The organism is Vineibacter terrae (assembly GCF_008039615.1).
GTDB classification, from domain to species: domain Bacteria; phylum Pseudomonadota; class Alphaproteobacteria; order Reyranellales; family Reyranellaceae; genus Vineibacter; species Vineibacter terrae.
Window position 1 is genome coordinate 1 of the sequence record NZ_VDUZ01000070.1, and the last position, 43,884, is coordinate 43,884.

39 protein-coding genes are annotated in these 43,884 nt (G+C 66.8%); 12 read left to right on the forward strand and 27 right to left on the reverse strand.

Annotation, left to right across the window (positions count from 1 at the left end; all coding sequences use genetic code 11):
* Positions 1–121: 121 nt before the first annotated feature.
* From FHP25_RS37130 to FHP25_RS37140, 3 genes are all read right to left on the reverse strand, one after another.
* Entirely contained in the window at positions 122–352 is a 231-nt protein-coding gene (locus tag FHP25_RS37130; RefSeq protein ID WP_147852087.1) for a hypothetical protein, read from the reverse strand.
* Positions 353–672: 320 nt separating this feature from the next.
* On the reverse strand, positions 673–915 hold the full coding sequence (locus FHP25_RS37135; protein WP_147852053.1) for a hypothetical protein: 243 nt from the start codon (positions 913–915) through the stop codon (positions 673–675).
* A 229-nt stretch (positions 916–1,144) separates the two neighbouring features.
* Entirely contained in the window at positions 1,145–2,491 is a 1,347-nt protein-coding gene (locus tag FHP25_RS37140) for an aminotransferase-like domain-containing protein (RefSeq protein ID WP_218578890.1), read from the reverse strand.
* A gap of 49 nt (positions 2,492–2,540) precedes the next feature.
* Between FHP25_RS37140 and FHP25_RS37145 the strand changes: the two genes are divergently transcribed.
* Both FHP25_RS37145 and putA read left to right on the forward strand, forming a co-directional pair.
* Positions 2,541–3,389 (forward strand): alpha/beta fold hydrolase, encoded by an 849-nt coding sequence (locus FHP25_RS37145; RefSeq protein ID WP_218578891.1) that lies wholly within the window; start codon positions 2,541–2,543, stop codon positions 3,387–3,389.
* 157 nt (positions 3,390–3,546) lie between these two features.
* Positions 3,547–6,675: a bifunctional proline dehydrogenase/L-glutamate gamma-semialdehyde dehydrogenase PutA gene (gene putA, locus FHP25_RS37150; protein ID WP_147852056.1), complete on the forward strand. Its 3,129-nt coding sequence runs from the start codon at positions 3,547–3,549 to the stop codon at positions 6,673–6,675.
* 27 nt (positions 6,676–6,702) lie between these two features.
* Here the strand turns inward: putA and FHP25_RS37155 are convergent, their stop codons facing one another.
* From FHP25_RS37155 to FHP25_RS37170, 4 genes are all read right to left on the reverse strand, one after another.
* The gene (locus FHP25_RS37155; RefSeq protein WP_147852057.1) at positions 6,703–7,443 is read right to left on the reverse strand and encodes a glutathione S-transferase N-terminal domain-containing protein; all 741 of its coding nucleotides are present in this window, start codon (positions 7,441–7,443) and stop codon (positions 6,703–6,705) included.
* Positions 7,440–8,471 carry a glutathione S-transferase C-terminal domain-containing protein gene (locus tag FHP25_RS37160; RefSeq protein ID WP_147852058.1) on the reverse strand — a complete coding sequence of 344 codons (1,032 nt, stop codon included), beginning with the start codon at positions 8,469–8,471 and terminating at the stop codon, positions 7,440–7,442. The genes FHP25_RS37155 and FHP25_RS37160 overlap by 4 nt, the downstream gene beginning before the upstream one ends.
* A gap of 137 nt (positions 8,472–8,608) precedes the next feature.
* Complete coding sequence (locus tag FHP25_RS37165; RefSeq protein WP_147852059.1) at positions 8,609–9,415, reverse strand: AraC family transcriptional regulator; 807 nt, start codon at positions 9,413–9,415, stop codon at positions 8,609–8,611.
* A gap of 116 nt (positions 9,416–9,531) precedes the next feature.
* Positions 9,532–10,743 carry an ABC transporter substrate-binding protein gene (locus FHP25_RS37170; protein ID WP_147852060.1) on the reverse strand — a complete coding sequence of 404 codons (1,212 nt, stop codon included), beginning with the start codon at positions 10,741–10,743 and terminating at the stop codon, positions 9,532–9,534.
* Here FHP25_RS37170 and FHP25_RS37175 point away from each other — a divergent pair.
* A complete protein-coding gene (locus FHP25_RS37175) occupies positions 10,742–12,571 on the forward strand; it encodes an AMP-binding protein (RefSeq protein ID WP_218578893.1) in 1,830 nt (609 codons plus the stop codon). The two genes, FHP25_RS37170 and FHP25_RS37175, sit on opposite strands and share 2 nt — an antisense overlap.
* A gap of 89 nt (positions 12,572–12,660) precedes the next feature.
* On the opposite strand, the gene wrbA is transcribed toward FHP25_RS37175, so the two are convergent.
* Positions 12,661–13,260: an NAD(P)H:quinone oxidoreductase gene (gene wrbA / locus FHP25_RS37180; RefSeq protein WP_147852061.1), complete on the reverse strand. Its 600-nt coding sequence runs from the start codon at positions 13,258–13,260 to the stop codon at positions 12,661–12,663.
* Positions 13,261–13,364: 104 nt separating this feature from the next.
* On the opposite strand from wrbA, the gene FHP25_RS37185 reads away from it, so the two are divergent.
* On the forward strand, positions 13,365–14,255 hold the full coding sequence (locus FHP25_RS37185; protein WP_147852062.1) for a LysR family transcriptional regulator: 891 nt from the start codon (positions 13,365–13,367) through the stop codon (positions 14,253–14,255).
* On the opposite strand, the gene FHP25_RS37190 is transcribed toward FHP25_RS37185, so the two are convergent.
* From FHP25_RS37190 to FHP25_RS42365, 3 genes are read right to left on the reverse strand one after another with little or no spacing between them, the layout of a single operon-like run.
* Positions 14,233–14,610, reverse strand: a complete 378-nt coding sequence (locus FHP25_RS37190; RefSeq protein WP_147852063.1) for an ArsC family reductase — start codon at positions 14,608–14,610, stop codon at positions 14,233–14,235. The genes FHP25_RS37185 and FHP25_RS37190 overlap by 23 nt on opposite strands.
* Before the next feature lie 12 nt (positions 14,611–14,622).
* Complete coding sequence (locus tag FHP25_RS42360) at positions 14,623–15,096, reverse strand: LysR substrate-binding domain-containing protein (RefSeq protein WP_218578895.1); 474 nt, start codon at positions 15,094–15,096, stop codon at positions 14,623–14,625.
* 10 nt (positions 15,097–15,106) lie between these two features.
* Positions 15,107–15,523, reverse strand: a complete 417-nt coding sequence (locus tag FHP25_RS42365; RefSeq protein ID WP_218578897.1) for a LysR family transcriptional regulator — start codon at positions 15,521–15,523, stop codon at positions 15,107–15,109.
* Positions 15,524–15,630: 107 nt separating this feature from the next.
* On the opposite strand from FHP25_RS42365, the gene FHP25_RS37200 reads away from it, so the two are divergent.
* Positions 15,631–16,884 (forward strand): MFS transporter, encoded by a 1,254-nt coding sequence (locus tag FHP25_RS37200; RefSeq protein WP_147852064.1) that lies wholly within the window; start codon positions 15,631–15,633, stop codon positions 16,882–16,884.
* Positions 16,881–18,440 carry an amidase gene (locus FHP25_RS37205; protein ID WP_147852065.1) on the forward strand — a complete coding sequence of 520 codons (1,560 nt, stop codon included), beginning with the start codon at positions 16,881–16,883 and terminating at the stop codon, positions 18,438–18,440. The genes FHP25_RS37200 and FHP25_RS37205 overlap by 4 nt, the downstream gene beginning before the upstream one ends.
* A 12-nt stretch (positions 18,441–18,452) precedes the next feature.
* Here the strand turns inward: FHP25_RS37205 and FHP25_RS37210 are convergent, their stop codons facing one another.
* The 10 genes from FHP25_RS37210 to FHP25_RS37255 form a co-directional block, all read right to left on the reverse strand.
* Entirely contained in the window at positions 18,453–19,436 is a 984-nt protein-coding gene (locus tag FHP25_RS37210; RefSeq protein ID WP_218578898.1) for a branched-chain amino acid ABC transporter permease, read from the reverse strand.
* Positions 19,436–20,347 carry a branched-chain amino acid ABC transporter permease gene (locus FHP25_RS37215; RefSeq protein WP_231712617.1) on the reverse strand — a complete coding sequence of 304 codons (912 nt, stop codon included), beginning with the start codon at positions 20,345–20,347 and terminating at the stop codon, positions 19,436–19,438. Before FHP25_RS37215 ends, FHP25_RS37210 begins: the two co-directional genes overlap by 1 nt.
* 205 nt (positions 20,348–20,552) lie before the next feature.
* Positions 20,553–21,695 carry an ABC transporter substrate-binding protein gene (locus FHP25_RS37220; protein WP_178134076.1) on the reverse strand — a complete coding sequence of 381 codons (1,143 nt, stop codon included), beginning with the start codon at positions 21,693–21,695 and terminating at the stop codon, positions 20,553–20,555.
* A 10-nt stretch (positions 21,696–21,705) separates the two neighbouring features.
* Entirely contained in the window at positions 21,706–22,455 is a 750-nt protein-coding gene (locus FHP25_RS37225; RefSeq protein ID WP_147852068.1) for an ABC transporter ATP-binding protein, read from the reverse strand.
* Complete coding sequence (locus FHP25_RS37230; protein ID WP_147852069.1) at positions 22,442–23,221, reverse strand: ABC transporter ATP-binding protein; 780 nt, start codon at positions 23,219–23,221, stop codon at positions 22,442–22,444. Before FHP25_RS37230 ends, FHP25_RS37225 begins: the two co-directional genes overlap by 14 nt.
* A 25-nt stretch (positions 23,222–23,246) precedes the next feature.
* Positions 23,247–24,824 carry a class I adenylate-forming enzyme family protein gene (locus FHP25_RS37235; RefSeq protein WP_178134077.1) on the reverse strand — a complete coding sequence of 526 codons (1,578 nt, stop codon included), beginning with the start codon at positions 24,822–24,824 and terminating at the stop codon, positions 23,247–23,249.
* 284 nt (positions 24,825–25,108) lie between these two features.
* Positions 25,109–26,242 carry a thiolase family protein gene (locus FHP25_RS37240; protein ID WP_147852071.1) on the reverse strand — a complete coding sequence of 378 codons (1,134 nt, stop codon included), beginning with the start codon at positions 26,240–26,242 and terminating at the stop codon, positions 25,109–25,111.
* Positions 26,239–26,691 (reverse strand): Zn-ribbon domain-containing OB-fold protein, encoded by a 453-nt coding sequence (locus tag FHP25_RS37245; protein WP_147852072.1) that lies wholly within the window; start codon positions 26,689–26,691, stop codon positions 26,239–26,241. The genes FHP25_RS37240 and FHP25_RS37245 overlap by 4 nt, the downstream gene beginning before the upstream one ends.
* Positions 26,688–27,461, reverse strand: a complete 774-nt coding sequence (locus FHP25_RS37250; protein WP_147852073.1) for an enoyl-CoA hydratase/isomerase family protein — start codon at positions 27,459–27,461, stop codon at positions 26,688–26,690. Before FHP25_RS37250 ends, FHP25_RS37245 begins: the two co-directional genes overlap by 4 nt.
* Positions 27,458–28,495, reverse strand: a complete 1,038-nt coding sequence (locus tag FHP25_RS37255; RefSeq protein WP_147852074.1) for a hotdog fold thioesterase — start codon at positions 28,493–28,495, stop codon at positions 27,458–27,460. The genes FHP25_RS37250 and FHP25_RS37255 overlap by 4 nt, the downstream gene beginning before the upstream one ends.
* Before the next feature lie 645 nt (positions 28,496–29,140).
* Between FHP25_RS37255 and FHP25_RS37260 the strand changes: the two genes are divergently transcribed.
* From FHP25_RS37260 to FHP25_RS37275, 4 genes are all read left to right on the forward strand, one after another.
* A complete protein-coding gene (locus FHP25_RS37260) occupies positions 29,141–29,980 on the forward strand; it encodes an alpha/beta fold hydrolase (RefSeq protein ID WP_147852075.1) in 840 nt (279 codons plus the stop codon).
* A gap of 75 nt (positions 29,981–30,055) precedes the next feature.
* Entirely contained in the window at positions 30,056–30,931 is an 876-nt protein-coding gene (locus FHP25_RS37265; RefSeq protein ID WP_147852076.1) for a TauD/TfdA dioxygenase family protein, read from the forward strand.
* A gap of 156 nt (positions 30,932–31,087) precedes the next feature.
* Entirely contained in the window at positions 31,088–31,720 is a 633-nt protein-coding gene (locus FHP25_RS37270; protein ID WP_147852077.1) for a metallophosphoesterase family protein, read from the forward strand.
* Positions 31,721–31,947: 227 nt separating this feature from the next.
* The gene (locus tag FHP25_RS37275; RefSeq protein ID WP_147852078.1) at positions 31,948–32,412 is read left to right on the forward strand and encodes a helix-turn-helix domain-containing protein; all 465 of its coding nucleotides are present in this window, start codon (positions 31,948–31,950) and stop codon (positions 32,410–32,412) included.
* 423 nt (positions 32,413–32,835) lie between these two features.
* On the opposite strand, the gene FHP25_RS37285 is transcribed toward FHP25_RS37275, so the two are convergent.
* From FHP25_RS37285 to FHP25_RS37295, 3 genes are all read right to left on the reverse strand, one after another.
* Positions 32,836–34,680, reverse strand: a complete 1,845-nt coding sequence (locus tag FHP25_RS37285; RefSeq protein WP_147852079.1) for a UvrD-helicase domain-containing protein — start codon at positions 34,678–34,680, stop codon at positions 32,836–32,838.
* A complete protein-coding gene (locus FHP25_RS37290) occupies positions 34,667–36,544 on the reverse strand; it encodes an ATP-dependent nuclease (protein ID WP_147852080.1) in 1,878 nt (625 codons plus the stop codon). Before FHP25_RS37290 ends, FHP25_RS37285 begins: the two co-directional genes overlap by 14 nt.
* A gap of 215 nt (positions 36,545–36,759) precedes the next feature.
* Positions 36,760–38,055 carry a hypothetical protein gene (locus tag FHP25_RS37295; RefSeq protein ID WP_178134078.1) on the reverse strand — a complete coding sequence of 432 codons (1,296 nt, stop codon included), beginning with the start codon at positions 38,053–38,055 and terminating at the stop codon, positions 36,760–36,762.
* A 208-nt stretch (positions 38,056–38,263) separates the two neighbouring features.
* On the opposite strand from FHP25_RS37295, the gene FHP25_RS37300 reads away from it, so the two are divergent.
* Positions 38,264–38,998 (forward strand): recombinase family protein, encoded by a 735-nt coding sequence (locus tag FHP25_RS37300; protein WP_269434425.1) that lies wholly within the window; start codon positions 38,264–38,266, stop codon positions 38,996–38,998.
* Positions 38,986–39,747: a zinc ribbon domain-containing protein gene (locus FHP25_RS37305; RefSeq protein WP_147852083.1), complete on the forward strand. Its 762-nt coding sequence runs from the start codon at positions 38,986–38,988 to the stop codon at positions 39,745–39,747. The genes FHP25_RS37300 and FHP25_RS37305 overlap by 13 nt, the downstream gene beginning before the upstream one ends.
* 37 nt (positions 39,748–39,784) lie before the next feature.
* On the opposite strand, the gene FHP25_RS37310 is transcribed toward FHP25_RS37305, so the two are convergent.
* Genes FHP25_RS37310 through FHP25_RS37320 form a run of 3 tightly spaced genes read right to left on the reverse strand, consistent with a single transcriptional unit; the run spans position 39,785 to position 43,684 of the window.
* The gene (locus tag FHP25_RS37310) at positions 39,785–41,833 is read right to left on the reverse strand and encodes an ABC transporter ATP-binding protein (protein ID WP_147852084.1); all 2,049 of its coding nucleotides are present in this window, start codon (positions 41,831–41,833) and stop codon (positions 39,785–39,787) included.
* Positions 41,817–42,674 carry an ABC transporter permease gene (locus FHP25_RS37315; RefSeq protein WP_147852085.1) on the reverse strand — a complete coding sequence of 286 codons (858 nt, stop codon included), beginning with the start codon at positions 42,672–42,674 and terminating at the stop codon, positions 41,817–41,819. The genes FHP25_RS37310 and FHP25_RS37315 overlap by 17 nt, the downstream gene beginning before the upstream one ends.
* The gene (locus FHP25_RS37320; RefSeq protein ID WP_147852086.1) at positions 42,671–43,684 is read right to left on the reverse strand and encodes an ABC transporter permease; all 1,014 of its coding nucleotides are present in this window, start codon (positions 43,682–43,684) and stop codon (positions 42,671–42,673) included. The genes FHP25_RS37315 and FHP25_RS37320 overlap by 4 nt, the downstream gene beginning before the upstream one ends.
* Positions 43,685–43,884 lie beyond the last annotated feature (200 nt).

The following is a 43,884-nucleotide window of genomic DNA, read 5'->3' on the forward strand; positions in this document are numbered from 1 at the left end:
AAAAAATCGGTCTGACGATCAACTTGGCGGAAATTACTCATCACAACCACGCTGGCTCGAGCCAATATCAACCCTCGATAATGAATCTCATTCCAGCTCTCGGCTCAAGTCCGACAGGCTGCTAGTAGCGCGTGCCCGGCGTCGTGGCCGCGCCGACGCCGGCGCCGATCGCGCCGCCGATCAAGGCACCGCCCACCACCGAGAGGCCGCCGGTGGCCGCACCGATGGCCGCGCCCGTGCCGGCGCCAATCGCGCCGCCCGTCACTGCCCGCTGGCCCCATGTGTCGCCGCACGCCGAGATCAGCAGCGCTATCGGCACCAGCAGCGCCCCAATCTTCGCGGGCATCATCATGTTCGACACGGGATCCTCCTTCTCATGACGGCGGGACTGCGTCCCACCGGCTCCCATCGGCAACGCTCGCCGAGCACAATGGCATCAATGTGGCGCGACATTCCACACGATTTCAATCGCTTGATACCCCTGCGGCAGGACGAACAACATCACGCGGTGCCAACGACAACGCCGCCGCCGGACATGGGTTCCCATGCAGCTCTCGCGCATGTGCAGATTCGGCGTTCGGACGGCGGGCCGCCCTCGCCGCCCGAAACGCCGGCGGCCGCGCATGGAAGCGCGGCCGCGATCTACCCCACTCTACGCTACTACGCTTGTCATCACTTCCTGTCGGAGGACGTCACGCTGGCATCCGGAGTCGTGATGGCGCCGATCGCGGCACCGGCAGCAACACCGATCAGCGCGCCGCCCCAGATCGGCAAACCGCCGATCAGGGCGCCAGCCGCGGCACCGCTCGCCAGTCCGATCGCGCCACCCGAGGCAGCGCGCTCGCCCCAGGTGTCACCGCAACCGGCAAGCGCCAGCGCAGCCGGCACCACCAGGGCCAGCACCCTCTTCGCCATCGCTTCGGTCTCCAAAAAAATAAAGAGGCGGCAAGATACGCGCCGCCGAATAACTGAGGGGGACGCGGGCCTGAAACTGGGGAAGGGCCCACCATATGCTTCGTTCTAAACGTCTCCGGGGGGTTGAGGGGGTAACCGGAGCCGTTCGTTTATGACTCGAAGATAGACCGGGAAAATCTTGGACTCAATACCTTTTTTTGATTCTTTTATTGCTCGCTCAATTCCCGCCCTATTCCGTGCCCCAGGTTTGCGGATCGCCGCGCGCCAAGCTGCCGATCACGGCAAGCGCCTCGCCCAGCACTATCGGCGCCGGCGACGCCAGCGCGAGGCGACAGGCATTTGGCGCATGACCGGCGCGCACGGCAAAGGCCGACGCCGGCGTGATGGCTATACCACGGCGTGCTGCGGCACTCACGAACATGTCGGCGCGCCACGTCTCCGGAAGAACCAGCCAGCAATGATACGAACGCGGATCACAGCGCACGGCGAGGCCGGCGAGCTTGTCGCGTGCGATCGCCTGACGTGCAGCAGCATCGTGACGCTTGGCATCGATGATGGTCTGCACCGTGCCGTCGGTCATCCAACGCACGCTGGCTTCGAGCGCAAAGCCTGACACCAGCCACGCGCCCGTGCGCAGCGATGCCGCCACGCGCTCGGACAACGCCGCCGGCACAACAACAAAGCCTGCGGTGAGACCGGGCGACAATCGCTTCGACAGGCTGTCGATCAGCACCGAACGCTCGGGAGCAAAAGCGGCAAGCGGTGGCGGCCCATCGATGAGGAAGGCGTAGACTGCGTCTTCGACGACAATGAGATCGTGACGGCGACAGACCGTTGCCAACGCCTTGCGGCGATGAACCGGCATCGTCGTGCCAAGCGGATTGTGCAGCGTGGGCTGAAGGTACACTGCCGCCATAGGCGCGGTGCGCTGCGCCGCCATGACCGCGTCGGGCAGCACTCCGTCGTCGTCCATGCCGAGCGCCACGAGCTCGATGCCGAGTCGAGCCGCAACAGACTTCACGAGAGGATATGTCAACGCTTCGATGCCCAGCCTCTCCCCTGGCATCACCAGCGCAGCGAGGACCGCAGCGATCGCCTGCTTGCCGTTGCCGGCGAACAGGATGTCGGCTGCGCTCGGCGACCAGCCGCCGCGAGCGAGAAAGGCAGCGGCAGCCTGCCGCGCAGCAGACGTCCCGCTTGCACCGACGGGCTGCAGACTTGCGCCGAGGTCGCCAGCGCGACGGATAAGGCCGTTCAAGCTGCGCGCGAGCAACGCCGGCTGCCCGGCCACAGTCGGGAAGTTGAGTTCCAGATCGACGGCTATCCCCGCTGGCTCGACGAGCGCCATCCGCGGCGGCGTCTGAACCGCACGCACGAAGGTTCCGCGCCCCACCTCGCCCGCGACCAGACCACGTCGGCGCAGTTCCGTGTAGACCCGCGCCGCGGTCGAGCTGGCGATGCCCCGCTGATAGGCAAATGCCCGCTGCGGCGGCAGCCGCTCACCGGGCCGCAGGCGGCCGCTGGCGATGTCGGCGGCCATGCCGTCGGCAATGGCTTGGTATGTATCGCCCATCATATTGCTCCGAGTGCAATGTATTTATTGCACCGATCCCACATGGGAAGCAATGTCCCGACATCCGGAAACGGACGAAGGCAAGGCGATGAGCGCGGTCAAGCTGAACGACATCACCATCAGCTACGATGACATCGGCCATGGCGAGGACGTGCTGGTTCTGCTTCACGGCCATCCCTTCGACCGCTCCATGTGGCGGCCGCAGTGTGATGCGTTGGGCGGGAAGCGCTGGCGCCTGATCGTCCCGGATCTGCGTGGCTACGGCGAATCGACCGTCACCCCGAGCACGACGACGCTGGACATGCTTGCCCACGACGTGGCGGCACTGCTCGACCATCTCGGCATCGACGCGGCGGTGATCGGCGGCCTGTCGATGGGCGGTCAGATCGTGATGGCTTTCTGCCATCTCTACCCGCAGCGGGTCCGCGGCGTGGTGCTGGCCGCAACCTTTCCCCAGGCGGAGACGGATGATGGCAAGCAGGTCCGCAATACGATGGCGGACCGCCTGCTGCGCGACGGCATGGAAGGCTATGCCGCCGAAGTATTGCCCAGGATGGTGGCGCCGCGCACGCTTGCGGCCCGCCCCGATATCGCTGCCCACGTCTTGGGCATGATGCGCGGCGCGCACCCGATCGGCGCCGCAGCAGCATTGCGGGGCCGTGCGGAACGCCCTTGCTATGACGCCGTGCTAAGCGCCCTGCCTGTTCCTGCGCTGATCGTGGTGGGCGATGAGGACGCCTTCACGACCCGTGCCGACGCCGAGCGAATGCACACCCTCATCACGGGATCGACTCTCGTATGGATGCCGGGTGTCGGGCACATGCCGAATCTCGAGCACGCTGACGCCTTCAACGCCGCGCTCGAGTCGTTCCTGTTGACATTCGGTAGCGCCCCGACCTGATACCGGGCGCCAACGTCCCTTCCAGGACAGCTGCCGCGCCGCCTCGACCGGCGACGGAACGGTCATGGCCTGCTCATGATTCCATGGCACGCTGACAAAGATGTCATCGAATCGCGGGCAGAATGGACGCATTGTCAGGCGTTCGAAGAGGATCGCCATGACCGCCACCGCCTCCTCGCCCCGCCCCGCATTGCCGGCCTTCGCCGCGCCCTATGCCGAAGACGACGCGGCGATCGCCCGCCGGCTCTTCGCGGACGAGCGTCTGTCGCCGGATCGCGAGCAGCGGATCGATGCCCGGGCCCGCGAGCTGATTGCGGCCATCCGGTCGCACAGCGCCGGCCTTGGCGGCGTCGAGGAGATGCTGCGGGAGTATTCGCTCTCGACACGCGAGGGCCTGGCGCTGATGGTGCTGGCCGAATCGCTGCTTCGAGTCCCTGACGCCGCGACGGCCGACCGGCTGATCGAGGACAAGCTGGAGCAAGGCGACTTCACCCACCACGCCGCGAAGTCCGAGGCCTTCCTGGTCCATGCCTCCGCCTGGGCGCTGGGTGTCTCGGCGCGCATCATCCAGGCCGGCGAGACGCCCGAGGGCATCCTCGCGCAGCTGGCGCGTCGCATCGGCATGCCGACCGTGCGCACGGCGATCCGCCAGGCCATGCGGGTCATGGGCAACCATTTCGTCCTCGGCCAGACCATCGAGGAGGCGCTGCGGCGCGCGACCTCCGGCGCCGGCCGCGTCTTTCGCTATTCATTCGACATGCTGGGCGAAGGCGCGCGCACGCAGGCCGACGCCAACCGGTATTTCGCCGCCTACGCCGCCGCCATCGCGGCGATCGGCGCCGCCGCCGGCAACCAGAAGCTGCCGAACCGGCCCGGCATCTCGGTGAAGCTGTCGGCCCTGCACCCGCGCTACGAGGCCATCAGCCGTGCGCGCGTGATGCGCGAGCTGGTGCCCCGCGTGATCGAGCTCGCGCGCCAGGCCAAGGCGCACGACCTCAACTTCACCGTCGATGCCGAAGAAGCCGACCGGCTGGAGCTGTCGCTCGACGTGATCGCGGCCACGGCCGCCGACCCGGCCCTGTCGGGCTGGGATGGATTCGGCCTCGCCATCCAGGCCTATCAGAAGCGGGCGCAGCAGGTGGTCGACTGGGTGGCCGATCTCGCCGCGGCACTTGATCGCCGCCTGATGGTGCGCCTGGTCAAGGGCGCGTACTGGGATACCGAGATCAAGCGCGCGCAGGAACGCGGCCTGGCCGACTATCCGGTCTTCACCCGCAAGGCGATGACCGACCTGAACTACATCGCCTGCGCCGAACGGCTGCTGCAGGCGCGGCCGCGGCTCTATCCGCAGTTCGCCACGCACAACGCGCTGACCGTGGCGGCGATCATCGAGCGCGCCGGCGGCAGCGACGGATACGAGTTCCAGCGCCTGCACGGCATGGGCGAGGCGCTGTACGAGCATCTGATCGAGACGCTGCCGGGCATTGCCTGCCGTACCTACGCGCCGGTCGGCGGCCACCGCGACCTGCTGGCCTACCTGGTCCGCCGGCTGCTGGAAAACGGTGCCAACTCGTCCTTCGTCTCGGTTGCCGCCGATGCATCCGTGCCGGTCGAACGGCTGCTGGTGCGGCCGGCCACGCTGGTCGGCACGCCCGATGCGGCTCGCCATCCCAGGCTCGTCCTGCCGCGCGATCTCTACGGTGCCGACCGCGCCAATGCGCGCGGCGTCGAGTTCGGCGATCGCGCCGCCCTGGACGCGCTGCTGGCCGAGGTGCGCCAGGGCGGGTCCGCGCGGTTCACCGCGGCGCCCGTGATCGACGGCCGGCCGCAGGCCGGCGCGGAACGCAGCGTGGTCAGCCCCATCGACAGCGCGACTACTGTTGGCGAGGTTATCGAGGCAACTCCCGAGCTGGCCGCTTCAGCCATGCGCGCAGCACTTGCCGGCTTCGCGGCATGGCGCAGCACGCCGGCGGCCTCTCGCGCGGCCGCCCTGCGCCGTGCCGCCGACCTGTTGGAGGAACGCCGCGGGCGGTTCCTGCATCTGCTCCAGGCAGAGGGCGGCAAGACGCTCGACGATGCCATGGCGGAGGTCCGCGAGGCGGTCGATTTCTGCCGCTACTACGCCGCCGAGGGCAGCCGCCTGTTCGGGACCGGCGCCACCATGCCCGGCCCGACCGGCGAGACCAATATGCTGCGCCTGCGCGGGCGCGGCGTCTTCGTCGCGATCTCGCCGTGGAACTTCCCGCTGGCGATCTTCCTGGGCCAGGTCAGCGCCGCGTTGATGGCAGGCAACGTGGTTGTCGCGAAGCCGGCCGAGCAGACGCCGCTGATCGCCGCCCAGGCCGTCGGCCTGCTCCACGAGGCCGGCGTGCCGGTCTCGGCGCTGCATATCCTGCCCGGCGACGGCCGCATCGGCGCGGCGCTGGTGGCGCATCCCGCGGTCGGCGGCGTGGTCTTCACCGGCTCGACCGAGGTCGCTCGCCAGATCAACCGCGCGCTGGCCGCCAAGGACGGCCCGATCGTGCCCCTGATCGCCGAGACCGGCGGCATCAACGCCATGATCGTCGACGCCACCGCCCTGCCCGAGCAGGTGATCGACGACGTCATCACGTCGGCGTTCCGCTCGGCCGGCCAGCGCTGCTCGGCCCTGCGACTGCTCTGCGTGCAGGAAGACGTCGCCGACCGCATGATCGAGATGATCGCCGGCGCCGCCCGCGACCTCAGCCTGGGCGATCCGCGCACGATTTCCACGCATATCGGACCGGTCATCGACTGGGAGGCCAAGAGCCGCCTGGACCGGCATATCGCCCGCATGAAACGCGAGGCGGTGACGCGCTACGCCGGCGAGATCCCGCCCTCGCTGCTTGAGCGGGAAGCCTCCCTCTACGTCGCGCCGCACATCTTCGAGCTGCCCGGCTCCGAGTCCCTCGCCGAGGAGGTGTTCGGCCCGATCCTCCATGTGGCGCGCTTCCGCGCCGACGGTCTCGATCAGGTGCTGTCGGCGATCGAGGGCACGGGCTATGGCCTGACGCTGGGCGTCCATTCACGCATCGACGCCACGGTCGAGCGCATCGAAAGCCGCCTCCCCGTGGGCAACGTCTACGTCAACCGCAACATGATCGGCGCGGTGGTGGGTGTGCAGCCCTTCGGCGGCAGCGGCCTTTCCGGCACCGGCCCCAAGGCCGGTGGTCCCCACTACCTGCAGCGCTTCGCCACCGAGCAGACCGTCACGATCAACACCGCCGCGGCTGGCGGCAACGCCAGCCTGATCGCGATGGAGGATTGACCGCCGACGGACCGTGGCGAACGGCATTCAGACATCCCGTGCTCGCTGTCCGAGCAGGATCGTCCTGGCCGCCGCTGTCATGGTGGAGCTTCCCTGGCGCAGCTCGTTGCCCATACGGAAGCCTTTGTTCACGGCCGGGCGTGCGGCGATGGCCTCGAACCACCGCTGCAGATGCGGGAATGACGCGAGCTGCTGGTCGTGGTGCCGCCAGAGCCTGACCCAGGCCCAGCAGGCGATGTCCGCGATCGAATAGTCACACGCCAGGAACTCATGATCCCTGAGCCGGGCATTCATGACGCCGTAGAGCCGGTTGATCTCGTTGGTGAACCGCTCGATCGCATAGGGGACGATCTCGGACGCATATTCGCGGAAATGATGGACCTGTCCTGCGGTCGGCCCGAGTGAGGCGATCTGCCATGCCAGCCATTGGTTGACCGTATGCCGCTCACGTGCCCGTCGCGGCAGGAACTGCCCGTTCCTCTCGGCGAGGTAGGCCAGGATGGCAGCCGATTCGAAGAGCGCATACGGTACCCCACCATCGACCGGCGCGTGATCGACAATGGCCGGAATCTTGTTGCTGGGGCTGATGGCCAGGAAGTCCGGCTGGAACTGATCGCCCCTGCGGATATCGACAGGCACGAGATTGTAGGCCTCCGTCAACTCCTCGAGCAGGATCGTGACCTTCCAGCCGTTGGGTGTGGGCCAGTAATAGAGGTCAATGGCTGCCGGTCCGTGCCGCTGCGGTGGCGCCGCCTGCGATCGGGTCATAGCCCGAACGCCTCGCCGCAGCCGGTCTCCCTGAGAATGCAGGCTGTCTGCTCGCGGGCTGTTCCCGATAGCGCATCAAACTCCTGCCGCAGCCATCGCAGGCACTTGGCCTGGTAGCGGAACGGCGCCTGCTCATAGGGAAGGCCCAGCGCCGTCATCGAGACTGTTTCCTTGTTGCCTTCGACAGCGGCTTCGTTGGCGAGCAGGAACGGCAGGTATGTCTCGCCCGCCAGTCGAAGCAGGTCAGCCGTGGCCGGACACAGGTCGGCCGGCGAGTCTATCCACTCGCCCTCGATGCCCGAAGCTTCGTCGAGCGTCTGGATCCAGTCCAATGTGGCCGGCGACCGATCTCGCATGATGGCGCCCGGCGTCGGATCGTTGCGGCAGGTGAACAGCGCACCGAACATGCCGAAATCGCCGAGCGATGGACGCGATCCGAGCAGGAACGAGGACGTGGCGCGCAGGCGGGTCATGGCATCCAGCACCCGGCGATAGACCTCCGCGATCAAGGGCGCGTTCAGGGGCGTGCATCCGACCAGCGGCATGCGCGAGATCTGGCGATCCCTGAACACCTTTGCCGCTGCCTCGATCTGCTGTTGCGGAACACCGCCCCCGAGCAGCTCGCTCATCACCAGACGGTTCGTGAAGTTGCGATCGACATCATTTGACCAGCGATAGTGGAACGCGACCTTCAGAAGCCACTCATCGCCCATGTCCTCCAGCAGGTGGGACAGAAACGCCAGGCCCGGATTGTCCGGGACGATCGAACGCGGCCGATGGAGGCGCTCCAGCGCATAGGCGATGACCGTGGAGTCGACGCGATACGACTCATCCTCCGGAAACCACACCACGGGGATGATCCGAGGCACAACGTGGGCCAGCTCCGGGCGCACCAGATTGAGACCTGGCACCCAGTCGAAGCTCGCAGGAAGCCAGTCGAACGCAAGACGCCGGTAGCGAAAAATTGCCCGCAGCTTCGCGGCATAGGGTGAACCCAGCACGCCGTACACGCGATATCGGCCGTTCATGAAACGCCTCTCCTCCCGGTGCCCACGTACCGGCGGCACCTCATCCAATTGTACGGATTGACGATGAGGCCGCTTGCGCCCGCCGGCCAATCGATGCCGCGATCTGGACGACCGCCCTGCAGGCGGTCATGCGCCGGCTATTCCGGCAATTCGCCCTCGGCGAAGTATTGGCCAGGCGTTTGTCCGACGGAACGCCGGAACGCTTCGATGAAGGCGCTGGGGCTGCTGTAGCCGACCTCGAGGGCAGCCGTCGTGACCGACTGCCTGCAACCGAGCAGCACCATGGCGGACATCAGCCGCAGCTGGCGCCGCCAGTGCGCAAAGGACAGGCCTGTCTCCTTGATGAAGCGGCGGGTCAACGTGCGGCTGCTGGCGCAGGCGATGTCGGCCCAGTCGTCCAGGGTTCGCGGATCGGACGGGTTCTCCTTCAATGCGATACAGATGCGCTGCAGCCTGACATCCTTCGGCATCGGCAGCATCACCGGCGTGGCCGGACATACCTCCATCTCGTCGAAGATCAGGTCGGCGATCCGCTGCCGGTGTCCGTCGGACTTGTAGACCGACGGCGACTCGACGACGCGCAGGATCAGCTCGCGCAGCAGCGGCGTGACGCGCACCAGGCAGCAGCAATCGGGAAGCGGCAGATTGATGCCGGGCTGCACCAGGATGTTGCGCAACGAGATCCCGGTCACTGGCGTGAACTTGTGCTCGACATGACGCGGGACCCACAGGGCCCGCTGCGGTGGCACAACCCAGGAGGCGCCGCCGCTCTCGATGACCATGACGCCTTCGTTGGCGAACATGAGCTGCCCGCGCATATGCCGATGCGGCTCGACCACGGCGCCTGCGGGCACATCCATCGCCAGCCCGACGATGGGCTGCCGCGCCATGTTGGCTTCGATCTGCTCGATCTCCTTGGCGGAAAGGACGGTTCTTTCCATCATGACGCCCTCCCAGGCACCATGGGCGCGGCATCGGGCGTCAATGGTGAGATCCGCGAGCGTAGTGTGCGCAGCCGGCCTGATCGAGCGCTATCTGCGTCCGCCGGACGCCGTGCCCCTTATCCGCCGTGCGCTTCTCCGAAGGTCTGCCACGATTCGCCGTCAAACCGCATCAGGTAGAGCTGCTTCAGCGGCGCGTGGCTGTCGGGGCTGGTGTTCAAGGTGATGCCGGGCAGCAGCATGGGCAGCGCTACACCACGCAGGCTTTCCGCCTGCTTGCGCAGGTTGTCGGTCGTCAGATCGTCGCCGCTGCGCTTGAGGACCTCCATCAGCGTCTGCGCCGACAAATAGCCATAGACGCTGAAGATGTCCGCCTTGTCGCCGTTGGGATAGAACTTGTCCATCCATGACAGCCACTCCCTGTAGCCATCGTCGTCACGCCATCTGGGGTCGGTCGGATCCTTCTGGAACTGGGTCGAGATGATGCCCTTGGCGCCCACGAGACCAGCCGGGCGCAACACCGCGCCCACCGAGCTCGAGTAGTTGCTGAGAAACTGCAATGGGCGCCAGCCGAGATCATGGGCCTTGCGGATCGCCTGCGCAGCGAATTTCCCGCTCGCGGTATTGAAGAAGACATCCGCGCCGGACGCCTTCAGGTCGATCACCTGCGAGTCGACGGTCGCATCGGTGGTCGCGTAGCTGACCTCGCGGACAATCATATGCTGGGCCGCCGGACCCAGGCCCTCCCTCAGCCCTTTGAGGTTGTCCTTACCGACATCGTCGTCCTGGTAGAGGATGCCGATCCGGGCGTTGGGCCTCTCCTTCAGCAGGAAGCGCACATACGCCTTCATTTCCGCGTTGTAGTTGGGCTGCCAGCCGAATGTCCACGGATAGGCGCGCGGATCGTCCCACTGCGTCGCGCCGCCGGTCGGAAAGAGATGCGGGATCTTCTTGGCATTCAGGTATTTCCGGATGACCGCATTGGTCGGTGTCCCGAACGTGCTGAAGATGGCGAGGACCTTGTCCTGCTCGACCAGCCGACGAGTCTGCTCCACGGTCTTCGGCGGGCTGTAGCCGTCGTCGAGCGAGATCAGCTCGATCTTGCGCCCGTTGATGCCGCCTTCGGCGTTCACCTTGGCGAAATAGGCGAGCTCCGCCTTGCCGATCACGCTGTATGACGACGCTGGCCCGCTATAGGGCATCGTCTGACCGATCCTGATCGCGGTATCGCTCGCGCCCGGGCTATAGCGCTTTTGCGCCACGGCCGGGAGGCTGATGGCCAGCAACGCAAGCAGCAGCGCAGGCCGCAACGGCGGTCGAAAGCCCATCATGGAACGCCTCCCGCGTGGCACATGGCGCACCTCTGGTCGCGCACGACAGCCACGGTTGATTGGTCCGGATCATAGATCGAGGCGCCGCCCCACCGCTCTTGCTCACAAGCCAACCCATATCGGGAAACGGACAAGGGCTCTGAAGCTGCCCAGCCTTGGGCGGATGTCCTGCCCCAGATACCGATTGGCGGGCAGCCGGGAGAGGCAACGCAGCCCGCCTCTCTATCATCGGCACAACGACCACAACGCCGGTGCCGTCATGACGAACGCGACTGTTCACCTCCCGACCACATACGCCGACATGATGGTCACGGCGCTCGACCGCTTCCCCGACCGCATCGCCCTCGTCGAGGGACCGCAATCCATCACCTATCGCGAGCTCAAGGCGCAGGTCAGCCGGATATCACAGGCCTTGAAGGACGAGGGGCTTCGCCGTGGCGACGGGCTTGCCCAATTGTCGAACAACAGCATCGCCGCGGTCGCAACCCAGCTCGCGGCATATCTGCTCGGCCTGCGATACACCCCGCTTCATCCGCTGGGATCGCCCGACGACCACGCCTACATCCTGCAGGACGCCGATATCGCCGCCTTCGTGTTCGACCCGGCCGCCTTCGAGCACCATGCCGAGAGGCTGCTCAACCAAGACTTCCGCCCGAAGCATGTCCTGGCTCACGGCCCAAGCACCGGGGCCTTGGATCTCGCCGCCGCAGCCCGACGACAGCAGCCTGCGGATCTTGTCCCGCTGGCCGAGCCGCAGGACGTGGTCGCCCTGCTCTATACCGGCGGCACGAGCGGTCGGTCGAAGGGAGTCACCCTGTCGAACCGCGCCATGGTCATGAACGTCTTCCTGACCCTGACCGAATGGGAGTGGCCGACGGCGATACGGTTTCTCTGCAGCACGCCGATCACGCATGCGAGCGGATGCATGCTGGTGCCGATCTTCCTGCGGGGCGGGACCGTCGTGCTGCAGGCCGGCTTCAACGCCGGTGATTTCCTGGCTTCGATCGAGCAGCACCGGATCACTGCGACATTTCTTGTGCCGACGATGATCTACGCGCTGCTGGCGCAGCAGAAGCTACGGGCACGCGACGTGTCGAGCCTGGAAACGGTGATCTACGGTGGCGCCCCCATCTCGCCGGCGCGGCTGGCGGAAGCCGTCGAGAGGTTCGGCCCCGTCTTCCAGCAGATCTACTCCCAGTCGGAGGCCCCAAACTGCGCCACGGTGTTGCGCAGGCACGAGCACGACCTTGCCCAGCCCCACCGCCTCGCCTCCTGCGGCCGGCCAATCGCCGGCATCGCGGTTGCCATCCTCGATGAGCAAGGCACGCCGGTTTCTCGGGGGCAAGTCGGCGAGATCTGCTTTCGCGGCCCGTCCCTCATGGAGGGATACTGGCGCAAGCCGCAAGAGACCGCCGAGGCTTTCGGCAGCGGCTGGCTGCACACCGGTGATCTGGCCTACCAGGATGACGCGGGCTACATCTACATCGTCGACCGCCGCAAGGACATGATCGTGACCGGCGGCTTCAACGTCTATCCCAGGGAAGTCGAGGACGTTCTGACGGCGCACCCCGCGGTCGCGCTCGCGGCCGTGATCGGCGTGCCGGACGGCAAGTGGGGCGAAGCGGTCAAGGCGGTCGTCGTCAGGCGCCAGGGCGCGCGCGTCAGCGATGCCGAACTCATCGCCTTCGTCAAAGAAAAGAAGGGGTCGGTGTCGGCGCCGAAGTCGGTCGACTTCATCGAGCAGCTGCCGACGACCTCCCTGGGCAAGCCCGACAAGAAGGCGATCCGCGCCAGGTATTGGAGCGACCAGCAGCGGCAGGTCCACTGATGCCTGCCGCGAGCCGGCACGCTCGCCGCGGCCGAGCCCACCGCAGCTGCGGTGGGGGCCGCAACGAGCCGGTCGGTCTTGGCCCGGGATCAGCCGAACAGCCGCTGCGCCGTCTTGGCGATGAGCTCGCCCTGGTGCCGCGCGCCGGCCAGCTCGTTTTCGCTCGGCTGGCGCGAGCCGTCGCCCCCGGCGATGGTGGTGGCGCCGTAGGGGCTGCCGCCGGTGACCTCGTCCAGCCTCATCTGGCCCTGGAAGCTGTAGGGCAGGCCGACCACCACCATGCCGAAATGCAGCAGGTTGGTGATCAGGGAGAACAGCGTCGTCTCCTGGCCGCCATGCTGAGTGGCGCTCGAGGTGAAGGCGCCGCCCACCTTGCCGTTGAGCGCGCCGCGCGCCCACAGGCCGCCGGCCTGGTCAAGGAAGCTTGCCATCTGGGAGGAGACGCGGCCGAAGCGGGTCCCGGTGCCGATGATGATCGCGTCGTAATTGGCGAGATCCTCGACCTTCGCGACCGGGGCGGCCTGATCGAGCTTGAAATGCGCGGCCTTGGCGACCTCCAGCGGCGCCGTTTCCGGCACGCGCTTGATGTCCACCGTCGCGCCGGCCTGGCGGGCGCCGTCGGCAACGGCCTGCGCCATCGTCTCGATGTGGCCGTAGCTGGAGTAATAAAGAACAAGAACCTTGGGCACGGTGCCTCTCCTGGTTTGCTGCACCCCAATCTGGGGGGCATGCCAGGAATAAAAAGCCGAATAATTTTGATGAGAACGTTCAAGATTTTCGGCATGTTGACCTTATGCAAGGTCCCGGCACACCGACTCTCGACCAGATCCAGGTCTTCCTCGCCGTGGTGGAGGCCGGCAGCTTCGCCGGTGCTGCCCGGCGGCTGGGGCGCGCCACGTCGGTGGTGAGCTACGCCATCGGCAATCTCGAGGCCCAGCTCGGGCTGGCGCTGTTCGACCGGCGAACCACCAGGAAGCCGCAGCTCACCGAAGCCGGCAGGGCGATCCTGGCCGATGCACGCACGGTGTCGCTGGGACTGGATGGCCTGCGGGCCAAGGCGCGCGGCCTGCTGTCGGGGCTGGAGGCGGAAGTGGCGTTGGCCGTCGATGTCATGCTGCCCACCGAGCGGCTGGTCGCGGCGCTGGAGGCGTTCCAGGCCGAATTCCCCACCGTGTCGCTGCGCCTGCAGGTCGAGGCCCTGGGCGCGGTGACGCAGCTTGTGCTCGACGGCACCGCGAGCGTCGGCGTGAGCGGGCCGCTGCCGCACAGGCTCGACGAGCTGTCGCGGCGCCGCATCGGCAGCGTCGAGCTGATTCCGGTCGCCGCGCCGCGGCACCGACTCGCCCATGCCGAGGGCCACCTGATCAGCGTGCTGGCACGCAACGAGCTGCAGCTCGTGCTCACGGACCGCTCGGCCCTGACGGCCGGCCAGGACATGGCCGTGCTCAGCGTGCGCACATGGCGGCTGGCGGATCTCGGCGCCAAGCACGCCCTGATCCTGGCCGGGCTGGGCTGGGGCAACATGCCCGAGCCGATGGTGCGCGCCGACATCGCCGCCGGCCGTCTGGTGCAGCTCACCCTGTGCGAGTGGGGCAGCAACACCTATCCCCTCGAGGCCGTCCACCGCATCGATCGGCCGCCCGGCCCGGCGGCCCGCTGGCTCATCGAGCGGCTGGCGGATTGACCAGCATTTTCTCGTAGTCCGCCGGCTTGAAGCCCACCAGCAGCTTGCCGGCGACGTCGAGCACCGGCCGCTTGATCATCGACGGCTGGTCGAGCATCAGCGCGATGGCCTTCCTGTCGTTTAGTCCGTCCTTGTCGGCGTCCGGCAGCTTGCGGAAGGTCGTGCCGGCGCGGTTGAGCAATGTTTCCCAGCCGACGTCGCGCGCCCAGGCCTCGAGCCGGCTGCGGTCGATGCCATCCGTCTTGTAGTCATGGAACACGTAGGGGATGCGGCGGCCGTCGAGCCAGGCGCGCGCCTTCTTCATCGTGTCGCAGTTCTTGATGCCGTAGATCGTCACGCCTCTTGCCGTCGCCATGAAAAGCACTCCTCACGTGTTGCGCGCGTCGGACAACGCGGCGCCGAGCATCCAGGCGCGGAACGCGGCCACTTTCGGGCGCTCGCGATGGGCGTCGGGATAGACGAGATAGTAGGCGAACGTCTCCAGCAGCGTGATGTCCGCGAGCTTCACGAGACGCCCGTCGGCGATGTCGCGTGCCACCAGCGCCGCCGGCAGCAATCCGGCGCCCTGCCCCGCCAGCACCGCCTGAAGCAGCAGGCCCGAATCGTCGAACGAGGGTCCGCGCGGCGCGCCGATGTCATCGATCCCTTGCGCCTGGAACCACAGATGCCAGCCCTTGCGCTCGCCGTCATGGATCTGCGGCCAGCGCGTCAGCGCCGCCGGGGCCGTCGGCAGCCCCAGCCTTGCCACCAGCGAGGGCGCCGCGACGGGCACGATCTCGACCGCCACGACGCGATCGCTGCGCAGGCCGGGGTAGCGGCCAAGGCCGTGGCGGACGGCCACGTCGACGCCATCACGCGAGAAATCGACCAGCGCATTTGCTGGTCACCACCTGAAGGTCGATGTCGGGGTGCGCTTCATGGAATTGCTCCAGGCGGGGCACCAGCCACGCCGTCGCGAAGAACGGCGTGACGCTCACGGTCAGGGTGCCGCCGTTGGCCGGCACCGCGATGCGCCGGGACGCGTCGGCGATCTGTCGGAACGCGTTGCGGATCGGCGGCAGATAGCCCTGCCCGGCATCGGTCAGGAAGATGCCGCGGTTCACGCGCTCGAACAGCTTCACCCCCAGATGCAGCTCGAGCGCCTTCACGAGCTGGCTGACGGCGCCCGGCGTCACGCACAGCTCCTGGGCGGCGTTCTTGACGGAGAGATGCCGCGCCGTGGCCTCGAAGGCGCGCAGCGCGTTCAGCGGCGGCAACCGGTCAGCCATTTAGATTTCCTAAATCGAAGAGCGCAGAACATCTGGTTTGTCGGTACCTGAAGCGCTGCCCATGTTCGCGCGAGATTAGCTGGTCTCTGCCACACGAGGAACAGCCCTTGCCCTATCCCGGTCCGTTCCGCGGCTGGCGCGTGGTCGCCGGCGCGTTCGCCGTCACCTTCGTGGGCTTCGGCAGCGCCTATACGTTCAGCGCCTTCGTCGAGGCCCTGCAGCACGACTTCGCCGCCTCGCGCGGCTCCGTCGCGCTGGTCTTCTCGCTCGCCGGCTTCCTCTACTTCGGCCTCGGGATCGTGAGCGGGCCGCTGGCCGACCGCTGGGGCTCGCGGCGCCTCGCCGTGATCGGGATGCTCCTGACGGGCGCCGGGCTGGCCGCCGCCAGCGCCGCGCAGAGCCTGGCGCAAGTCTACCTGGCATACGGACTGGGCGTCGGCCTGGGCGTCGGCTGCGCCTACGTCCCGGCCGTGGGTGCCGTGCAGCGATGGTTCGCGCGCCGCCGCGGGCTGGCGTCGGGCCTCGCCGTCAGCGGCATCGGCGTCGGGACGCTCGCGATGCCGCCGCTCGCGTCGGCCCTCATCAACGCCTTGGGATGGCGCGACGCCTATCTCGCGCTCGGCGTGCTGGCCGCCGTGGCCGGAGCCGGCATGGCCCTGCTGATCGAGAACGATCCGCGCGCGCAGGGCCTGGGCCCGGACGGCGATCCCCTCGACCTGCAGGCACCATCGGCCACCCCGCCCGGCGCGACGGTGCGCCAAGCGGTGCGGACCCGGGCATTCGCCGGCCTCTATGCCGCCTGCCTGATCGGCTCGTTCGGGGCCTTCATCCCGTTCGTCCACCTCGTGCCCTATGCGCTGGATCACGGCGTCGCCCCCGCGTCGGCCGTCCTGCTGCTGGGCGCCATCGGCGTCGGCAGCACGGCCGGGCGCTTCTTCCTGGGTGGCATGGCCGACCGGATGGGACGCGACGGCGCGCTGCTGGCGATGTTCCTGGGCATGGCGCTGGCGCTCGCCATCTGGGCGGTCGCGGCCGGGCCGTGGTCGCTGGCCGCCTTCGCGCTGCTGTACGGCGTGTTCTACGGCGGCTGGGTCGCGGTGCTGCCGGCAGTGGTCATGGACCGCTTCGGCGGACGCCATGTCAGCGGCATCATCGGCGTCCTCTACACCAGCGTCGCCTTCGGCACCCTGATCGGCCCCAGCGCCGCGGGCTTCGCCTTCGACCTCAGCCACAGCTACACGCTGCCGATCCTGGCCAGCATCATCGCCAACCTCGCCGCCGCCGCCATCCTCGCCGCCCCGGTATCGCGTGGCGGCGTCGAGGGGCTAAGATCGGCCGCACGCCAAGGGGAGCCGTCATGAACGCAGATGCATCGCCCGCCCGGGACCAGGCCGCCGTCGATCCGGTCGAGCTGACGGTGAGCGACGTGCAGGCCGGCTTCGCCAGCGGCGCCTTCACGTCCGAAGCCCTGACGCAGGCCTGCCTCGAGCGCATCGCGCGCCACAACCCGCGCTACGTCGCCCTCATCACGATGAACGAGGACGCCCTGCGCGACGCGCGCGCGGTCGACCGGCGGCGCGCCGCGGGCGAGGCGCTGGGGCCGCTGGCCGGCGTGCCGGTCGTTGTCAAGGACACGATGGACATGGCCGGCCTGCCCAGCACCGGCGGATGGCGGCTGCTGAGCGCGCGCGCCGGCGGCATCGACCTGATCCCGGCCACCGACTCGCCCGTGGTGGCGCGCCTGCGCGCGGCGGGCGCCGTGATCCTGGGCAAGACCAATGTCCCCATCCTCAGCGCCACCGGCAGCCACGCCAGCAACAGCTGGGCCGGCGTGACGCTCAACGCCGTCGTCCCCGACCGCCTGCCCGGCGGCAGCAGCGCCGGCACCGCCACGGCCGTGGCCGGCAGCCTCGCCGTCCTGGGCCTGGCGGAAGAAACCGGCGGCTCGATCCAGAACCCGGCCGCGGCGCAGGACCTGGTCGGCATCAAGCCCAGCTTCGCCCTGGTGCCCAACACGGGCGTGATGCCGCTGGCCGGCAGCACGCGCGACGTCGTCGGGCCGATCGCACGCTGCGTGCGCGATGCGGCGCTGACGCTCGACGTGCTGGCCGGCTTCACCCCGGAGGATCCCAAGACGGTGGCCGGCATCGGCTGCCGGCCCCGCGGCGGCTACACCAGCGGGCTCGACGCCACGGCGCTGCGCGGCAAGCGGCTGGGCCTCTACGGTCCGGGCTGGCGCGACCAGCCTCTGTCGCCCGACGCGGCGGCCCTCTACCGGCGCGCCATCGGCGAGCTGCAGGCGCGCGGCGCGACCGTGGTCGCCGACCCCTTCGCGGGCTCGGGCTTCGCCGCCATCGCGCGGCCGGTGGCCGGCACCGACTACGATCCGCGCGGCATGGAGTGCATCCCCTACGACATGGATCGCTACCTCAAGCGCATGGGCTCCGAGGCAGCGCTGGGCTCCTTCGAGGCGTTCGTGGCCGCGGTCGCGGCCGAGGACCCGTTCGCGCCGCAGGGCGTGCTGGCGCTCATGCCCACGCTCCCGGCATTCAACGCCGGCTTCGCCGATCCCCTGGCGCTGCCCGATCTTTCCGGCTTCATCGCCGCACGTGAGGCCTATCTCGCGGTCTTCGCCGAGGTGATGGCACGGCACCGGCTCGATGCGCTGGTGTTCCCGCAGATGCGCAGCGAGCTGCCGCCGCTCACCGGCTTCGACGTCGTGCAGGAGACCGCGGTGTGCGAGATCAACATCGCCGGCCTGCCCGGCGTGACGGTGCCGGCCGGCTACTACGCGTCCGGCGCGCCCTTCAGCCTGATCTTCATCGGCCCGATGTGGAGCGAGGCCACCCTGCTGGCGCTGGCCTTCGACTACGAAGGCGCGACGCGCCACCGCCGGCCGCCGACGCTCGACATGTGAGAGCGACGCGCCTCACGGCGCCTTGGGCCGGCTGGGCTTGCCGCGCAGCAGGTCGAAGGCCGCCACCTCGCCGATGATGCCCTTGGGCATCAGCAGGATCGAGAGGAAGAGGACGAGGCCGACCAGCACCATGCGCAGCTGGCCGAAGTCACGGCCCAGCTCGGGCAGGATGATGAGGATGATGGCGCCGAGCACGGCGCCCGGCAGGCTGCCCAGGCCGCCGACCACGACCATGGTGAGGATCAGGATCGACTCGGGCAGCCGGAACATGTCGGGGCTGATGAAGTTGGTGCTGTGCGCCAGCAGCGCGCCGGCGACGCCGGCCAGCGCCGTGCTGATGGCGAAGATCACCAGCTTCATCATGCCGACGTTCAGCCCCATGGCGCCGGCCGCCTGGTCGTCCTCGCGCAGCGCCCGCAGCGCGTTGCCGTACACGCTATGGCTGAGCCGGTGCACGACCCAGACGCACAGCAGGGTGACGACCGCCACCACGTAGTAGGACTGCAGCGGACTGCCGAGGTCGAAGCCCAGCACCCTGAAGCCGGGGATATCGCGCACGCCCATAGGGCCGCGCGTCAGATCGTACCAGTTGGTGATCACCAGGATGACGATCTCGCCGACGCTGAGCGTGGCCACGGCGAAGAAGATCCGCACCAGGCGGATGGTGGGGATCGCGACGAGGAAGCCGATGACGCCGGCCACCACGGCGCTGGCGACCAGGTTGACCGGCAGGTCGGTGCCGAAGCGCGTCGACAGCAGGGCCGCGGTGTACGCCCCGACGCCGTAGAAGGCGGCATGGCCCAGCGACAGCAGCCCGGCGACGCCGGACACCAGGTTGAGGCTGACCGACAGGATGACGAAGATCATCGTCAGCTGCGCCAGCCGGAACGGATAGCCCAGGCCGACCGCCGCCAGCACCGCCGGGATCACGCCCAGCACGACGGCGAGCAGCACGACGACACCATACGGACGCGCCATGGCGTTGAGCCGGTCCATCAGACGCGCTCCGCCTTGCGACCGAAGATACCGGCCGGGAAGAAGATCAGGGTCACCAGCAGGAAGACATAGGCGATCAGGTCGACCCAGCGCGTCGGCATGATCTCGGGCGCCAGGCTCTCGCTGAGCCCGATCAGCAGCGCGCACAGCACCGCCCCGGGGATGTTGTTGAGGCCGCCCATCAGCATGGCGATGAAGGCCTTCAGCGTCGGAGCGAAGCCCATGTAGGGGAAGATCGTGCCGTAGTAGAGGCCCACCATCAGGCCGGCCAGCGCCCCGAACGACGAGCCGATCATGAACGTCCAGACGATGACGCGGTCGGTGTTGATGCCGACATACAGCGCGCCGATCAGGTCGTCCGACAGCGCCCGGATCGAGAGGCCGATCTTGGTGCGGTAGAGCAGGAACTGCAGCAGCAGGAGCATGGCCGCGGCCATGCCGAAGATGTAGAAGTCGCCGGTGGTCAGGATGACCGGCCCGACCGCGATCGGGGTGTTCAGCATGGCGCCCGAGGGGATCGGCTGCATGTCGCCGCCGAAGCGCAGCTCGGCGAGCTCGCGCACGAGGATGCCGACGGCCAGCGACGACATCAGGGTCGCCTCGCGCAGCGCGCGGGATTTCAGCGATGCCTCGTCGCGCGCCCGCCGCAGCGGCCGGAACGCGATGCGCTCCAGGCCGAAGCCGAGAAAGGCGCCGACGGCGGCGACGAGGAACACCACCGCCATGAACGGCGGCGCGAAGGCCTGGATGATGACGAGGCCGGCGAAGGCGCCCAGCATGTAGACTTCGGAATGCGCGAAGTTCACCGCGTTGAGCACGCCGAAGATCAGGGTGAAGCCGATGGCGATCAGCGCGTAGCACAGGCCAAGGCTGAGCCCGTTGGCGATGCCCTGGAGAAGCACGGCGTCCATGATCATCCTGTCCCGGTTGCTTTGCGTTCAGAGTAGGCTGTCCCTCCCCCGGAGGGGCAGGGCATTCGCATATGCCCCTACCGTCATCCCGAGCGTAGCGAGGGATCTCCCGCGAATTGCGCACCGTGCGCCCTGCCGCAGGAGATCCCTCGCTGGCGCTCGGGATGACATGCCCGGAGGGGGAAGGATTAAGTCGGTGTCGCGGCTACTTCTTCGAGGGCAGGAAGACCACCTTGCCGTCCTTGACCTGGACCTTGGTGATCTCGTCGCGCGTGACCTCGCGGGTCGCGGGGTCGATCGACATCGGCCCGTTGGCGCCGGAGTAGCGGCCGGTGGCCGCCAGCGCGTCGCGCACCGCGGCGCGGGTCGGCGACGGGCCGGCCTTGCCGATGGCGTTCATCACCAGCGACGCGGCGTCGTAGCCATAGGCCGACCAGACGTCGGGGATCTTGTCGTACTTCGACTGGAATTCCTTCACGAAGGCCTGCACCTCCGGCGTCTGGCGCGTCGGGTTGAAGATGCTCATGGAGTACATGCCCTCGAAGGCATCGTCGGCCAGCTTCAGCGAGCGCTGCGTCAGGCCGACACCCGAATCGACGACGGCGATGCCGGTCATGCCCAGCTGCTTGCGCTGCTTCATGAAGTTGGCCGCCTCCTCCTCGAGCATCGCGATGTAGATCGCGTCCGGCGGCGAGCGGCGCAGCTTGTTGAGGATGCCGCGGAAATCTGTCGTGCCCTCGTTGTAGATCTCGTGGGTGGTGAGCTCGCCGCCGATCTTCTTCAGGTGCGCAATGAAGGTGTTGCCGACGCTGACGCCCCAGTCCGTCTGCACCTGGATGACGGCGACCTTCTTCTTGCCGAGGTCCTTGACGGCGAAGTCCGCCATCGGCTCGACGTAGACCGGCACCGTCTCGCTGGCCCGGAACATCCACTTGTTCATCTTCGTCAGCTCGGGATGCGAGGCCGACGGCGTGATCTGGATCAGGCCGGCCTTGGCGTAGGTCTCGGCGGCGGCCATGGTGGTGGTCGAGCTGAAGTCGCTGATCACCGCCAGCACGGCGGCGTTGTCGGCCAGCTTCTGGCCGATGCTCACGGTCTCCTTGGCATCGCCCTTGCTGTCGTTGCAGGCGAGCTCGAAGCGGGCGCCGGCAATGGTCTTGCGCTCGTTGTAGTGCTCGATCGCCATGTCGATGCCGCGCTTGATCGGCTCGCCGAAGCCGACCAGCCGGCCCGACAGCGGCAGCGAGCAGCCGATGGTGTAGGTCTTGTCCTGAGCCGCGGCGCCGCCGGCCCAGGACGCCGCCAGGACCAGCCCGACGGCCGCGAGTGTGTTCTTCCCAAGAAGCATCGCTATCCTCCTAAGCGCGCGCATCGTCGTCTGGTGCACGATGTCGCTGAGACTGGCCCCCCAGATAGGCCGCGACGATCCGCTCGTCGGCTTTCAAGGCCTCGGGCGCGCCCTCGAACGAGACGCGGCCGCCCTCCATCACATAGGCGTAGTCGGCGATGCGCAGCGCGGCGCTGGCGTTCTGCTCGACCAGCAGGATGGCGGTGCCGCTGCCCCTGATGTCCTGCAGCAGGCCGAAGATCGTGCGCACCACCATCGGCGCCAGCCCCAGCGACGGCTCGTCGAGCATCAGCAGCTTGGGCCGCGCCATCAGGGCGCGGCCGATGCACAGCATCTGCTGCTCGCCACCCGACAGCGAGCCGCCCTTCTGCCTCAGCCGCTCGCGCAGGATCGGGAACAGGCCGCAGACGCGGTCGATGCTCTCGCGCAGCTCGCCGGGCGGACGCGAGATCGCGCCGATGCGCAGGTTCTCCTCCACCGTCATGGAGCCGAAGATGTGGCGGCCCTCCGGCGCCTGCGAGACCCCGGCGCGCACGATCTCGTGCGACGGCAGGTTGGTGATGTCCACGCCATCGACCCGCACCGTGCCCTGGGCGCCGCGGTAGACGCCGCCGATGGTGCGCATCAGCGTGGTCTTGCCGACGCCGTTGGCGCCCAGGATGCAGACGATGCCGTCGGCCGCCACCGTCACGTTGACGCCCTTGAGGATCTCCTGGCCGCCGATCGGCAGATGCAGGTCGCGGACCTCAAGCGCCGTCATCGCTGGCTCCCAGATAGGCCTGGCGGACGGTGGCGTCCTCCTGCACCTCGGCAGGCGAGCCGTCGGCGATCTTGCGCCCGGCCGCCAGCACGACGACGCGGCGGCAGACGCCCATCACCAGCGCCATGTCGTGCTCGACCAGCAGGATGGTGGCGCCGCCGGCGTTGAGGCTGCGGATCAGCCCGGCCAGCTCCGCCGTCTCGGAGTCGTTGAGGCCGGCGGCCGGCTCGTCGAGGATCAGCAGCTCCGGCGCGGTGGCAAGCGCGCGTGCGATCTCGAGATACCGCCGGCGGCCATAGGACAGGTTGGCCGCCAGCTCGCCGGCGCGGTCGGCCAGCCCGACGGTGTCCAGCGCCTCCCAGGTCTTGCGGATGATCGCCTGAGCGCGCGACTGCCCGACGCCCGGCACCAGCGCGCGCCAGGCGGGAAAGCCGATATGGCCCAGCGCGCCCACCGACACGTTGTCGAACACGGTCATGTTGGGAAAGACGCGCAGGTTCTGGAACGTGCGGCCGATGCCCAGGCGCGCGATGCGGTGCGTGCTGAGCCGCACGATCGGCTTGCCCTTCCAGAAGACCTGGCCTTCCGACGGCGGCGTGAAGCCGCTGATGACGTTGAACAACGTCGTCTTGCCGGCCCCGTTGGGGCCGATCACGCCCGTGATCTCGCCGGCCTGCACCGTCATGTTGACGTTGGCGATGGCGGTCACGCCGCCATAGCGGCGCGCGACGTCGCGCACATCGAGCAGTGGCGCGGCACCGGTCATCGGCGATCGCCCGTTGCCTCTATGGTCATTGCGTGGTCCCCAACGGCGCTTGTCTGTTTTCCTGGTCGCGCAGCGCGCGACGCATGATCTTTCCGACCGGGCTTGTGGGCAGGCTGTCGACGAACGTGACGCTGCGCGGCTTCTTGTAGCTGGCCAGATGGTTGCGGCAAAGGTCGATCAGGTCATCAGCCGAGACGTCCGAGTTCTTGCGACGGACGACATAGGCCTTGATCGTTTCGCCCCATTCCGCATCAGGCGAGCCGACCACCGCACATTGCTCGACCGCGGGGTGGAGGTACAGGACGTCTTCTACCTCCTTGGGATAGACATTGAAAGCGCCGGTGATGATCAGGTCCTTCTTGCGGTCGGCGAGGTAGAGGAAGCCGTCCTTGTCGCGCCGCGCCATGTCGCCGCTGCGGATCCAGCCATCGATCAGTGTCTCGGCGGTCTCCTTCGGCAACCGCCAGTAGCCGGCCATGTTGTTGACCGAGCGGATCGCGATCTCGCCGACCTCGCCCGGCCCGACCTCGGCGCCGTCGTCGTCGAGCAGCCTGATCTCCATGGTCACGACCTCGCGGCCGCAGGAGCCCAGCCGCGGGCCGCATTCGGTCTCCCTGACGACATGCTCCAGCGGCCGCATGATGGTGGTGATCACGGGCGCCTCGGAGAGCGTGTAGACCTGCAGGAAGATGTTGCCGTAGCGCGCGATCGCCTGCTCCAGCAGCGGCACCGGCATGGGCGCCGACGAGTACATGAACATGCGCAACTGCGAGACGTCGGCGCTGCCGTCATCCTCGCGCAGAAGTCGGTGGATCATCGTCGGCACCATGTAGACACGGGTGACGCGATGATGCGCGAGATCGTGCAGGACCGCTTTCGGGTCGAAGCGTTCGCGAAGGATCTGGGTTGCGCCGGCAGCATAGTAGGCCGGCCACGCATAGTTCATGCCATGCGAGAGGTGCCCCAGGTGCAGGGCGATGTCGTCGTGGTCCAGCGCCAGCTCGCGCAGCTGGTCCAGCGCGATCGCCAGCAGGCTGCGCTCGGTATGCACCACGCCCTTGGGGCGGCCGGTGGTGCCGCCGGTGTAGCGGATCACGGCCGGGTCGTCGGCGCCGTAGCGCGCCGGCGGCGGCCCCTGCTCGCCCGCGGCCACGATCGCCTCGTAGCGTTCGGCGCCCGCGACATCGGCGCCGACCACGATGACCGAGCGCAGCGACGGGATGTCCGCCATGCGCGGCGCGATCGACCGCGCATAGGCCTCATCGCAGATCAGCGCGGTCGGCTCGCAGTCCTTCAGCGCGTACATCACCTCGTTGACATGGAAGCGGATGTTGAGCGGCACCTTGACCATGCCGCCGCGCAGGACGGCCAGCTCGACGACGATGAAGGGAATGCTGTTGGGCAGGATGAGCGCGACGCGATCGCCATGCCGGCAGCCGACCTCGACCAGCCGCCGCAGCAGCCGTCCGGCCGACACCTCGAGCCCGGCGAACGTCGCCTGGCCGGTGTCGTCGATCAGCGCGGTGTGATCCGGCCAGCGCGTGCGCGCGAAGTCGAACAGGCGATAGAGCGACACACCGTCGGGGGTCGTGAGGTCAGGCATGGGATCAAACAGTGTGATGGCAGGGCAATCGCATATGGTGTAACGCCGCGCTGCCGCCCTTTCCGTCATCCCGAGCGCGTGTGATTTTAATCTTCCCCCGGAGGGGGAAGGTGGCGCGAAGCGCCGGAAGGGGGATGTTGCAACAGATTCGATGTAGCTGATGGACACTGAATTCGTTCGAACATCCCCCATCCGCCCCTTTCGGGGCACCTTCCCCCTCCGGGGGAAGGATTAAATCACAAGCTCCGAGCGCAGCGAGGGATGACGGAAAGGGGGTCATGCCGTCAGTCCCGGGCGAGCAGCGTGACGCAGGTGGCGCCAGCCTCCAGGCCGGTGCCGCCCTGGCTGTGCGCCAGGGCGATGCGCGCGCCCTCGACCTGGCGGCCGGTGGCGGCGCCGCGCAGCTGCCAGGTGAGCTCGACGAACTGCGCCACGCCGGTCGCGCCCAGCGGATGGCTCTTGGCGAGCAGGCCGCCGGAAAGGTTCACCGGCGTGCGACCGCCGAGCGTGGTCTCCTCGTCCATCACCAGCCGGGTCGCCTCGCCCTTGGCGCAGAGGCCGAGCCCCTCGTAGTGCAGGAACTCGCCGACCGTGAAGGCGTCATGCAGCTCGATCACGTCGACATCCTCGGGGCCCAGGCCGGCGCCGTCATAGGCGATGCGCGCCGCCGCCCGGGTGGCGCCGAAGCTCGTCAGGTCGCGCGGCTCCTTGTCGGCCATGATCGAGGCCAGGCCCGATGACAGGATCCGAACGCCGGCAGCGCCGCGGCGGCGCACCCAGTCGTCGGAGGCCAGCACCACCGCCGCCGCACCCGAGCCGTTGCGGCAGCATTGCAGCAAGGTCAGCGGCTCGGCGATCGGGCGTGATTGCATCACCTCCTCGAGGCTCACCGTGTCGCGGAAGCGCGCGTTGGGATTGCGCGCCGCGTGCGCCCGGCTCTTCACCGCGATGCGGGCAAAGGCTTCGGGGCTGGTGCCGAACTCGTGCATGTGGCGGTTGCCGGCCAGCGCGTATTGCGCCGGCGCCGTGCTGCCGAGCGCCAGCTCGACATCGGCCGAGACGAAGCTGATGAGGCCGCGCCCCATCTTCTCGGCGCCGATCGCCAGGGCGACGTCGCACTGCCCTGTCCCGATCGCAAGCCAGGCGTCGCGCACCGCGGTGGAGCCGCCGGCGCAGGCGTTCTCGACGTTGATGACCATGATTTCGGGAAACGCCAGCTCGCGCAGCACGCGCTGGCCGAACACCTCGCCCTGGTAGAGATGCGCGGTGTAGGCCGCCTGGATGTCCGTGCGCTCCAGGCCGCCGTCGCGCATGGCGGCAATTACCGCCTCGCGCGCCAGCGACTCGACGGAACGGTCATCATGCTTGTCGAAGCTGGTGAGCCCGACGCCGACAATACGCACCGGCCGCAGGTTCATGGCGCATCTCCTTCCGGCTGCGGCCCCGACGACGTGGCCCCGGCCGCGACGTAGAGCGGACCGCTGAGCATCCTGCCGTCCTTGCCCTTGCGGATCGGCGCGACCTGCAGGACGACGTCGCCGCCGATCGCCGGTCGCGCCGCGCCCAGGCCGATATGCGCGAAGGCGCGCAGGCCCTCGGGCAGGTCGACATAGCCGGCGAGGAACGGCGCATCGAAGCCCTCGGGGACCTGATGCACCAGGGTGGCGCTGTAGAGACGGCCGGTACGGCCGATCGGCACCGCTTCCATGCCGCCGCTCGACCAGCACCGGGCGCAGACGTCGCGCAGGCCCAGGCTCACGGCGCCACACGAGGCGCAGCGCCCACCGACGAGATAGGCTCCGGCCGCGTCGGCGCCCATCAGCCCCGGCCAGATCTGATCGACGAGATCGATGGCTGGCGCGCTCATGCCCGGGCCTTCTCGACAAAGTTGTCGAGGCCGGCTTGCGCCGCCCCCGATTCCATCACCAGCGCCGCCATGGCGCGCTCGATCCGCAGTCCGGTCTCGAGCGAGCCGTTGAGCCCGGCGGCCACCGCTTCGAGCGTGTAGCGCACGGCGATGGGCGAACGCTGGGCGATGCGCCTGGCCAGCGCGATCGCGTTGGCCAGCATGTCGGCCTTGGGCCAGACCTGGCTCACCAGGCCGAGCCGCAAGGCACCCGCCGCATCGAGGGAATCGCCGGTCAGCAGCAGCTCGTAGGCGGCGCTGAGCGGGATCAGGCGCGGCAGCCGCTGCGTGCCGCCGGCGCCCGGCAGATGGTCGTGGCGGATCTCGGTCTGGCCGAACTGGGCGCCATCGCCGCACACCCGGATATGGCAGGCCATCGCCAGCTCCGTGCCGCCGCCATAGGCGTAGCCGTTGACGGCCGCGATGACCGGCTTGGTCAGCCGCTCGATGCGGCCCAGCACGTCCTGCCAGATGCGCATGTCCAGGTCGCAGGCGATCAGCGACGGCGACTGGCGCATCTCGGCCATGTCGCCGCCGGCCGAGAACGCGATGTCGCCGGCGCCCGTGATGATCACGACCCGCACGGCGGCATCGGCCTCGGCGGCGTCGACGGCCACGCCCAGGGCGCGCATCGTCGCGGTGTCGATGGCGTTGCGCACCCGCGGGCGGTTGATGGTGATGATGCGGACTGAATCATCCATCCGCGTCGTGATGGTGTCCGTGGCGCTCATGCAGCCTCCTTGCGGCGAATTCCAGAGAGGACGAGCTGGATGATGCCGGCCTCGACATTGGGCAGCCCGTGGCGGCGCAGCGCGACGCGGCGGATCGCCCAGGCCTCGCACAGGCTTTCGATCAGGTGCGCCGCCATCGCCGGGTCGATCGGCACGAACTCGCCGGCCTTCACGCCGTCGTCGATGATGGTGCTGAACCGGGCCAGGAACCTGTTCCACTCGGCGTGCACGCGGTTGCGCACCGGCGGCTGCAGCACCGCCGTCTCGCGCGTGATCAGCCGCAGCGCCGAGCGATGCTGCTCGCTGCTGCGCACCAGCGCCGCGATCGCGGCCTGCAGCCGCGCGCCGGCAGTCTCCTCCCCTTCGGTCGCCGCATCGAGCACGACGTTCAAGGACTGGAAGCACTCGACGCAGATCAGGAACAGGAGCTCGTCCTTGCTGCGCACGTACTGGTACATGGTCGGCACGTGCATGCCGGCAGCGGCGGCGATCTCCTTCATCGTGGCGCTGGCGAAGCCGCGCGCGCCCATGACCTTGGCGCCGGCCTTGAGGATCGCGGCACGCCGCTCCTCGGCGATCGCGGTGCGCGGCTCGGCGCCTGTCTCGGCCGGCCCGGCCGCGTCCGCGACCGGCTCGCCCGACGCGCCCTGGGCCACCAGCTGCGTCAGGGTGACGATGGCGATCCGGTTGCCGTCGGCGTCGGCAAGGATGGTCTGCCAGATCATGGTGGTGCTGCCGATATGCAGGGGCACGCACTCGCCCCGCACGATTCCCGGCCCGCAGCCGCGCAGGAAGCTGGTCCGGGACTCGATCGTCGTTGCCGTGCAGCCCGCCGGCAGGCTGGCGGCGGCGCCCTGCGCGCCGAGCGCGCCGGCGAAGCTCATCAGGGCGCCCTCATGGGCCACCCCGGCCGCGTTCAGGTGCGGCGCGGCGATCTCCATCTCGCCGGTGACCCGGTCGCGCGCCACCGAGGTGACGACAAATCCGGGCAGGCCATGCAGGCCCGATGAGGGAGGCAGCGGTTCGCCAAGCATGGCCGTCACATTACTGAATGTTCAGTAATAGTCAACGGAAGACATCCCCCGCCAGAGGGCGGCGGCGTCTGAGGCACAATTGTCGACAATCGGAAGATCGTTGCTCGCCAAAAATACCAGAAAAGATATTTGGCAGTTCTATCAAACACTTGCGGCGAATGCGGCGTTGTTTGGAAACTGCCAGGAATGGGCCGGCTATTGCCGGAGACATTGAACTGCGCATCGATCGATGCCCTCGTGTGGCTGGGCGTGGGAAGGTGCTGCGGAAGGTGGCTTGCTCCGTGTCGTGGAGCTGGCGGGGCCGAGTCTCTCGGCGGCGAGTCCTGGGAGAACGTCCCCGGTGGCGGGGACGCGGGCGCCCTCATCCTTGTATATTATTCTCTACAAAAGATCAATATACTTGACGATCAATCCCCAGGCGATCGCATATGCAGCCGTTCTCCCTCGCCCCGCGGCAGCGGGGAGAGGGAGGGGCCCATCGCGCAGCGATGGGAGGGTGAGGGGCACGAGCGATCAGTCCTATTTTTTGCCGCATGGCTTGGTCGTTCCGCCCCCTCACCTTCCCATGCCTTCGGCATGGGCCCCTTCCTCTCCCCGCTCGCGGGGAGAGGAGACAACAGCAGAACGGGACCGAGCAGGCGGGACATGGGAAGCATCAAGACAGCGGACGGGCGCAATCTGGCATGGTCCGAATGGGGAGACCCGCAGGCGCGCCCGGTGATCTTCTGCCCTGGCGCCGGGATGGCGGGATCGCTTCCCTTCGGACAGGGCGTGGCAGCGCGGCTCAGGCTGCGGGTCATCTCGGTCGACCGTCCCGGCTTGGGCGGCTCCGACCCGGACTTGGACAAGAGCTTCGACAGCTGGTCGCGGGACATCCGCGCGCTGCTTGCGCATCTGGATGCACCGCCCGCGCCTGCAATCGGCTTTTCCCAAGGCGCCCCGTTCGCGCTCGCGCTTGGCGCGGCCGGTGTCGCGGATTGCGTCTCGCTCGTCTCCGGCCAGGATGAACTGTCGCACCCTGCGATACATGGCCTGCTGCCCGAACCTGTCGCCGTGATGGTGCGCCGCGCGGCAACGGATCCCCTCGGCCTGGAGGCCGAGATCGCCGCCACAGCCACGGCCGACTGGCTTTGGCATATGATCGAGTCGATGAGCGGCGAACAAGATCGCAGCTTCTATGCTAGCGATGCCTTCGCGCCGGCCTACCGCGCCGCCCTGGCCGCAGGCTTCCGCCGGGGCGCGGCCGGATACGCACGCGACACCGTCCTTGCGATGGCTCCCTGGCCGTTCCAGATCGAGCGCCTCACCTGCCCGGTGCACATCTGGTACGGCCTCGAGGACACCAGCCCGGTTCATTCGCCCGATTTCGGGTCGGCGCTTTCGAGGCGCATCGGCGCGGCAAGGCTCACCCGGTTCGAGAATGAGGGAAGCGCGATCCTGTGGACCAGGGCGGACGATATCCTGAATGCGCTGGCCACGGCTTGAGCACGAAAATCCGTGTTGGTTGTCGTGCGGACTTCAATCAGGATGCCCCACCCGTTCTCCACGGAGGGAGCACCCATGACCGTCACCATCACGCCGCTCACGCCCGTGTTCGCCGGCGAAGTGGGCGCGATCGACCTGCGCCGGGTGCATGATCGCGAATCGCTGGAGGCGATCCGCTCCGGCATGGACAAATACGCCGTGCTGGTGTTCCGCGATCAGAATTTCACCGACCAGGAGCAGCTCGACTTCGCTCAACGTTTCGACGGCACGCTGCACGCCCGTACGTCCTCCTCGGCCATCGGCAGCAACCGGTTCGGCAACGAGGCGCTGGCCGACGTCTCCAACGTCGACCATGAAGGCAAGATCCGGGCCGCGAACAACCGAATGCGCGCCTCCTCGCTCGCCAACCGCCTGTGGCACACCGATGCCTCGTTCGTCGATCCGCCGGGCCGCTACTCGATGCTGTCGGCGCGGGTGGTGCCGCCGGTGCGGGCCGATACGGAGTTCGCCGACATGCGCGCCGCCTACGATGCGCTCGACGCGGAAACCCGCGCCGCGATCGAAGGGCTGCGCGTCTATCATTCCATCGTCTATTCGCGCCACGTCCTCGGCTTCGACTTCAACGAGGACGAGCGGGAGAAGCTGAAGGGCGCCGTCCATCCGCTGGTGCGCACGATCCCGGGCTCCGGCCGCCGCGCGCTCTATCTCGCCTCGCACGCCGCCCATATCGTCGACTGGCAGGTGCCGGAGGGCCGGCTGCTGCTGCGCGACCTGATCGACCACGCCACGCAGCCGCAATTCATCTATCGCCACATCTGGCGGCCGCATGATTTCGTGATCTGGGACAATCGCTGCACCATGCATCGCGCCCGGCCGTTCGACGACAAGACCCACCGCCGCGAGCTGCGCCGCACCACGACGCTCGACCTGCCGCTGCCGGCTTCAGCCTAGAGCGGGTCACGTTGTGATGGTCATCCTGCGGTGGCCAGATCAGACTGTCATCCCGAGCGCAGCGAGGGATCTCCCGAGGATGGAGACTCCATTTCCAGGAGATCCCTCGCTGCGCTCGGGATGACAGCGTGACCCAACCACCAGCAGTGGCCGCCGGTGATCAATCGATGCGGAACGTCAATCAAACCAGAGGCCTCCGTTGAAGCTCGGCATCGTCTCCGACCTGCACTGCAACATCGATGGCCTCGACCGGGCCCTGCAGACCATGGGCCCATCGATGCGCTGCTGTGTCTGGGCGACAGCATCTCGGAGTATAAATTCTCGAACGCCGTGATCGGCCGCCTGCGCGCGCTCGACGCGTTCACCATCCTGGGCAATCACGAGGAGGTCTTCCTCGGCGCGGCCGGCGGGCGGGCGCGTTCCCGGCCGGAGATCGACCGCCCATCCCTCGATTGGCTCGCCGGGCAGCCGCATCGGCGCGAGCTGCGGATCGGCGGCAAGCGCATCCTGATGGTGCACTCGACGCCGTGGGAGCCGCGCGGCAGCTATGTGCGGCCCACCAGCGCCGAGCTGCAGCGCTTTGGCGAGGCCGACGCCGACATCGTGCTCTACGGCCATACGCACCAGCAGGTGGTCCGTCGCGTCGGCCGGGTCCTGGTGGTCAACCCCGGCTCGGCCGGTGATGGCCGCGACCCGCGCAACGGCCGGCAGTTGAGCTGCGCCGTGCTGGACACGGTGACGGAGGAGGTCATCCTGCGCGATTTCCCGGCGCTGCCTATCGGTCAATAGCCCGAGCGTCGATAAAGCCTCAGTTGAAATTTTGCCGCTGCCGGCGGCCGAAGGTCGGCGCTACGGTTTCTTCTTCTGCCGTTCGTTCCAAGCAAACCCTGCAGGCCTCTCCCGCAAGGTCTCTGACCTCCCATCTCACCGACAATCTTGCATTCATCGCCACTTGGACATATATTTCACATGTTGCACATAATTCATTTATTTGGCGGATCAGGAAGGGCCTGCCCATGACCAACCTCGCCCATCGACAACTCCCACCTTCCGCTCAGGATGCAGCGATCGCCCGCGTGTCGAGACAAGTTCTGTCTCGCTACGCCCGCCAGAAGCGGCCTTTGACCCTGCGCGTCACCGACGCCGATCAGGAAAAGCCGATCGAGCTGCCGGCCGGTGCGGTCGCGCTGCTGATGGACATCCTCGAAGCGATGGCTGCCGGGAGGGGCGTCACTCTCATGCCGGAGAACGCGGAGCTGACGACGGTTCAGGCCGCCGAAGCGCTCAACGTGTCCCGGCCCTTCCTGATCAAGATGCTGGACGACGGCACGATCCCGCACCGGAAGGTCGGCAAGCACCGGCGCATCCGCATGGAAGACGTGATCGCCTACAAGACGGCAATCGACCGTGAGCGCGAAGCGGTGCTCGACCAGCTCGTCAGCGACGCGCAGAAACAGGACATGGGCTACGGCCGTCGATGAGCCGTTGCACTGCCCTTCTTGATGCGAATGTTCTCTATCCCGCGCCGCTGGGGGACCTGTTGCTGCAGCTCGCCGTCACCGATCTCTTCACGGCGAAGTGGACGGCGGACAACCGACTAGGCTTGCCCCAAGGAGGGAGAGCCGCTCAAGCCCTGAAAACTGAGCGGATTGGTGCGGGCCGGAGCCTCCTCTTCCTTCGTCTCTTGGGGGCGATTACACGGCCGCAGTTTTCACAGCGTGCTTCGAGGGGCTTGAACGGTCGGGGCGGCAGCCCCTCTTAAAAATGTATGGCTTGAAAGAATCATCCCTTGCCGAAGGCGCTCTTCCCGCACGAGGGATCGTCACCGGATGGCGGAGACGCCCATCCCCCTTCTTCGACTGAAGGGCGGCTCCGGGAGGCCGCTTACCACTTCAACCGGCCGACTAGAGTCCGATCCCGAAGGGACGCGCCCTGCTCGCGCTTTGAAGCAGCACGCAGGGGTCGCCGCGAGGCGTTAGTATCGTCGTATGTCGCTTGCCCCGGGTCACACTCACACGCAGGTTCTGCCGGGCCTGATCATTGACATTCTCCCGCGTGTTGTACCGAACGATTCGATGACTGTTGAAAGGCGGCTGTCCTTTTCTCCTGATGGGCCAGCCTTCGAAAATGATGACCTCGTCAAACTGCTTGCCTTTAGCCTTATGCATATTCATCACGACGACGCCGGTTTCCGGCTTGGCGTTGGTAGAAAAATGCTCCCGTACAAATGCCTGTCGCGTTATCGTCAGCGCGTTGAGGTAAGAGCCGTTGTCGCGCCAATCCTGCGACAGCTCCTGGCGAAGCTCGACTCCGCGGTCGAGAACCCGGATGTTTCGCACCTGATCGGCAATCTCTTGCAGGCGCTTGCATGCCCCACCCTCAAGGATGCGCCGCACCGCCTGCCAATCCTGGTCAGGAACACCGGTTAGCGCCTGCTTGCGGGCTGCGTCATACACAGCCCGCATGGCCACGAGGATACTGTTCTTTCTGAGAGCTTTTCCCGTGACGCGGCACGCAACGTACTCCTCGTAAGCCTTCGCAATCTTTGCTGCCTCATCGAGGGCGGCGATCGTCGGATCGTCGCCGCCCTTGCCTTGGTAGTAGTTAGTCGCCAGCGCAATAAATTGCTCAAAGTGTCGGCCATCGTTGTCCGGCTCCAAGAGAAGCGCGATGATTTCGGCACTGAGGATAGCGGCATCCATCTCGATGACCGCGGCATGAGGCACCGCGGTCAATCCAGCGGGCGGCGCGCGAAGCGCATCAGATGCCATACGGGTCATTTCCTTGGTGGGAACAAGGATGGCCAGGGACCAGTCTTTGCGCCCGGCGCTGACAAGTCGGTTGCGGGCTTGGTACGCCGTCGTCACAAGCCGCGAGAACGCCTGATTGATGTTTGGATTGTACTGTTCCACTTTCACGCCTGCGTACGGCGTAGTCTGAAACTTGCCTGTCAGAATGTGATTGCCGAACAGCGCTATGTCCGTGCCGGCGCTGCGATGATTGTCGGAACTGAGATCGACTTCGCTGGGCTTGAAACTGTCACGGAAGTGATCGAGTCGCTCCGGGCTAGCCCCGAGCCAGTCGTATATGCGTTGCTCCGGGTCGGCGAGAGCAAGTAGAGTGCTGCACTTTCCCAGAGCCTGAACAACCCGCCACTGGGCGTCATTCGTATCCTGGAATTCATCGAGGATGACAACCGGATGCATCGTAGCGATGAGTTTGCGGATGCGTTCGCTGCCATGGAGCAGGTCACCGACGAGCGTAGCATATAGGTCGAAGCAAACCCGGCCTTCCACTCGCGCAAGCCGCTCGCGCTCTATGTTCTCGGCGGCGGACTTTGCCTTCTTCTGTTCGTCGCTCAGTCCCCTGGTACCGTGTTGCAGGCGAATCCCGGAAAGGGCAATCGCCTCCGCCGACGGCGACAGGATCGATAGTCGCCTCGGCAATCCGGTCAGATAACCGTGTGCTTTCAGAATGCGCCAGAAGAAGGAATGGTAGGTCTCAACCTCGATCCGGAGCTTCTGTTCGCTCGGGATGTTCTGCTCGTACTCGATCGTTTCCACGACCCGGGACACAGTTGCCCGCGCGAAGCTCAGGAATAGAATCTTCTGCCCTGGCCGCAGATCCTTCTCGGCAATTTGCGCCGCCTTGAGAATCGAGATCGTTGTTTTGCCGGAACCGGGTCCGCCCGTGACAAGAAGATGCCCGCCCTGCCCAAGGATCTCTTTCTGCTTGTCAGTGAGTTTCATCGGGCTCGTCTCCAGGCTTGCCGCTTTGATTGCGACTACACTGAGGTGCCCCGCCTTCGGCCGCGGCGGGGGGCGTACAGGCCGCCTTCATGGAAATGCAGGCGGATCGAATCCATTCTGGAATCTCCTCCTCGCTGCATTGCGCGAGGAAATCGGCGATCGCGCCGGTTCCTTTGTTCGAGTCAAAGTACTCACGCAGGGCTGCTGCTGCATCTGATTCGACGTTCGGATATTTTTTGACGAGATGCGGTGGCCAAGCCACGAGCTTCGCGTAGCGCTTGCGGGCTTCCTCAGTAGTGTTCTTCAGCACCAAATTCTCGAAGCCTGCTTGGTCGTGCATCAAGAGTAGCTCGACCTGTGCTTCGATGAGTGCCTTGTCGCCCACCCCCTGCTTGTCACACATGCCAAACACGCGCTTATCGAGACTCCGATACAGCTGCCCCATGCCAGGGATGTTGGTCTGCCCATCGGCATCGATCGTGCACACCCCCAGGGCTTCAAGCGAGGAGTAGGTTTCAGGCTTGAGTTCGGACAGGCGGCGGCAGGCAGCCGGGAAAGCGGCGGCTTCAGTATCGCCTTCCGTGACCAGAATGCGTCGCGACAGCAACCCCTCACAGAAGCGCGTTCGAAACTCGCGACGATAGCGCTTGAGCTTAACGTTGTCCGGCAAGACGATCGGGCGTCGGCTTAAAGCATCCTTGTCATCCCGGGCCAGAATGACCGTCTCTTCCAGGGCAAATTCCTCGAGCACGTAGGGCGAATGTGACGTGAAAAGCGTCTGCGATGCCAGCTTGCGGACCTCATGTACGATCCGCTTCTGAGCATAAGGCGGAATCGCTGTTTCCGGCTCCTCCATGGCAAAGATCACATTCTGTTTGCCCTTGGCGATTTGCGAAAGCATCGCCAGAACCAGCATGTTGATGGTCCCGGTTCCCTGCCGGTAGAACGGCGCGGCATGATCCCCGGTACCTGTCGCGATGAATGCTGTAATGACCTTCCGAAGGTGATCGCGTGTCAGATTGGACACCTTCAGGTGGGGCTCAACTCCCCATTCCTTTGGGACATACGTCTTGAGTGAGGCGTTTATGCTCTCAAGCACGCCCGAGATACCATGGTTCGGGTCTTCTGCCACAGACATTGCGGAAAGGGTCTTGATGGTTCCTTCCCACATCTGCGGCCTGACGTCCTTCAGGCGAAGGATGATGTCGAGGAGACTGCCCCGTTCCAGGCTTAGTGCGCGCGAGCCCGTCCGCAGCGACCGCAGATAGAGAAACCCACAAACCTGCTTGTGCTTTTTCGAGAACTGCTCTGGTTTTTCGTCCTCGGTAAGGCTTCGGGTAAAGTATGTTCTGCCTTCGAAATCATCCTCGTCTTTGTCGAACCAACCGTGGAATGTCACCCTCAGCGCTTCCGTAATCTTAGCGGCGTCAACGCCGGAGGGATTTGGCTCGGTGTAGAACTTATCGGTCGCGGCGTCCCAGAACTCTGCATAGTCGCCAAATTTTGCCTTTTGTTCCTCGGTCAGATCCGCGACCGCAACCTCGATTTCGATGCGGGGCGCCTCCGCAACCGGCTGCTGTGGATTGGATGTTCCCTTAGTTACCAACGCCGCATTGGCCCCGGGACTCGGCTCCTTGTCGTCGCTGGCTGGCACCTTGACGGTGTAAGCGCCTTGAAAGAAATCATGCTCATCTACAGGCGGCTGCCGGTTCAGGCGGTCCGGCCCCAACGCAAGGTCAAGCGCTTCCAGCAATGTAGTCTTGCCAGTGTTGTTGTCTCCGATCAGCACGCCATGCTTGGGCAGGAGCACGGTCGCTGACTTGACGCCCCGAAAGTTCTTGATGCTTAGTCGGCAGACCCTCATAGATTCCCCTCGCTGCCAGACCGACGGTCAGGCCCCGCTTATGCGTTCTTGGCAGGATCCACCGGTTGTGCCTGCATGGATTGTACTACCAATAGCTAGCCGAACGCCGGGCTACATGTAAAGGTTCTCGCGCGAAGAGAGAGCCGCGACGCTTGCTGCAACCTCGTAGTTGAAAGGGCATCTTATCAAACGCCGGTATGACCGATGCCAATGCTTCAGCCGCCTTCGTTCAGCATTTCGACAAGCACTTCCGCCGGATCAAGCGTTTCCCCGGTGTCAAAGACTGGAAGCGGTTCGATGATCGATGTTGGCTCTGGGGACGGGCTGCGCTTCACCGCAAAGGTGACGGTTCGCCCGCTTTCGAGAACCGAACGTATTACGGTGTCCAGGGAAGCGGACTGGACGATGGTGGTCCCAACCCACGCACCTGCTACTAGGTTGGTGAACTCAGTCAGATTAAGCCTGCGGCCGACATTGTCATAAGTCAGCAGGTTACCGCCCCGCGGACCCTTTAGTCGTTCACTCGCCGCCAGCACCTTCCACAGTCCTTGGGGTAGATAGATGCCCGGGAACATTCCCTTGTCGTCCGGATTGAAAACGATTCGGGAGCAAAATTTGAGAAAGAAAGGATTGTGGCTGAAACGGAAGCCATCCGGATCGGGATCGGGCTCTATCTCGGCTAGCTCGTCGAGCAGCGCGTCCATGCGCTGCATCTCGGCGGTGAACTGGTCACTATCGGTCCACCGAAACTCCAGGTCGCCGCCATTGTTCTTCTCAAGTGCCTTATATTGGACCAGAACGAAGGCGCGATAGGTCTCGTTAAAATAGATCAAGTCCGCGCCTGTCTGCTGTTCAAGCGGGAGACGATTTGCCATGACCACCGTGACGCGCACATTGGGATCTTCGGCCGCCGCGAATACGCGGGCCGCAATATGGGGCACTTCGCGAATCACGTTGAAACCCGGAAGGCTCGTCAGGTCTGCATGCAGCATGACGTCTTCCCTCGCGACGGCCCCCTGCAGGCCGTCCAGAAACGAAGTGCGGGCGACCGTCGCCGGACTCCAGTCCAGAACTTGACGCGTGTCTATTCCTGCAATCTGAAGCGCTGTCGAAAGTGTCTCCTTCTGAAGCGCGAGGTTTTCGCGTTCCCTTGGATTGAGGGTTGCGATGAGACGAGCGCGGCTGGCTGACAGACGGTCGAGCCGCCGACCAAGCGTAGGGTCAAGCTCTGACAAGGCTTCAACAACGGCCGACATTGTCTTCGGTGGCAACAGTCCCCCAACTTCAAAAATCTGCTTGAGGCGCGCGCGGAACTTGGGGGGAACTACATCGATGACAACGTCGAAGGAGATTGGACGTTCAAGGTCCTCCAAAGACACCATGTTAAGCCGTACCAAACCCGTCCCAGCGCTGGCGCCCTTGCGTCCGTCTCCGACATGGGTAAGCAGGCCATCTTCGAAGGATGCGAGCACGATCAGGGGCGCGCGCCTGCTGTGTTCGAACTTTGGCACTGGCTCTGACGCCTGCGGCCCACCCGGCCAAGTCGTCTCGGATCCCAGAAGTAGATCTCGCCGGTCATGCCGGACTTTCAAAATGTATGCGGACGCTGCGGGCACGGCTCTCCTCGTCCCTAACTGGGCGTAAGGATATCAGTTTATTCAACCCGGCACGGGGCGAATAGCCCCGAACTCGGCTCGGAAGCCAGTTCGCCACAAGCGCGTGTCGGGCAAGTCTTGCCGCTCACGCAGGTCAGGGGCGAACCTCCTGCGCCCGCGCGTGCAGGTGCTGGTGCAGGACGCAGCGGCAGGCCGTTTTGACATCGTCCTCTCGGAAAGCATGGACCGCCTGTCGTGTGACCAGGAGGAGATCGCCCACGTTTTCAAGCGCCTGAGCTTCACAGACATCAAGATCGTCACCCTGTCCGAAGGACCGGTCAACGAACTGCATGTCGGCCTGAAAGGGATGATGGGTGCCCTCTTCCTCAAGGATTTCGCCGACAAGACGCGGCGCGCCCTGCGCGGGCGCGTCGAGGCCGGCAAATCTGGCGGCGGCAATGCCTACGGCTATGAGGTGGTCAGGCGGCTGGACGCGGAGAACCAGCCGGTGCGCGGCGAACGAAAGATCGATCCGGTCCAGGCTGCGATCATCATCCGGATCTTCAACGACTACGCCGCCGGGAAGTCTCCCCCGGCTAGCGCCAAGGAACTGAATCGCGAAGGCGTCGCCGGCCCGTCCGGCACCGACTGGGGGCCGAGCGCGATTCCCGGCAATCCGGGCCGGGGCACCGGCATCCTCAACAACGAACTGTATGTCGGCCGCCTGGTCTGGAACCGGCTGCTACATCAAGGACCCAGAGACCGGAAAGCGGGTCTCCCGCCCCAACCCGGAAAATCGTGGATCACGCAGGACGTGCCGCATCTGCACATCGTCGGCGACGATCTGTGGAAGCGGTGAAAGCCCGGCAGGCAAGCCTGCGGAGCACGCGCGAAGGCCGTCAGGCGCCCGGCTACTGGGACCGGAGGCGGCCGCGCTACTTGCTGTCCGGCCTTATGCGCTGCGGCACCTGCGACGGCGGGTTCGTGAACCTAAACGTCGAACGGTTCGGCTGCGCGTCGGCGCGCTACAAAGGGACTCGCTCCAACCGGCGCACCATCCGGCGCGACACGGTCGATACCATCGTGCTCGACGGCCTTCAGACCCGGCTCATGCGCCCCAAGTTGGGCGAACTGTTCTGCCAGGAATACACGAAGGCGATGAACCGGCTCCGCCGCGAGAACGATGCGCAGCGCAATGGCGACCGCGCCGCCCTCAAGCAAATCGACCGCGATCTCGACCGGCTGCTCCAGGCCATCCTGATCTGCACGGCCACATCGCCGGCATTCTCGCGCGGCCACAAACGCGAAAAAGCCGCTCATGGAGAGCGGCTTTTCGTGTCGTCTATCAAATGGTTGCGGGGCCTGCAACCACCGAGACCGACAGTCGTTGTTCGTCCCTGTTTGACCGTGGGAGGCTCTGTCGGGCTTGACGCATCTATTGCCCGGACTCACAGCTCTGATGCATCCACCGCTGTCATCCCGAGCGCAGCGAGGGATCTTTCAAACGACGCACCGTGTGCCTTCCAGAAAGATCCTCGCTGCGCTCGGGATGACAGTCGTGACTCACCTTTCAGCCATCGTCGGTACTATGTTCGCCGCCCGCCATGATGAATCACATCAGCACCGCGTCGGAGAGTCCCCTTAATCAGAGGTCGCGCGCGTCGGCATCGCTCAGCCGTCCGGGGAAGTGGCAGGCGACGCGCTGGCCTGCGGCGGCTTCGAGCAGCGGCGGCTCCTGCAGGGCACAACGCTGCTCGGCGATCGGGCAGCGCGTGCGGAAGCGGCAGCCGCTTGGCGGGTCGAGCGCGCTCGGCGGCTCGCCCTTCATCGGCACGTGCCGGCGCGCGCGCTCCACGCGCGGATCGGGCACCGGCGCGGCGGAGATCAGGGTGCGCGTATAGGGGTGCAGCGGACGCGAGAACAATGCCGCGGCCGGACCCACCTCCATGATCTTGCCGAGGTACAGCACCGCGATGCGGTCGCAGACATGGCGCACCACCGCCAGATCGTGCGCGATGAACAGATAGGTCAGCCCCAGCCGTTCCTGCAGGTCGACCATCAGGTTGATGATCTGGGCCTGGATGTTGACGTCGAGCGCCGAGATCGGCTCGTCGGCAACCACGAAATCCGGGCCTACAGCCAAGGCGCGGGCGATGGAGATGCGCTGCCGCTGGCCGCCGGAGAATTCATGCGGAAAACGCCGCACCGACTGGCCCGGCAGGCCGACGAGGTCGAGCAGCTCGGCGACCCGCGTGCGCGCCGCCGCCGCATCGCCGGCGATGCCGTGCAGGATCAGCGGACCGGCGAGGATCTCGCCGATCGTCATGCGCGGATTGAGCGACGCGTACGGATCCTGGAAGATCATCTGCATGCGCCGCCGCAGCGGGCGGATCGCCGCCTGGCTGGCATGGGTGATGTCGGTGCCGGCAAAGACGATCCTGCCGTCCGTCGGCTCGTGCAGCCGCGTGACCAGCCGCGCCAGCGTCGACTTCCCGCAACCCGATTCGCCCACCAATCCGACGGTCTCGCCGGCGATGACCTGCAGGTCGACGCCATCGACGGCGCGCAGCACGCGCTGGCGCGCGAAGAAGGTCTCCTTCGCCAGCGGGAAATGCTTCCGCAGGCCCGAGATCTCGAGGATCGGCACCGCCGGTGGCGGATCGACGGGGGCGGCACCCCCCGCCCGGGCGCGTTCCGGAGTGTGCAGCGCGCCGCCCTCCTGCGTCACCCAGCACCGCGCGGCACGGCCGGCTTCGACCGGGAGCAGCTCGGGATGCTCGGCGCATTTCTCGACCGCAAAGGGACAACGTGCACGAAAGCGGCAGCCGGACGGCCAGGCGCGCGGGTCCGGCGGCTGGCCTTCTATGGTGATCAGCCGGCGATCCTCGGCCTGGGCATCGATCCGCGGCGCGGCGTGCAGCAGCGCCCAGGTGTAAGGATGGCGCGGATCGGTCAGCAGCGCCTCGGGCGCCCCCTCCTCGACCACCTCGCCGGCATACATCACCAGCACGCGCGAGCAGATGTTGGAGATCACGCCGAGGTCGTGGCTGATCAGGATGACGGCGGTGCCAAGGTCGCGGTTCAGCCCGCGCAGCAGGTCCAGGATCTGCGCCTGGATCGTCACGTCGAGCGCCGTGGTCGGCTCGTCCGCGATGAGTAGCGACGGCTCGTTGGAGAAGCCCATGGCCAGCATCACGCGCTGGCGCATGCCACCGGAGAATTGATGGGGAAACGAATTCACCGTGCGGTCGGCCGCGGCCACGCCCATGCGCCGCAGCAGATCGATGGCGCGGCGGCGCGCCGCCGCCACGGTGAAGCGGCCATGCGCCGTCATCGCCTCGATGAGCTGCCGCGCGATGCGCAAGACCGGGTTCAGCGACGTCATGGGGTCCTGGAACACCATGGCGATCTCGCGCCCGCGCACCGCGCGAATGCCTTCGTCGTCGAGATGCGCGAGGTCGCGGCCCTTGAACAGGATCGAGCCGCCGACGATCCGCGCCGGCTCGTCGAGCAGGCGCATGATCGACTTGGCGCAGACGCTCTTGCCGGAGCCGGATTCGCCCACCACGCCCAGGGTCTCGCCGGCATGCACGTCGAAGCTGACGCCGTCCACCGCGCGGACGGGACCGGAATCCGTCAGGAACCAGGTGCGCAGGTCGCGCACCTGCAGCAAGGGCTCAGCGACGCCTGGCATGTGGATCGAGCCAATCGCGAAAGCCGTCGCCCATGAAGTTGAAGGCCATCACCACCGTCAGGATGGCCAGGCCGGGAAAGGTGGCCACCCACCATTGCTGCACCAGCTCACGCCCTTCGCCCACCATCGACCCCCATTCCGGTGTCGGCGGCACCGTGCCCAGGCCGAGAAAGGACAGCCCGGCAAACACCAGGATGGCGTTGCCGAGGTCGAGGGTGACCAGCACGACGAGCGGCCCGACGGCGTTGGGGATGATCTGGCGCAGCAGGATGTGGGCCGGGCCAAAGCCGATGGACTGCGCCGCCTCCACATACTCCATGGAGCGCTGCGAGATCACCAGGCTGCGGGAAAGCCGGGCGAATTTCGGCCACCACACCACCAGCATCGCGATGACGGTGTTCACCGTGCCGATCCCGAGCGCGGCAGCGATCGCCATCGCCAGGATGATCGGCGGGAAGCAGAAGACCAGGTCGGTCAGCCGCATCAAGCCTTCTTCCGCCCAGCCTCGCGCATAGGCCGCGGCGGCGCCCAGCAGCGTGCCGAACAGCGCCCCCACCAGCACCACCACCATGCCGACAGTGAGCGACACGCGGGCGCCATGGATGACACGCGTCGCCACGTCGCGCCCCAGCGCGTCCGTGCCGAGCCAGTTGCTGGCCGATGGCGGCCGCAGGCGCATCGCCACGTCGACGAGGTTCGGATCATATCGGGTGAGCCATGGCGCGAAGATCGCCGCGAGGACCCAGGCCAGGATGACCGCCGCGCCGAACGCCGCCAGTCCGTAGCGGCGCAGCCACCGGGTGCGCGCAGAGGCGATCGCGGGCAGAGCGATGTCGCTCATTTCTTCACCACGCGCGGATCGAGCAGGGCATAGGACATGTCGACCAGGAAGTTCACCAGAACGAAGATCGCCGCGACGATGGCGGTGACGGCCATGATGGCCGGAAAGTCGACGGTCACAGCGCTGCGGAAGGTGTAGCGGCCCAGGCCGGGCCAGGAGAACACGGTCTCCGTCATCACCGCGCCGGCCAGCAGGTTGGCGTAGGCGAGACCGCCCAGCGTCACCACCGGCAGCATCGCGTTGGGCAGGGCGTGGCCGACGACGATCAGCCGCCCGCGCAGGCCCTTGGCCTTCGCCACCCGCACGTAATCCTGCGACAGCGCCTCGAGCATGGCGGCGCGCGTGGTGCGGGTGATCAGGCCCAGCGTGGCGGCGGCGAGCACGATGGACGGCAGCACCAGATGCGCCGCAGCGTCATGGAAGGTCTCCCAGTCGCCCTGCAGCGCGGTGTCGATCAGCAGCAACCCGGTGATGCGGTCGGGCGGAAACGAGACCGGGTCGAGCCGCCCCGGGCCCGGCGCCCAGTTCAGCCCGCCGTAGAACACCGCGAGCGCGATGAAGGCGAGCCAGAAGGTCGGCGCCGAGACGCCGATCAGCGAGACCGCCCGGGCGACGTGATCGATGATGGTGTCCCGCCGCACGGCCGCCAGCACGCCCAGCGGCAGGCCCACCAGGATGGACAGGGTGAAGGCGACCGTCGCGAGCTCAAGGGTCGCAGGAGCGTAGTCGATGATGTCCTGCAGCACCGGTCGGCGCGAGGAGATCGACACACCGAGATCACCATGCGCCAGCCGTTCGAGGAACAGCCAGTATTGCTGCCACAGCGGCAGGTCGAGGCCCCACCGGGCGCGGAACTCCGCCACCTGCGCCGGGTCGGAGGCCGCCATGTCGCCGAGCGCCGTCAGCACCGGATCGCCCGGCACGGTGTTGGCGATCAGGAAGATGACGAGGGTGGCGAGCAGCACCATGGCCACCGAGACGACCAGCCGCGAGACGACATAACGGATCATGCGGCATCACCCCTGCTCCCCGCTCCCCCAGGGCTATCGCATATGGCGCTATCGGCCGAACCGTCAGAAGACGAACCACAGAGTTCCGCACCGACTACGTCGGCCACAAGGGCTGAAACGGGTGCTAAGCTGTTGTCCGGCCGGCATCGAGGTTGGTCGGATCCCTAGTGCAGAGGAGCCTGACACAGAGTTTGAACCCT

What these genes read in the sequence shown, in the direction of transcription:
- FHP25_RS37170 (WP_147852060.1), bottom strand. Translation starts at nt 10,743, where the DNA reads ATGATGGGCTTTCGACCGCCGTTGCGGCCTGCGCTGCTGCTTGCGTTG.
- FHP25_RS37145 (WP_218578891.1), top strand. Translation starts at nt 2,541, where the DNA reads ATGTCCCGACATCCGGAAACGGACGAAGGCAAGGCGATGAGCGCGGTC.
- FHP25_RS37140 (WP_218578890.1), bottom strand. Translation starts at nt 2,491, where the DNA reads ATGATGGGCGATACATACCAAGCCATTGCCGACGGCATGGCCGCCGAC.
- FHP25_RS37290 (WP_147852080.1), bottom strand. Translation starts at nt 36,544, where the DNA reads ATGAGGGTCTGCCGACTAAGCATCAAGAACTTTCGGGGCGTCAAGTCA.
- FHP25_RS37255 (WP_147852074.1), bottom strand. Translation starts at nt 28,495, where the DNA reads ATGCTTGGCGAACCGCTGCCTCCCTCATCGGGCCTGCATGGCCTGCCC.
- FHP25_RS37285 (WP_147852079.1), bottom strand. Translation starts at nt 34,680, where the DNA reads ATGAAACTCACTGACAAGCAGAAAGAGATCCTTGGGCAGGGCGGGCAT.
- FHP25_RS37240 (WP_147852071.1), bottom strand. Translation starts at nt 26,242, where the DNA reads ATGAACCTGCGGCCGGTGCGTATTGTCGGCGTCGGGCTCACCAGCTTC.
- FHP25_RS42365 (WP_218578897.1), bottom strand. Translation starts at nt 15,523, where the DNA reads ATGGCTGACCGGTTGCCGCCGCTGAACGCGCTGCGCGCCTTCGAGGCC.
- FHP25_RS37235 (WP_178134077.1), bottom strand. Translation starts at nt 24,824, where the DNA reads ATGCCTGACCTCACGACCCCCGACGGTGTGTCGCTCTATCGCCTGTTC.
- FHP25_RS37155 (WP_147852057.1), bottom strand. Translation starts at nt 7,443, where the DNA reads ATGACCCGATCGCAGGCGGCGCCACCGCAGCGGCACGGACCGGCAGCC.
- FHP25_RS37245 (WP_147852072.1), bottom strand. Translation starts at nt 26,691, where the DNA reads ATGAGCGCGCCAGCCATCGATCTCGTCGATCAGATCTGGCCGGGGCTG.
- FHP25_RS37220 (WP_178134076.1), bottom strand. Translation starts at nt 21,695, where the DNA reads ATGCTTCTTGGGAAGAACACACTCGCGGCCGTCGGGCTGGTCCTGGCG.
- FHP25_RS37175 (WP_218578893.1), top strand. Translation starts at nt 10,742, where the DNA reads ATGGAACGCCTCCCGCGTGGCACATGGCGCACCTCTGGTCGCGCACGA.
- FHP25_RS37130 (WP_147852087.1), bottom strand. Translation starts at nt 352, where the DNA reads ATGATGATGCCCGCGAAGATTGGGGCGCTGCTGGTGCCGATAGCGCTG.
- FHP25_RS37320 (WP_147852086.1), bottom strand. Translation starts at nt 43,684, where the DNA reads ATGATCCGTTATGTCGTCTCGCGGCTGGTCGTCTCGGTGGCCATGGTG.
- FHP25_RS37310 (WP_147852084.1), bottom strand. Translation starts at nt 41,833, where the DNA reads ATGCCAGGCGTCGCTGAGCCCTTGCTGCAGGTGCGCGACCTGCGCACC.
- FHP25_RS37160 (WP_147852058.1), bottom strand. Translation starts at nt 8,471, where the DNA reads ATGAACGGCCGATATCGCGTGTACGGCGTGCTGGGTTCACCCTATGCC.
- FHP25_RS37225 (WP_147852068.1), bottom strand. Translation starts at nt 22,455, where the DNA reads ATGACGGCGCTTGAGGTCCGCGACCTGCATCTGCCGATCGGCGGCCAG.
- FHP25_RS37250 (WP_147852073.1), bottom strand. Translation starts at nt 27,461, where the DNA reads ATGAGCGCCACGGACACCATCACGACGCGGATGGATGATTCAGTCCGC.
- FHP25_RS37190 (WP_147852063.1), bottom strand. Translation starts at nt 14,610, where the DNA reads ATGGCGACGGCAAGAGGCGTGACGATCTACGGCATCAAGAACTGCGAC.
- FHP25_RS37275 (WP_147852078.1), top strand. Translation starts at nt 31,948, where the DNA reads ATGACCAACCTCGCCCATCGACAACTCCCACCTTCCGCTCAGGATGCA.
- FHP25_RS37210 (WP_218578898.1), bottom strand. Translation starts at nt 19,436, where the DNA reads ATGGACCGGCTCAACGCCATGGCGCGTCCGTATGGTGTCGTCGTGCTG.
- FHP25_RS37260 (WP_147852075.1), top strand. Translation starts at nt 29,141, where the DNA reads ATGGGAAGCATCAAGACAGCGGACGGGCGCAATCTGGCATGGTCCGAA.
- FHP25_RS37205 (WP_147852065.1), top strand. Translation starts at nt 16,881, where the DNA reads ATGAACGCAGATGCATCGCCCGCCCGGGACCAGGCCGCCGTCGATCCG.
- FHP25_RS37230 (WP_147852069.1), bottom strand. Translation starts at nt 23,221, where the DNA reads ATGACCGGTGCCGCGCCACTGCTCGATGTGCGCGACGTCGCGCGCCGC.
- FHP25_RS37165 (WP_147852059.1), bottom strand. Translation starts at nt 9,415, where the DNA reads ATGATGGAAAGAACCGTCCTTTCCGCCAAGGAGATCGAGCAGATCGAA.
- FHP25_RS37135 (WP_147852053.1), bottom strand. Translation starts at nt 915, where the DNA reads ATGGCGAAGAGGGTGCTGGCCCTGGTGGTGCCGGCTGCGCTGGCGCTT.
- putA (WP_147852056.1), top strand. Translation starts at nt 3,547, where the DNA reads ATGACCGCCACCGCCTCCTCGCCCCGCCCCGCATTGCCGGCCTTCGCC.
- FHP25_RS37185 (WP_147852062.1), top strand. Translation starts at nt 13,365, where the DNA reads ATGCAAGGTCCCGGCACACCGACTCTCGACCAGATCCAGGTCTTCCTC.
- FHP25_RS37315 (WP_147852085.1), bottom strand. Translation starts at nt 42,674, where the DNA reads ATGAGCGACATCGCTCTGCCCGCGATCGCCTCTGCGCGCACCCGGTGG.
- FHP25_RS37265 (WP_147852076.1), top strand. Translation starts at nt 30,056, where the DNA reads ATGACCGTCACCATCACGCCGCTCACGCCCGTGTTCGCCGGCGAAGTG.
- FHP25_RS37215 (WP_231712617.1), bottom strand. Translation starts at nt 20,347, where the DNA reads ATGGACGCCGTGCTTCTCCAGGGCATCGCCAACGGGCTCAGCCTTGGC.